At 60.0% G+C, this 55,675-nt stretch carries 60 protein-coding genes, 1 tRNA gene and 1 pseudogene (1 of these 62 cut by a window edge); 32 read left to right on the top strand and 30 right to left on the bottom strand.

The window, feature by feature from the left end:
* Positions 1–3,146: the 3' portion of an arabinosyltransferase domain-containing protein gene (locus M5J06_RS03230; RefSeq protein WP_250223953.1), read on the top strand. It extends 190 nt beyond the left edge of the window; only the last 3,146 of its 3,336 coding nucleotides appear in the window; its start codon lies off the left edge, out of view; its stop codon occupies positions 3,144–3,146.
* Between the two features lie 3 nt (positions 3,147–3,149).
* Here M5J06_RS03230 and M5J06_RS03225 read toward each other — a convergent pair whose 3' ends face one another.
* Positions 3,150–3,980 (bottom strand): alpha/beta hydrolase, encoded by an 831-nt coding sequence (locus tag M5J06_RS03225; protein WP_250223952.1) that lies wholly within the window; start codon positions 3,978–3,980, stop codon positions 3,150–3,152.
* A gap of 14 nt (positions 3,981–3,994) precedes the next feature.
* The gene (locus M5J06_RS03220) at positions 3,995–5,911 is read right to left on the bottom strand and encodes a M13 family metallopeptidase (protein ID WP_250223951.1); all 1,917 of its coding nucleotides are present in this window, start codon (positions 5,909–5,911) and stop codon (positions 3,995–3,997) included.
* 42 nt (positions 5,912–5,953) lie between these two features.
* Between M5J06_RS03220 and M5J06_RS03215 the strand changes: the two genes are divergently transcribed.
* A complete protein-coding gene (locus M5J06_RS03215; protein WP_070520291.1) occupies positions 5,954–6,445 on the top strand; it encodes a hypothetical protein in 492 nt (163 codons plus the stop codon).
* Positions 6,442–7,284 (top strand): PrsW family intramembrane metalloprotease, encoded by an 843-nt coding sequence (locus M5J06_RS03210; protein ID WP_250223950.1) that lies wholly within the window; start codon positions 6,442–6,444, stop codon positions 7,282–7,284. Before M5J06_RS03215 ends, M5J06_RS03210 begins: the two co-directional genes overlap by 4 nt.
* A gap of 1 nt (position 7,285) precedes the next feature.
* Here M5J06_RS03210 and M5J06_RS03205 read toward each other — a convergent pair whose 3' ends face one another.
* On the bottom strand, positions 7,286–7,888 hold the full coding sequence (locus M5J06_RS03205; RefSeq protein WP_250223949.1) for a zinc metalloprotease: 603 nt from the start codon (positions 7,886–7,888) through the stop codon (positions 7,286–7,288).
* A gap of 101 nt (positions 7,889–7,989) precedes the next feature.
* Positions 7,990–8,763 carry a hypothetical protein gene (locus tag M5J06_RS03200; protein WP_250223948.1) on the bottom strand — a complete coding sequence of 258 codons (774 nt, stop codon included), beginning with the start codon at positions 8,761–8,763 and terminating at the stop codon, positions 7,990–7,992.
* Between the two features lie 326 nt (positions 8,764–9,089).
* Between M5J06_RS03200 and M5J06_RS03195 the strand changes: the two genes are divergently transcribed.
* Positions 9,090–10,349, top strand: coding sequence for an HNH endonuclease signature motif containing protein (locus M5J06_RS03195; RefSeq protein WP_185963360.1), 1,260 nt, complete (start codon positions 9,090–9,092; stop codon positions 10,347–10,349).
* A gap of 47 nt (positions 10,350–10,396) precedes the next feature.
* Here M5J06_RS03195 and M5J06_RS03190 read toward each other — a convergent pair whose 3' ends face one another.
* The 6 genes from M5J06_RS03190 to M5J06_RS03165 all read right to left on the bottom strand — a co-directional run bounded on the left by M5J06_RS03190 (position 10,397) and on the right by M5J06_RS03165 (position 13,632).
* Entirely contained in the window at positions 10,397–10,654 is a 258-nt protein-coding gene (locus M5J06_RS03190) for an MGMT family protein (protein ID WP_232748534.1), read from the bottom strand.
* A 13-nt stretch (positions 10,655–10,667) separates the two neighbouring features.
* A complete protein-coding gene (locus M5J06_RS03185; RefSeq protein ID WP_250223947.1) occupies positions 10,668–11,372 on the bottom strand; it encodes a VOC family protein in 705 nt (234 codons plus the stop codon).
* Complete coding sequence (locus tag M5J06_RS03180) at positions 11,372–11,650, bottom strand: RNA-binding S4 domain-containing protein (RefSeq protein WP_046648682.1); 279 nt, start codon at positions 11,648–11,650, stop codon at positions 11,372–11,374. The genes M5J06_RS03185 and M5J06_RS03180 overlap by 1 nt, the downstream gene beginning before the upstream one ends.
* 19 nt (positions 11,651–11,669) lie before the next feature.
* Positions 11,670–12,317: a LysE family translocator gene (locus tag M5J06_RS03175; RefSeq protein WP_250223946.1), complete on the bottom strand. Its 648-nt coding sequence runs from the start codon at positions 12,315–12,317 to the stop codon at positions 11,670–11,672.
* 80 nt (positions 12,318–12,397) lie between these two features.
* Entirely contained in the window at positions 12,398–13,090 is a 693-nt protein-coding gene (locus M5J06_RS03170; protein WP_144014651.1) for an SDR family oxidoreductase, read from the bottom strand.
* A 5-nt stretch (positions 13,091–13,095) separates the two neighbouring features.
* Positions 13,096–13,632, bottom strand: coding sequence for an NADPH-dependent FMN reductase (locus M5J06_RS03165; RefSeq protein ID WP_070683127.1), 537 nt, complete (start codon positions 13,630–13,632; stop codon positions 13,096–13,098).
* An 82-nt stretch (positions 13,633–13,714) separates the two neighbouring features.
* On the opposite strand from M5J06_RS03165, the gene M5J06_RS03160 reads away from it, so the two are divergent.
* From M5J06_RS03160 to M5J06_RS03150, 3 genes are read left to right on the top strand one after another with little or no spacing between them, the layout of a single operon-like run.
* Positions 13,715–14,857: a Fic family protein gene (locus tag M5J06_RS03160; protein WP_070520323.1), complete on the top strand. Its 1,143-nt coding sequence runs from the start codon at positions 13,715–13,717 to the stop codon at positions 14,855–14,857.
* Positions 14,858–14,880: 23 nt separating this feature from the next.
* Positions 14,881–15,495, top strand: coding sequence for a sugar O-acetyltransferase (locus M5J06_RS03155; protein WP_250223945.1), 615 nt, complete (start codon positions 14,881–14,883; stop codon positions 15,493–15,495).
* On the top strand, positions 15,488–17,683 hold the full coding sequence (locus M5J06_RS03150; RefSeq protein ID WP_250223944.1) for an ATP-dependent RNA helicase: 2,196 nt from the start codon (positions 15,488–15,490) through the stop codon (positions 17,681–17,683). Before M5J06_RS03155 ends, M5J06_RS03150 begins: the two co-directional genes overlap by 8 nt.
* Here the strand turns inward: M5J06_RS03150 and M5J06_RS03145 are convergent.
* Positions 17,680–18,456, bottom strand: a complete 777-nt coding sequence (locus tag M5J06_RS03145; protein ID WP_437177585.1) for a TSUP family transporter — start codon at positions 18,454–18,456, stop codon at positions 17,680–17,682. The two genes, M5J06_RS03150 and M5J06_RS03145, sit on opposite strands and share 4 nt — an antisense overlap.
* A 16-nt stretch (positions 18,457–18,472) precedes the next feature.
* On the opposite strand from M5J06_RS03145, the gene M5J06_RS03140 reads away from it, so the two are divergent.
* Complete coding sequence (locus M5J06_RS03140) at positions 18,473–19,525, top strand: AbrB family transcriptional regulator (protein ID WP_369815737.1); 1,053 nt, start codon at positions 18,473–18,475, stop codon at positions 19,523–19,525.
* On the opposite strand, the gene M5J06_RS03135 is transcribed toward M5J06_RS03140, so the two are convergent.
* From M5J06_RS03135 to M5J06_RS03125, 3 genes are all read right to left on the bottom strand, one after another.
* Positions 19,505–20,755 (bottom strand): ATP-binding protein, encoded by a 1,251-nt coding sequence (locus M5J06_RS03135; protein ID WP_070533481.1) that lies wholly within the window; start codon positions 20,753–20,755, stop codon positions 19,505–19,507. The genes M5J06_RS03140 and M5J06_RS03135 overlap by 21 nt on opposite strands.
* Positions 20,756–20,861: 106 nt before the next feature.
* Complete coding sequence (locus tag M5J06_RS03130) at positions 20,862–22,523, bottom strand: DUF885 domain-containing protein (RefSeq protein ID WP_070624729.1); 1,662 nt, start codon at positions 22,521–22,523, stop codon at positions 20,862–20,864.
* A gap of 70 nt (positions 22,524–22,593) precedes the next feature.
* Positions 22,594–23,163, bottom strand: a complete 570-nt coding sequence (locus tag M5J06_RS03125) for an LOG family protein (RefSeq protein WP_070624731.1) — start codon at positions 23,161–23,163, stop codon at positions 22,594–22,596.
* Positions 23,164–23,261: 98 nt separating this feature from the next.
* Between M5J06_RS03125 and M5J06_RS03120 the strand changes: the two genes are divergently transcribed.
* Positions 23,262–24,338 (top strand): ROK family protein, encoded by a 1,077-nt coding sequence (locus tag M5J06_RS03120; protein WP_250223942.1) that lies wholly within the window; start codon positions 23,262–23,264, stop codon positions 24,336–24,338.
* Here M5J06_RS03120 and M5J06_RS03115 read toward each other — a convergent pair.
* From M5J06_RS03115 to amn, 6 genes are all read right to left on the bottom strand, one after another.
* Positions 24,335–24,913 (bottom strand): HAD-IA family hydrolase, encoded by a 579-nt coding sequence (locus M5J06_RS03115; RefSeq protein WP_070520350.1) that lies wholly within the window; start codon positions 24,911–24,913, stop codon positions 24,335–24,337. The two genes, M5J06_RS03120 and M5J06_RS03115, sit on opposite strands and share 4 nt — an antisense overlap.
* On the bottom strand, positions 24,846–25,241 hold the full coding sequence (locus M5J06_RS03110; RefSeq protein ID WP_070525025.1) for a hypothetical protein: 396 nt from the start codon (positions 25,239–25,241) through the stop codon (positions 24,846–24,848). The genes M5J06_RS03115 and M5J06_RS03110 overlap by 68 nt, the downstream gene beginning before the upstream one ends.
* Positions 25,242–25,304: 63 nt before the next feature.
* Entirely contained in the window at positions 25,305–25,787 is a 483-nt protein-coding gene (locus M5J06_RS03105; RefSeq protein WP_070525023.1) for a ferritin, read from the bottom strand.
* 118 nt (positions 25,788–25,905) lie between these two features.
* A complete protein-coding gene (locus tag M5J06_RS03100; protein WP_250223941.1) occupies positions 25,906–27,354 on the bottom strand; it encodes a SulP family inorganic anion transporter in 1,449 nt (482 codons plus the stop codon).
* Positions 27,354–27,869, bottom strand: a complete 516-nt coding sequence (locus tag M5J06_RS03095; RefSeq protein WP_070520361.1) for a phosphoribosyltransferase — start codon at positions 27,867–27,869, stop codon at positions 27,354–27,356. Before M5J06_RS03095 ends, M5J06_RS03100 begins: the two co-directional genes overlap by 1 nt.
* Positions 27,870–27,922: 53 nt before the next feature.
* Positions 27,923–29,326, bottom strand: a complete 1,404-nt coding sequence (gene amn, locus M5J06_RS03090) for an AMP nucleosidase (RefSeq protein ID WP_070520364.1) — start codon at positions 29,324–29,326, stop codon at positions 27,923–27,925.
* Between the two features lie 168 nt (positions 29,327–29,494).
* On the opposite strand from amn, the gene M5J06_RS03085 reads away from it, so the two are divergent.
* Positions 29,495–30,244, top strand: coding sequence for an esterase/lipase family protein (locus tag M5J06_RS03085; protein ID WP_250223940.1), 750 nt, complete (start codon positions 29,495–29,497; stop codon positions 30,242–30,244).
* Here the strand turns inward: M5J06_RS03085 and M5J06_RS03080 are convergent.
* From M5J06_RS03080 to bioB, 3 genes are read right to left on the bottom strand one after another with little or no spacing between them, the layout of a single operon-like run.
* Complete coding sequence (locus M5J06_RS03080; protein ID WP_154736192.1) at positions 30,241–31,164, bottom strand: Sir2 family NAD-dependent protein deacetylase; 924 nt, start codon at positions 31,162–31,164, stop codon at positions 30,241–30,243. The genes M5J06_RS03085 and M5J06_RS03080 overlap by 4 nt on opposite strands.
* Positions 31,165–31,175: 11 nt before the next feature.
* A complete protein-coding gene (bsaP, locus tag M5J06_RS03075; protein ID WP_101736513.1) occupies positions 31,176–31,430 on the bottom strand; it encodes a biotin synthase auxiliary protein BsaP in 255 nt (84 codons plus the stop codon).
* Positions 31,430–32,410: a biotin synthase BioB gene (gene bioB / locus M5J06_RS03070; RefSeq protein ID WP_070745377.1), complete on the bottom strand. Its 981-nt coding sequence runs from the start codon at positions 32,408–32,410 to the stop codon at positions 31,430–31,432. Before bioB ends, bsaP begins: the two co-directional genes overlap by 1 nt.
* Before the next feature lie 78 nt (positions 32,411–32,488).
* On the opposite strand from bioB, the gene M5J06_RS03065 reads away from it, so the two are divergent.
* Positions 32,489–33,811: a M20/M25/M40 family metallo-hydrolase gene (locus M5J06_RS03065; RefSeq protein ID WP_250223939.1), complete on the top strand. Its 1,323-nt coding sequence runs from the start codon at positions 32,489–32,491 to the stop codon at positions 33,809–33,811.
* Between the two features lie 35 nt (positions 33,812–33,846).
* Positions 33,847–34,350: a hypothetical protein gene (locus tag M5J06_RS03060; protein WP_425248909.1), complete on the top strand. Its 504-nt coding sequence runs from the start codon at positions 33,847–33,849 to the stop codon at positions 34,348–34,350.
* 4 nt (positions 34,351–34,354) lie between these two features.
* Here M5J06_RS03060 and M5J06_RS03055 read toward each other — a convergent pair whose 3' ends face one another.
* Together M5J06_RS03055 and M5J06_RS03050 are read right to left on the bottom strand one after the other, a co-directional pair.
* Positions 34,355–34,645 carry a CHY zinc finger protein gene (locus M5J06_RS03055; protein WP_250223937.1) on the bottom strand — a complete coding sequence of 97 codons (291 nt, stop codon included), beginning with the start codon at positions 34,643–34,645 and terminating at the stop codon, positions 34,355–34,357.
* On the bottom strand, positions 34,642–35,364 hold the full coding sequence (locus M5J06_RS03050; protein ID WP_250223936.1) for a hypothetical protein: 723 nt from the start codon (positions 35,362–35,364) through the stop codon (positions 34,642–34,644). The genes M5J06_RS03055 and M5J06_RS03050 overlap by 4 nt, the downstream gene beginning before the upstream one ends.
* A gap of 69 nt (positions 35,365–35,433) precedes the next feature.
* Between M5J06_RS03050 and M5J06_RS03045 the strand changes: the two genes are divergently transcribed.
* Positions 35,434–36,066 (top strand): VC0807 family protein, encoded by a 633-nt coding sequence (locus M5J06_RS03045; protein WP_250223935.1) that lies wholly within the window; start codon positions 35,434–35,436, stop codon positions 36,064–36,066.
* On the opposite strand, the gene M5J06_RS03040 is transcribed toward M5J06_RS03045, so the two are convergent.
* Complete coding sequence (locus M5J06_RS03040) at positions 36,063–36,890, bottom strand: esterase/lipase family protein (RefSeq protein ID WP_070520387.1); 828 nt, start codon at positions 36,888–36,890, stop codon at positions 36,063–36,065. The genes M5J06_RS03045 and M5J06_RS03040 overlap by 4 nt on opposite strands.
* Before the next feature lie 104 nt (positions 36,891–36,994).
* On the opposite strand from M5J06_RS03040, the gene M5J06_RS03035 reads away from it, so the two are divergent.
* The gene (locus M5J06_RS03035) at positions 36,995–37,525 is read left to right on the top strand and encodes a membrane lipoprotein lipid attachment site-containing protein (protein ID WP_250223934.1); all 531 of its coding nucleotides are present in this window, start codon (positions 36,995–36,997) and stop codon (positions 37,523–37,525) included.
* A 2-nt stretch (positions 37,526–37,527) separates the two neighbouring features.
* On the opposite strand, the gene M5J06_RS03030 is transcribed toward M5J06_RS03035, so the two are convergent.
* Positions 37,528–37,941 (bottom strand): hypothetical protein, encoded by a 414-nt coding sequence (locus tag M5J06_RS03030; protein WP_250223933.1) that lies wholly within the window; start codon positions 37,939–37,941, stop codon positions 37,528–37,530.
* Positions 37,942–37,988: 47 nt separating this feature from the next.
* Entirely contained in the window at positions 37,989–38,705 is a 717-nt protein-coding gene (locus M5J06_RS12345; protein WP_367615189.1) for an ASCH domain-containing protein, read from the bottom strand.
* A 214-nt stretch (positions 38,706–38,919) separates the two neighbouring features.
* Here M5J06_RS12345 and M5J06_RS03015 point away from each other — a divergent pair, with 214 nt between their 5' ends.
* A complete protein-coding gene (locus M5J06_RS03015) occupies positions 38,920–39,507 on the top strand; it encodes a hypothetical protein (protein ID WP_154736187.1) in 588 nt (195 codons plus the stop codon).
* Positions 39,508–39,522: 15 nt separating this feature from the next.
* On the top strand, positions 39,523–39,744 hold the full coding sequence (locus M5J06_RS03010; protein WP_046648640.1) for a hypothetical protein: 222 nt from the start codon (positions 39,523–39,525) through the stop codon (positions 39,742–39,744).
* A 151-nt stretch (positions 39,745–39,895) separates the two neighbouring features.
* On the opposite strand, the gene M5J06_RS03005 is transcribed toward M5J06_RS03010, so the two are convergent.
* A complete protein-coding gene (locus M5J06_RS03005) occupies positions 39,896–40,906 on the bottom strand; it encodes a helix-turn-helix transcriptional regulator (RefSeq protein ID WP_250223932.1) in 1,011 nt (336 codons plus the stop codon).
* Positions 40,907–40,979: 73 nt separating this feature from the next.
* On the opposite strand from M5J06_RS03005, the gene M5J06_RS03000 reads away from it, so the two are divergent.
* Entirely contained in the window at positions 40,980–41,345 is a 366-nt protein-coding gene (locus tag M5J06_RS03000) for a VOC family protein (protein ID WP_070524765.1), read from the top strand.
* A gap of 539 nt (positions 41,346–41,884) precedes the next feature.
* Here M5J06_RS03000 and M5J06_RS02995 read toward each other — a convergent pair.
* Positions 41,885–41,969 (bottom strand) — tRNA-Leu (locus M5J06_RS02995).
* Between the two features lie 190 nt (positions 41,970–42,159).
* Between M5J06_RS02995 and M5J06_RS02990 the strand changes: the two genes are divergently transcribed.
* The 15 genes and pseudogenes from M5J06_RS02990 to M5J06_RS02920 all read left to right on the top strand — a co-directional run.
* Complete coding sequence (locus tag M5J06_RS02990; RefSeq protein WP_070444456.1) at positions 42,160–42,984, top strand: FHA domain-containing protein; 825 nt, start codon at positions 42,160–42,162, stop codon at positions 42,982–42,984.
* A gap of 45 nt (positions 42,985–43,029) precedes the next feature.
* A complete protein-coding gene (locus tag M5J06_RS02985) occupies positions 43,030–43,482 on the top strand; it encodes an FHA domain-containing protein FhaB/FipA (protein ID WP_070444458.1) in 453 nt (150 codons plus the stop codon).
* Positions 43,479–44,813: a PP2C family protein-serine/threonine phosphatase gene (locus tag M5J06_RS02980; RefSeq protein WP_193628726.1), complete on the top strand. Its 1,335-nt coding sequence runs from the start codon at positions 43,479–43,481 to the stop codon at positions 44,811–44,813. The genes M5J06_RS02985 and M5J06_RS02980 overlap by 4 nt, the downstream gene beginning before the upstream one ends.
* Positions 44,814–46,166: an FtsW/RodA/SpoVE family cell cycle protein gene (locus M5J06_RS02975; protein WP_250223931.1), complete on the top strand. Its 1,353-nt coding sequence runs from the start codon at positions 44,814–44,816 to the stop codon at positions 46,164–46,166.
* Positions 46,163–47,593 (top strand): penicillin-binding transpeptidase domain-containing protein, encoded by a 1,431-nt coding sequence (locus tag M5J06_RS02970; protein ID WP_250223930.1) that lies wholly within the window; start codon positions 46,163–46,165, stop codon positions 47,591–47,593. The genes M5J06_RS02975 and M5J06_RS02970 overlap by 4 nt, the downstream gene beginning before the upstream one ends.
* Positions 47,593–49,005, top strand: a complete 1,413-nt coding sequence (locus M5J06_RS02965; RefSeq protein WP_250223929.1) for a serine/threonine-protein kinase — start codon at positions 47,593–47,595, stop codon at positions 49,003–49,005. The genes M5J06_RS02970 and M5J06_RS02965 overlap by 1 nt, the downstream gene beginning before the upstream one ends.
* Before the next feature lie 6 nt (positions 49,006–49,011).
* The gene (gene pknB, locus M5J06_RS02960; protein ID WP_250223928.1) at positions 49,012–50,952 is read left to right on the top strand and encodes a Stk1 family PASTA domain-containing Ser/Thr kinase; all 1,941 of its coding nucleotides are present in this window, start codon (positions 49,012–49,014) and stop codon (positions 50,950–50,952) included.
* Between the two features lie 68 nt (positions 50,953–51,020).
* Positions 51,021–51,296, top strand: a complete 276-nt coding sequence (gene crgA, locus M5J06_RS02955) for a cell division protein CrgA (protein ID WP_070523252.1) — start codon at positions 51,021–51,023, stop codon at positions 51,294–51,296.
* A 15-nt stretch (positions 51,297–51,311) separates the two neighbouring features.
* Positions 51,312–52,388, top strand: coding sequence for a sensor histidine kinase (locus tag M5J06_RS02950; RefSeq protein ID WP_154762568.1), 1,077 nt, complete (start codon positions 51,312–51,314; stop codon positions 52,386–52,388).
* 48 nt (positions 52,389–52,436) lie between these two features.
* Positions 52,437–52,646, top strand: coding sequence for a hypothetical protein (locus M5J06_RS02945; protein WP_070533549.1), 210 nt, complete (start codon positions 52,437–52,439; stop codon positions 52,644–52,646).
* Positions 52,647–52,655: 9 nt separating this feature from the next.
* Positions 52,656–53,309: a response regulator transcription factor gene (locus M5J06_RS02940; RefSeq protein ID WP_144268818.1), complete on the top strand. Its 654-nt coding sequence runs from the start codon at positions 52,656–52,658 to the stop codon at positions 53,307–53,309.
* 109 nt (positions 53,310–53,418) lie between these two features.
* Positions 53,419–54,078 (top strand): ABC transporter ATP-binding protein, encoded by a 660-nt coding sequence (locus tag M5J06_RS02935; RefSeq protein WP_070523305.1) that lies wholly within the window; start codon positions 53,419–53,421, stop codon positions 54,076–54,078.
* A gap of 2 nt (positions 54,079–54,080) precedes the next feature.
* Complete coding sequence (locus M5J06_RS02930; RefSeq protein ID WP_070523267.1) at positions 54,081–54,908, top strand: hypothetical protein; 828 nt, start codon at positions 54,081–54,083, stop codon at positions 54,906–54,908.
* Positions 54,909–54,918: 10 nt separating this feature from the next.
* The gene (locus M5J06_RS02925) at positions 54,919–55,239 is read left to right on the top strand and encodes a hypothetical protein (RefSeq protein WP_250223927.1); all 321 of its coding nucleotides are present in this window, start codon (positions 54,919–54,921) and stop codon (positions 55,237–55,239) included.
* A 109-nt stretch (positions 55,240–55,348) separates the two neighbouring features.
* Positions 55,349–55,675, top strand: a pseudogene (locus M5J06_RS02920) (IS21 family transposase); the annotation flags it as partial.

The raw sequence follows: 55,675 nt of genomic DNA, 5'->3' as shown, positions 1-55,675 counted from the left end.
CGCCGGAAGAAATTGACGCAGAGATCCCCCTGAAGGCCGTCGATAAGCTGCGCGATGGCCAGGATCTGCTTTACGGCACCGTCCCGCCGGAGTCCAAGAAGGCCTCCAACCGCGGTATGTTTGTCCGCGCCGGCGAGGATGGCCTCTCGGTGACCAGCCTCGATGAGGTCATTTTCTCACTCACGGCCGAGCAGGTGGCGAAGCTGCCTGAGGACTCCATGCTCCGCATTCAATCCACCGGTGACGGCACCACCGTCTCCTTGGGCAAGCACAAAGAGACCTCCGAGGAGGATCTCCGCCCTCAGGTCACCGGCGTTTATACCGAAATCGACGACACTCCGGAGAACATCGCCGAGCTTGGCGACGACCTCCGCATCCACGTGGAGATCAACTCTCGCTTCACTTCCTCCCCGACACCGCTCAAGCTCATCGCCATGTGGCTGGGCCTAGCCATGGTAGTGATCAGCCTGGTCTGCCTGTGGCGAATCGACCGCCTCGACGGCAAACGCCGTGGCTTCATGCCCGAAACTTGGAAGCAGATCCGCCCGCTCGATGGCGTCGTGGCGGCTGTTCTCGGCTGGTGGTACATCTTCGGTGCTAATACCTCCGATGATGGCTTCATCCTCACCATGGGGCGCGTTTCCGATCACGCGACCTATATGGCGAACTACTACCGCTGGTACGGCGTCCCCGAGGCCCCGTTCGGTGCGCCGTACTACGACCTCGTGGCATGGCTGGCGCAATTCTCCAGCGCGTCCATCATCGTGCGCCTGCCCGCCCTCATCTCAGCGCTCATCATCTGGTTTATCTTGTCGCGCGAGATGCTTCCGCGCTTCGGTGCCCGCGTCAACGAGCGCCGCCTGGCGCACTGGACCGCTGCGTTCATGTTCCTGGCTTTCTGGCTGCCCTATAACAACGGCATTCGCCCCGAGCCCATCGTGGCCCTCGGCGTCATGCTGACGTGGGCCTCTTTCGAGCGCGCCATCTCCACTCAGCGCCTCCTTCCGGCGGCGGTGGGCACCATCATCGCCACCATCACCCTGGCCGCTGGCCCTACTGGCCTCACCGCGGTGGGCATCTTCCTGGTCTGCCTCCCCGCCCTGTTCCGTATCATGGGCAAGCGCGCTCCCCAGATCGGCTGGACAGCTCTCATTGCCCCTTTCCTTGCCTGCGGCACTGCTGTCATGGTCGCCGCCTTCGGGGACCAAACGCTGGCGTCGGTCCTCGAATCCACTCGCGTGCGTTCCGCGGTCGGCCCGTCCCTGCCGTGGTATTCGGAGTTCGTGCGCTACTCCACGCTCTTCGAGCCCTCCGTGGACGGCTCCCTGACGCGCCGTTTTGCCATGTTCACCATGCTCTTCTGCTTGGCGCTCATCATCTATGCCTTCATCAAGGACCACCGCGTCGTTGGTGCGGAGGCAGATCCCACCAAGCGCCTGCTGGCCATCATGGCGCTCTCGGCCTTCTTCCTCATGTTCACGCCGACGAAGTGGACGCACCACTTCGGCATTTACGCCGGTGTCGCCGGCGTCATCGCCGCGCTCGGCTCGGTGGTTCTTTCCCAGATTGCCATGCGCTCCCCGCGCGCCCGGACCTTTTCCATCGCCGCGGTGATCTTCCTCCTGGCCATCTCCCTGGGCGGCTGGAACGCCTGGTGGTACGTGTCCTCCTTCGGCATCCCGTGGTGGGACCGCACCGTGCAGTTCAAGGGCATCGAGGCCAACACCGTGGTGCTGGCCATCGCCATGGTGGTCCTGGCGATTGGCCTCTACCAGTCCCTGGTTCACAGCTATCGCAAGAACAAGGCCGAAGCCGCCGGCACCCTCGAGGAATTCGAGGCCGCCAATGCCGCCAAGGTCTCGCGCTGGGCGGGCGTCATGTCCGCACCGATTGCGGCTGCCTGCATTATCATCGTGGCTTTCTCGTGTGCCTCCTTTGCCAAGGGCTACGTGGCACAGGCGGATTCCTACTCCGTGGGCAAGGGCAACCTGGCTTCCCTGCGCGGCGATACCTGCTCGCTCGCAGATGCCACCATGGTGGAGACCAACACCAACGAATCCTTCCTCACGCCAGTCGAGGGCGAATTCCAGGACTCGCTCGTTGACAAGAAGGAGGACAACTTCGGTTTCGGCCCCAATATGATCAAGGAAGATATTGAGCCGGAGAACCTCAACTCAGCGTCGGTAGGCGCTATTGCCAACACCACCAGCGATGACTCCGCTGCGTCTAACGAGCAAACCGAGACCGAAACTGAGACCACCGAGGTCACCGACTCCTCCGCCGGCGGCGTGCGCGGAACCCTGGGTGTCAACGGCTCCGAGATGCACCTGCCGTTCAACTTGGATTACCGGAAGGTCCCGGTCATGGGCTCCTACGATGAATCGCAGCGCTCGACCGCCACCATCACCACCCAGTGGTACAACTTGCCGGAACCTGGCGAAAACACTCCCGTCCTCTCGGTCGCTGCCGCCGGTAAGATTTACCACCACGACGTCAACGGAGTGGAGCAGGAGGGCACCGAGCTCACCCTGGAGTACGGAACACTCAAGGATGGCAAGGTTACGAACAAGGGTGAGGCCGAGCTTTCCGACGTCGGCGCGACCCCCAAATGGCGCAACCTCCGCATTGCTCTAGACGAGCTCCCAGAGGAGGCCAACGTTGTGCGCCTCGTCGCGGTCGATGATTCCACCGATGAGGACGATTGGATGGCGTTTACACCGCCGCGCGTCCCGGAGCTTGCCACCATCAACTCCCAGTTCGATTCCTCTACCCCGGCACTCCTCGACTGGTCCGTGGCCCTGCAGTTCCCCTGCCAGCGCACCTTCGACCACTACGCCGGCGTGACCGAGATCCCGCAGTTCCGCATTCTTCCCGACGCCGCCGCACAAACCTCCCTCACGGACTTCCAGTCCTTCTCCGGTGGTGGTGCGCTGGCAACCGCGGAGGCAGTGAACTACTCCTATGAGATCCCGAGCTACCTCAACAATGATTGGGCGCGCGACTGGGGCTCCATTGAGAAGTACGAGCTGCGCACCAACTCCCGCGGCGAGGCCCCGCTCGAGGCGGATATCGACCAAGAAATTATCCAGCGCTCCGGCCTGTGGAAGAACTCCGAGATGAAGATTCGCCCGGAGGGCGAACAGTAGGGATTAGAGAAACTCGGCCGAATCTTTAACCCGCTGCCGCGCCACAGCCGGGGTAGAAATACGGTGCATAGACACGTACTCCGCAGTCTGTGCACCGGGGATCTCCACGCGCTCAGCAATCTCATCCTGCGCCGCGGTCTGGACCAAGATGTCGGAATACAGCCCCGGCAGCTTCTCAACATCGAGGACGTAGTCACCGCGGATCTCCTCCGGCAGCTTGGCCAGCGCGCCGAAGTCGGGGAAGGTGAGGAGGAGGGCGTCGGCAGGCACCAGCGCTGCGAGCGCCCCACCGGAGGAATATCCCCACACCGTCACGCGCTCGGCACCATGCTCGCGGGCATAATCGACGGCCGCCTGAACCGACTGGACCATCTCCGCCACGGTGTGCTCGGGAGCCAACGGGTAATCGACATCGATGATCGTCGTGCCCGACAACTGCGCTGCGGCAGCCACTTCGGGCCGCCACTGCATCTCTAGCGCCTTGCCGTCACCGCGCCACCAGCCACCAGAGTGCAGCGAGACTGCCCAGCGACCATTCTGCTCTGAAGGAACAAAGATCGCTCCCACCTCAGAGTCTTCAACGCTCACGCCTTCCGTAAAAACGGTGCCGGGCAGCGAGTGATCCACAGCGGAACCCAACACCATCATGGAGGCCTGCACGATGCGATCCGGCAGCAGCGCGCAGTAACGGTCCGCCTCGGGCGAGCCTCCACCGGCCCACGGCGGGCGGAAGTCCGGCAGTGGGTAGTGCACCTCCATGTAAGAGGAGAGCTGCTCGAGCTGTTGTTCTGGACTTAGCTGGCGATCCTGGCCGCCGATATTCCACTCACTCATGGCCCCCAAGGGTACTACCAGATGGTGACGCGCTCCTCTGGGATCAGTCCACCCTCGACATCAAAAGCCTCGTAGAATTCGTCGATGTTCTCGGCGATGATGTTGCAGCGGAACTCCGCCGGCGAGTGCGGATCAATGGCCAAGTACTGCGTGGCCATCTCCGGACGAATAGCAGTGCGCCACACGCGCGCCCACGCCAGGAAGAAGCGCTGCAGACCGGTGTACTCGTGCTCTGCCAATTCCGGCTCAGCGCCCTCGGCCTCAAACGGCGCTACCTGGCCGTTGATGTCCAGGCCTTTGTCGGCGCAGTAATTCTTGTAGGCCACCACAGCAATACCCAGTCCACCGAGGTCACCGATGTTCTCACCCAGGGTGAAGCTACCGTTGACACCCGCGGAATCGGTGCCCTCCAGCACCTTCGGCACTTGTCCCTGGAACTGGTCCACCAGCTTCGCGGTCAACTTCTCGAAGGCCGCGCGGTCCTCATCCGTCCACCAAGAGTTGAGGTTGCCCTGGCCGTCGTACTGCGAGCCCTGATCATCAAAACCGTGGCCAATCTCGTGGCCAATCACCGCGCCGATGGCACCGAAGTTCTCCGCCGCGTCCGCGTCCGGATTGTAGAAGGGCGGGCGCAGAATCGCCGCCGGGAAGGTGATGTCATTGACTACTGGGTTGTAGAAGGCATTAACCGTCTGCGGGGTTGCGAACCACTCGTCGCGGTCGGCCGGCTTGCCAATCTTGGCCAGCTCATAATCGTGGCTCCACGCGCTGCCTGCCCGCACATTGGCCACTAGGTCCGCACCCTTGGGTGAAAACTCCAGTTCGGAGTAGTCACGCCAAGTATCTGGATAACCGATCTTGGCCTTGAACTGCGAGAGCTTCTCCAGCGCGCGCTCACGAGTGGCCGGGGTCATCCACTCCAGCTGCGAAATCCTCTCGCGGTATGCGGAGGTAAGGTATTCCACCAGCTCATCCATCTCGGACTTCGAGGACGGCGGGAAGTGCTTGTCCACGAAAACCTTGCCAATCTCCTGACCCACCATGTTCTCTGCCAGGCCCACGGCGCGCTTCCAGCGGTCACGCTGCTCGGTAGCGCCAGAAAGCTTGGTTCCGTAGAACTCGAAATTCTTCCTACCGATCTCCTCAGTAAGGTACGGCGCGCGCGACAGCAGAATGTGCCACGTGGCCCACAGTTGCCAATCCGCCATGCGGCCGGCGGTAAACAGACCCTCCAGGTGCTCAAAATACGATGGCATCATGGCCACCGCGCGGTGCTCCGGCAGTCCCCCACCGTTCAGGATGGCGCGGGCGATGCTGGGCAGCTTGGCGACGTCCACCGGGTTATACGTCTTCACCGCATCACGCGAGGCCACGACATCCCAATGCCCTGCAGCAATTTCCTTCTCCAGATTCACGATGCGCGTAGCGGCCGCTTCCGCGCCCAGCCCGAAGAGGCGAGCCGGATCCAGGAATCCAAGCATCGCTGCGACGTGCTTCTCGTAGGCCTCAAGCGTCTCCGCGTGGGCTTCCTCGCGGTAATAAGCCTCATCCGGCAAGCCCAAGCCAGACTGAACAATATAGGCCACCGCCTCCTCGGAGCCGGAGTCCTTTTCTACCCAGAAGGTAACCGGGGCGCCGACGCCCTCGCGCTCCAGCACGCCCAGGTTGTGCGCCAGCTCTTCCGGGTCCGCCGCCACCAGCTTGTCCAAATCTTCGGCCAAAGGCGCCGTTCCCGCAGCGTTCACTCCCTCAACGTCCATGTGGGAGGAATACACGATCCCCGGACGGCCTTCGTCTTCCTTAACGATGTCATGGACGAGTTCCTCGGCTTCGTCGCGAAGCGCGTGAAAAGTCCCGTCAACACCGCGGTCATCGGGAATAACGTGGGACTCAATCCAGGGGCCATTAACAAACTGATACAGATCCTTCATGCACTTCACTCTATGTCAGATGTACCCATTAGTGTGGTGTGCATGACTTCTTATCGTTTCCCGCCAGCGAAGATGACGGGGCCGTTTTTCGCTGTGCTTGGGGTGACCCTCCTCGTGCTCGGCACGCCCGCCGTCCTCAGCCTGGCGCTGCCGGACCACGATCCTGAAACCGAGCCTGTCGTCCTCGACGATCCTGAGTGGCGTCAGCCTATCGACGGCGTCGAATGCAGCGTGAACTACGATTCCGTGGCCAACCAGGCGTGGGATTGCGGCGATACCTTGGTCGAGGCCTACCTCACCTCTGATGTCGACGATGACGAGCTGGCCCTGCGCCGAGCTGTGCGCGCCACGACCTTCGGGTCGATGCCGAAAGAAGAAGTAGAAAACCAAGACGGCATCCTCGTACTGCGAACGTATACATACATCCCGGTCGTTGCCTTTAGCGTGGCCAAGGACGATCTCAACTACGAGCTCGTCTTTTCAGACGGAAACCCAGAAGAAATCGCCGATCAGTTTATGGAGGCCTTCAAGTGAGCAAGATCTTCCGCGTGGCGCTGTGGGTCATCATTGGTATCTGCCTCCCCGCAGCTCTGATCAATCTGTTTGGTGCTTTCCTCGTTGCCCCGCTGCCGGGCCTAATAAGCCTGCTGATCGGCTTTGCTTTCTTGGCGCTGGGGCTGTATCTGTGGCACCTCAGCCCGATGTGGGCGCGACCTGCCAAGGGATGGGCCACAGCCAGCGTGCTGTGGGGAGCCGGCACCGCGGTGTCTTTGGCGCTCCTATCAGCACTTCCGTTCAGCTCCCTCACCAAGGGCGTGGGATGGGAAGAATCCATGATGTCATGGTCCGGAGCTTATCCGGAGGAGTTCGCCAAGGCGCTGGGCGTGGTTTTTGTGTTACTCAGTTTCCGCCAGCTCAACCGCCCTTGGCATGGTTTCATCGTCGGCGCGCTTGTGGGCTGGGGTTTCGAGGTCTTTGAGAACGTCCTCTACGCCTCTCTCGGCGCCGTCATGCACCCGACGTCTGATTGGATTGGCATGCTACAGATGTGGGGGCTCCGCCTTGTGGCGGGCCCAGGCCTACACATGTCACTGACGGCCATCGCAGGCTTTGGCATCGGCTGGGCCATTTACGCCGCCCACAAAACGTGGTGGTGGCGCCTCGGAGTGGGCGTGGGCGCGCTTTTTGTTTCCTTCTGTCTCCACTTCGCGTGGAACTACATGTGGGATGAGACATGGCAGCTGGTCACGCAGTACATCGTGGTCGCGCTCATTCTCTACCCCATCGTCATCACCCTGGGGCTTCGCGCCCACCGCCTAGCCAAGGCGGACGATACCTACTCGCACTCGCCCGGCTCAGCCAGCCTGCGCTGAATTAGTCAAACTGCCCCTGCAGGACAGCCACGGCGTCAAGCGGAGTTACGTGATAGGAAATGGGGTTCTGGTTTGCGCCGGCCATGAGGGCGTGGGCGCAGGAGTGGCCCGCCCCCATCATGTGGCCGAGCTCGTGAGCGATGGTTCCCTGAAGCGCCTCTGGGTACTGAGCGGTGGCCGCCTTGATGAAGAGCATCCCGTGGTCCGGGTAGGCCGTACCCTGGACGTAACCATTCGGCTCCGGCTTATAGATGATGGCGATGGTGTCATCATCGGCCTCGGACGGCGCTACTTCCTTCAGAGAAGCCTTGCCGTCGAGAGCATCGTTCCACTCAGTTACGGCGGCATCGAGCTGCTCGCGGTACGGGAAGTCATCCGCCACCTTGTACTTAAGCACGCCGCTCTTGAAGTAGGAAGGAACGGAATCAGCATCGTGCAGAATCGACGGATCTGGAACCGGCTTTCCTTCGTTTGCCAACTTGGTGATGGAGGTGCATGTAGCAGGGGAAATGAGCGAACGAGTTTGGTCGCTCTTCGCCGAAGCCGACGGGGCAACGGTCAAAGCTACAACAGCAATGGCCGCGATGGACAGGGCCTTACGCATAGGGAAATACCTTTCGGGTTAGTAACCGCTTATTTGGTAGCCGAGAATATATTAATTTCTCAGTTTCCGCAAAGGTAAAACTTAGCTAAACCCGTGGCCAATCAGCACACGTGCGATGAACTAGGCACAGCGCGCTTCAGCTCCGCACACGCCCTATCGCGCAGGTCCTGAGGGGGCGTCGGCAAGCTCGGCGCTTGCGGCTGTACCTCCACCGCGCCGAGCACATCTGCGGTGAGGTCCGCGGGAGATCCATAGGTATTTGCCGCCACACTATACCCAGGACCGAAAGAGGCGCTCGCATGCACCTGCCGGTCATCTGACCACCCAAATTTCGTTCCGATAATGCCCGGAATCCGCGCGGTGCCGAAGTCCTGACGATATCCGTCGGATGCCGTAGGCGCTGCCGTCGCCATACCTTTCATGAGCGGTGCAGCAACTGGGTCACCAGATATCACCCCAATAAAGCGAGCGAGATCCTCCGTCGACGTCGTGATATTGCCCCAGTAACCGTTGTGATGAGTCTCCCCCAAGCGGTATTCCCCGATGATGGAAGGTATGGCCTGTGGGTACTTCCGCTCCAGGTCGCTAGCGGTGCCATCCTCAGAGAAGCGAACCATGTTTTCCACCCGCGCTTTATCCTCCGGCGCTCCATATTTCAGGACCCACATTCCTAGGTACAGCTTCGCGAGGGATAGCGCAGGACGAGACTCGTGGCCATTTCCAGTGGAAACCGAGTTTCCGTCGGCATAGCGCACGGTCATTTGAGTGCGTGGCGGAACCTTCCCAGGATCAAACGTCAGGGCCTGGGCGGATGGCGCAGCGACGGTCGCTAGCGCTAGACCAGCAATAAGGGAGCGGAGTTTAAGCACTTTCATAGATTAACTCAAGCCACAGCTTCAACAGGCTTGATTGGTACATAAGCGCCGCTGCCCAAGGGATTCAGCGCGCACCCTTCCCCACACTAAGGTTCGAACAGTAATTTTATTAGCTTCTTACCCAACAAGCCCCTCCCAACGAAGCTCAAAGCGGCGGAAGGCTGGGTAAATGCAATATCAGTAGGCACATTCACCTCTCTAATCACAACTTTCCGCCAGGGTATAGACTTTCCAAACGGTACAGAATAAACTCATTTTTCGAAAAGGGATTCGGACAGTGGGGGGTTCGGTCCTTCTCAATATCTCTAACGAAAGAGGGGGTTGAATTGTCTTCCACTACAGAAGCCGTTGTTTTCTATTTCTCTCATTCCAATCCGAACGACCCGGTCTGCATGAAAGGTAAAGCCATACGCCAAGCAGACTACGAGTTTTGGTCTAGCGTCCTTCCCGCCTTGGACGAGGACTCAGATACAGCGTGCATGCGCCTTGGGCTAAAGACCGGCAAGGCGGCCGGGGCGGTTGCTCGCATAATCATGGGGATTTACCGCCTGAAAGAGCTACCCCAGCTCAAGGCCCTGCAAGATGCAGATTTTTTGCTGGACTTACCCGCTTTGATTGCCATCGACCAGGTCATGGCTAAACTCGGCCAACCTTCCACTGAGGTAGTAGCCGCCATTGACGCTGCGTTGGCCCGTTGGCTTACGCCTACGAAGCCAAATCAGGTATTTCCCACCACGTCGCAGATTCGTCGCCGCATGCGTGACCTTGTCAAGGTCCATGATGACTCCATCGCAGTGGAGGATAAGCGCACAAAGAATCGATATTCCATTCTCACCCGCGACCAACGCGCCACCATAGAACTAGAGGTGGATAGCAGCGTTGGAATCATCATCCATGAGGCCATTAAGGCAGCTGCTGAAAAGCATGAAGTCTCGATGGCAGAAGCACTAATCCTTTTAACGACTGGAAAGGTAGAACCAGAAGCTGCCCGAGTAGTGCTCCACACTTATCAAGCGAGTGATGTCGAAGACGCGCCAGTGTATGTAGAAGGGCACGGCTGGCAGGTAGAGAATATCCCAGCACAAGCCGTAACGAAAAGGGACTTGAGCACCAAGCCGAAAGCCACTAATGGCTACGGACCAGCCACGTTGGTTCGCAAATATGTTGAAGGGCGCGATGGCACCTGCCGTGCAGCTGGCTGCGGAATGCCGGCGTGGCTGTGTCAATTAGACCACCGTATTAACTATGCCGATGGTGGGCCAACGCATCCGGACAACATGGTGGCGTTGTGCCAGCATCACCACAACATGAAGACCGATGGGCGGGCGTTCTATTTTTTGGACCCCGATACCGGGGATGTGGTCTGGCTCTTTGAGGATGGAACCTGGGCAATCACGGAACCTTCCGGGCCACTAGCACCAAAGAACAAACGCTGGGCGCGAAGCGTTGCGCAAGATATTGAAGGTTACCGCGCTAGGAAGCACCGGGAAGCTCAGGAGCTGAAAGCCGAGCTAGACCAAGAACAGCAAACAAACACAAATAAGAAGACCGCTTATGGCAAGGGAGATGAAGAAATCCCCTTCTAGATAACTAGGTTCGTCGCTTAAAACAACGAACCACATTGGCGCTCGGCTTAGAGGAGGTAATTGAGGTCCGCCGCATCCAGCCCACATTCAGCGAGCACCACACTGTCGCCGCGGTGTGGAATGCCTTCGGCATCCCAATGGGCTTGGGCAGCGGAGGTGTGCGCGCGGCCGGTACTGTTGACCACACGCCACCAGGGCAGATCTTCGCTTTTCGCCATCACCCAGCCCACATAGCGCGCCCCGACCCCTACGACTTTGGCGATCTCTCCGTAGGTGGAGACGTTGCCAGGCGGAATGCGGAGCACAACTTCCGTGACCCTAGAGCTCGACGGGTTCTTCAGGGGCATCCTCGACCTCGCACAAGGTAAGCGTCGCACCCGTGGAATCCTCAATCAGGCACAATCGGCCGAATGGTGAATCGTGGGGCTCGCGGATAACCTGCCCGCCATTCTCCACAACAGCCTTCGCTGCTTGCTCGATGTCCCGCACGCCCAGGTAGGTTTGCCAGAAACTCGGCAGACCTTCTGCGTGCCAGAATCCAGCGAAGGCAGCGCCTTCTTCCTCCGCAACTGCATAGTGCTCATCACCACGGATTTCCCAATCGAAGAGCTCACCATAAAAGTCCAGCGCTGAGTGAAAATCCTCCGAGACCGTCAGCTCGTGCCACACCGGGGTGCCAGGCTCACCGCCGGCGACGAAGCGGTCGAGCTCCGGCTGCGTCAAGCCAAACATGGCACCGGACTTGTCGTGTACGAGCGCCAGCGGGGCACCTAAAGCGAGGATTTTTCCGCCGAGTTGTTCTACTCGGGCGCAATCGGCTTCCAAGTCGCGGGAGAGGAAATAGGTAGCCCAGGTGTCCTGGCCCGGAACAATTTCTGCAATCGGCAGACCTTGAAGACGGGCGATGCCATCTTCGAATTCCCAGCCCAGCACGGCCGAGTAAAACTTCTCGGAGGCCTTCACATCAGAACTGGCCAGAGTAATCCAGTAGGGCATTCCTACTTCAGCTTCAAAGGCGGGCATTAAAGGTTCCTCCACTTCTCCGGGTCGAAGTCATCATCGGCGGTAGCCTCATCAAAATAATCGTCGTCGTCTTCGACGACGCGGGCGCAAGTGTCGGAGACGCAGATGACGTCGCCAAGCGCCAGCGTTGCTCCGCGCTGCTTAGTCACTTCCCCATTGACGGTAACCTGCCCCTGCTCGATGAGTTCTTTGGCCTCTCCCCCGGTGGCGACCAAGGAGGCCAGTTTAAGGAACTGGCCGAGCTTAATGGATTCTCCCTTAATTGAGACTTCTAGCATGTTGACCAGCATACCCAGCTCAAAGCGCAAGAATTCCCTCTGCCAGAATGATGACGCCAAGCAGGGCAAACACGACTCCGCTGAAGATATCTACCCCGGCGGAGTTCTTTGCCATCCACTTCGCCACCGCACGGGTGCACAACGCAACGCCGACAAAAATAATGAGGCTTTCAATAATCAGCACAGAACCAACCGTGGCATTCGCGCTCAAGCCCATGCCCGGATCGATGAAGTTGGCGAAGATAGCGCCGAAGAAGATGAGCACCTTGGGATTAGAAAGATCGCTGACCAGGCCCATGCGGTACGCCGTGCCGAGTCTGATTATGCCGTCCGGGGTGAACCCGCGCGGTTGAGGATTCATGGTTGCTGGAGCACGACGCTCTTTGATGCCGCTGCTTATTGCAGAAAATGCCATCCATAGCAGATAGCTACCGCCGGCAATCTGCAGCGCCACAAGGATTTCAGGATGGGCCGAAATCAGCGCGGTAAGCCCCGCCAGCGAAGCAACGGTCCATATCATCAAGCCAGTCGTGCTACCAACTGCGGCCCACACCGCTGCACGCGTGGAACGCGCACCCAAACGAATAATCTGAACCACATCTGGCCCCGGCGAAGCCATCGCCGCGAACCACACACCCATCAAGGCCACTATGGCGCTGAAAGCCACCTAACACCCCCATACTCACATGCGTTTTCACTAACACATGCCACTATAAGAGGCGTCTCACCTGCAGCGAAACAGGTAAATTAGCTTTGCGTACGCGGCTTAATAGTCATGGTGTCAATGTTGACGTGCTCCGGCAGGGACGCCACCCAACGCACTGCCTCAGCGATGTCTTCTGCGGTGAGGTTGAGCTCGCCGTCATAAACTTGTGCGGCACGTTTGGCGTCACCCCGAAAACGATTGAGGGAAAACTCCTCCGTGGCTACACGGCCCGGGTCAAGTTCGGTAACGCGAACGCCGTGTTCCTCAATACGCAGTGCACGAGAAATCACGCGGACGCCATGCTTGGCGGCGTTGTAACCGGAACCGCCCTCGTAGACGTTCCACCCGGCCACGGAGCCCATGTTGATAATGAGCCCGCCCCGCAGCTTCGGCATGAGAGCCTGGATCATCCGAACGGTGCCAAGGACGTTGACGTCATACATCCACTGCCAATCCTCGATGGTGGTGTCCACGAGGGGCTCCAGGCCCTTAGCGCCACCGGCGTTGTTGACCAGCAGGTCAGCGCGGTCGAGGTGGGAAACGAACTCGGCTACGGATTCGTCCGAAGTGACGTCGAGGGCATAGGCCTCGCCGCCGATGTCGTTCGCGAGGGCCTCAAGGCGCTCCACGCGCCGCGCGCCGACGACGACACGCCAGCCGTCAGCCGCCAACGCTCTTGCCGACGCCTCCCCAATCCCCGAAGACGCTCCTGTAACGACTGCTACTTTTTCCATGCGCCCTAGGATAGGGCTTCTTCCAGCTCGGCGCAGATGTTTTCGACGATCCCACTCTTGAAATCAGCCGGGGTGAAGGTGCCATCCTTCATGTCGGTATTTAGCGAGATATCCAACTGAGTGCGCAGCTGCGGCATGGAGAAGTTCGCCATGATAAGGCGCCACGCCTCTACCGCGCGGATGCCGCCGCTGAAGCTGTAGCCCACGTAAGCAATCGGCTTGCCTACCCACTCGGCGCCGAGGGAATCGACGGCGTTCTTGAACGCGCCCGGCACGGAGTGGTTGTACTCCGGGGTGACAAAGATAAAGGCATCGCAGGAATCGATAGCATCGGACCAGGCCTGCACATTCGGGTCCTCGTAGTTTTTGTTTGCCGCCATAGGAATGACAGAGGTGGTGAGGATCGGGACATCGAAAGCCTTGAGGTCAATGAGCTCGTAGTCCACGTCGCGGCCCTGAGCGAGGTCGGTGACCCACTGGGCGATGGCCAGCCCGGCGCGGTCGTCGCGGGTAGAGCCGAGGATGATGCCGATTTTCGCCATTAAAGTACCTTTCTTAATTTGTTAACGCGTCAACGTCTGAGGGTACGCCGATATGTCGACGCAATCGACAAGTCACCCAGATATGTCGAAAATTCTAGAAAAAATCGACATATCCGCTCAACATGTCTATTCTTTTACCATGCCAACCTATAGCCCGGACACCCCCTACAATGGGCTTCCGCCCCTCCCACCAGCAGAAGTGGTGGAAACCGTTCCCGTGCTTAAGGCCATCATCGATGCTAAGGAAAAACTGGCTGAACTGCGTACGGCCTGCCAGCTCATTCCCAACCCGGAGATCATCACCTCAACGATTCCACTGCGTGAGGCTCGTGCTTCCTCCGAGATTGAGAACATCGTCACCACTAATGACGAGCTCTTCCGTGCGGCGTGGCACGTCGATGCTGAGCCGACTCCTGCCACCAAGGAGGCTCTTCGCTATAACGCCGCGCTCCACGCTGGACTTTCCTCGCTATCGCAGCGACCTCTATCCGAGAAGACGGCAAAAATCGTATGCAGCACCCTTCTAGATACTCAGGCCGAGGTGCGTTCACTTCCGGGCACATTTATCGGTAACCCTGTAACGAAGGAGCGGCTCTACACCCCACCTGAAGGAAAGGAGATTATCGAGGGCCATCTCGCAGCGTGGGAGGACTATATATATTGCAGCCACGACGTTGATTCCCTCGTAAAGATGGCACTGCTTCACTATCAATTTGAAGCAATCCATCCTTTCTACGATGGCAATGGGCGCACTGGACGAATCCTTAACGTCCTCTACCTCATTCAAGAAGATCTTCTTGAGCTGCCGGTTTTATACCTGTCCGGGTATATCGTCGACAACAAAGCAGACTACTATCGCTATCTCAACGCTGTTACAGCCAAGGGAGCATGGCAAGACTGGCTTCTCTTTATGATCCGCGGCGTTCACGCAGCGGCTGCCGACGCCTCCTCAATGATTACCCAGCTTCGGGCTATCCAGGAAAACACTGCGCAACGAATACGTTCTGCGGGCGTGATTAACCATCCGCTCGAGATGGCCGAGCTCATTCTTATCAAGCCCTATGTACGCATTACTGACGTGGTAGAGATGGGCTTCGTCAAACGCCAAACTGCCAGCGCGTGGCTGGCACATCTCGTAGATTTAGGAATCCTCGAAGAAATCCAACAAGGCCGCTCCAAGGTTTTCCTTCACCGTGCCGCTCTCGATGTTCTGACTCGAGACTAAGACGAGGGAATAGGATGGCTGACATGCATCACCCAGACGAAGGATCCTTTGAGCGCATGACCAGCGGGCAGTGGTTCATGCCCGGTGTCAACGAGGAGGTCAGCGCCGAACATCGCCGCGGCTTCCTGCTGGTCAAGGAGCTCAATGAGCTGCACAACACCAACCCAGAGCGCGCGAAGGAGATCTTGCGAGAGCTGCTTTCGCCCGAGTCCGAGGTTCCCGGGCTGCACGTCCCGCTCAACTTGGAGTATGGCTGCAATGTGACCATCGGAAAGGGCGTCTTCATCAACTTTGGCGCGACGATCCTGGCGCAGGCGCCTGTAACCCTCGGAAATCACGTCATGATCGGTCCGAACTGCTCGCTTATTACCGTGGGGCATCCTGTCAACGACCATGAGATGCGAGCAGAAGGTTGGGAGATTGCGAAACCTATCAGCGTCGGCGATAACACGTGGTTTGGTGCCAATGTCACTGTGCTGCCGGGCGTGACAATCGGCAAGAACTGCGTCGTGGGAGCGGGCACGCTGGTGACTAAGGATATCCCGGATAACTCGCTGGTCTTGGGCTCACCGGGACGTGTGGTGCGCAAGCTGGAGGACAACGAAGATAGGTGGGAGCGCCAAGATCTCGATGTTTGATCTCAAGGCGATCGGCACAGGACTTCCCGTCCTGGAAACCATCGATTCTCTGCCTTCCGCCGGTCACGTCGTCGTCCAGGCCCCGCCCGGCACGGGTAAGACCACGCTCATACCGCCAGCGCTGGCTAACCAAGTGGAGGGCAAGGTTCTCGTCACCGCGCCGCGCCGAGTAGCTGTGCGTGCGGCGGCAAACCGCCTTCAAGAGTTGTCAGGCCAGCGCATCGGTTATGCGGTGCGCGGTGATTCCCGCAAAGGTCAGGACGTCGAGTTTGTTACCCCCGGCGTGCTGTTGCGCCGACTGTTGCGGGATCCGGAACTTGAAGGGATTTCCGCCGTAGCCATCGACGAGGTGCATGAACGCCAGCTCGATACCGATTTGGTGCTGGGCATGTGCTTGGAGTTGGCTCAGCTCCGCGATGATTTTCGGGTCATTGCTATGTCCGCGACTGTCGACGCCTCCCGCTTCTCCCAGCTCATGGGAGGGGCGCCGATCCATTCCACCGAGGCCGTAACGTACCCGCTCGACATTTCCTATGAACCGATTCCGGGACGTGCCGCGGGCGATCGAGACTTTTGGAAAAGCGTGGCCAAGGTTGCCGCGCGGCAGCACGAGTCCACTCTGGTCTTTGTGCCGGGTGTGCGCGAGGTCAACCTGGTGTGTGATGCCTTGAGCGGCCACAACGTTTTCCCACTCCACGGCCGCCAAACCACGCAGGAGCAGGACGCGGCCCTGTATACGCGAGAACAGCGCATCGTGGTGGCGACGTCTATTGCGGAGTCCTCGCTGACCGTGCCGGGCGTGCGCACCGTCATCGATGCTGGATTGTCCCGCGTTCCCAAGCGGGATGCGCAGCGCGGGATGAGTGGGTTGGTGACGGTGTCGACGTCGAAAAGCAGCGCCGATCAGCGCGCTGGACGTGCCGGGCGTGAGGCGCCGGGTACCGTCGTCCGTTGCTATTCGCAGGAGGATTACCAGCACTTTTCTCCGCACGTGATTCCAGAAATCCTTTCCGCGGACCTCACGCAGGCGGCGCTGTTCATGGACTGTTGGGGCGCGGGACCGGACTTCCCGTTGCTTGATCAACCGCCGAAGGCTGCGCTTGCCGACGCCCACCGCACCCTGGAATTGCTTAACGCTGGCGAGGAATTGGCGCTGCTACCGACCCACCCACGATGGGGCGCGGCACTGTTGAAGTACGGTGCGGGGGCAGCACGCACGATTGCCCGCCTGGATGATTCGGACCCGAAGCGGCTGGCCCGCCTGGTGCCCGACAAGGGGCCGGTGGACCCAGGCGTGGTGGTCGCTACTGCCTTCCCGGAGTTCGTGGCTAAGCGCGTGGGTGACAAGGAGTACTTGTTAGCGAGCGGTACCCGCGCGCGGCTACTCAACGGTGAACAGGGAGCTGACTGGTTGGCGGTGGCGGAGGTGTCGTTGGCGCAATCTGGTAACGCCATCATTCGTGAAGCCGTGCCCATCGCGGAAAAGGATGCGCTCGAGATCGTCGGCGTCACGGAGGAGACGCGAGCGTTTCTCGACGGATCCAAGGTCCGCGGCGTGCGCGTGCGTGCGGCAGGTGCCATCGTGTTGTCGGAGACGCCCGTAAAGGTCTCTGGCGATGAGGCGGTGGAGGCACTGCGTAAGTCCGGACAGGGCTTAAGCTTGTTCCACTTCAGCGAGAAGGCCCAGAACCTGCGGGACCGTCTGCGGCATCTGTATCGGGCATACGGTGAGCCGTGGCCAGATATCGACAATGCCAACCTTGAGTGGCTGGATCCGGAGCTGCATGAGTTGGCGATTGGCGGGCGCCCAGACATGTATCCGGCGCTGCAACGATTGCTGCCGTGGCCCGAAGCCAGCCGCTTGGACGAGCTCGCGCCGGAGCGTTTGCCGGTGCCGTCCGGGCGTGATGCAAAGATTGATTGGTCCGGCGAGCGCCCGGTGGTTTCCATCAAGTTGCAGGAGTGTTTTGGTTTAGCGGAGTCCCCCGAATACTGCGGCCACCACGTGCAATTCCATCTACTGTCTCCCGCCGGGCGGCCGCTTGCTGTGACCGATGACTTGGCCAGCTTCTGGTCCGGGCCCTATGCCGGGGTGCGCGCCGACATGCGCGGGCGCTACCCAAAACACCCGTGGCCCGAGGACCCGTGGAATGCGGTAGCAACCGCAAAGACGAAGAACAGGATTTAACCCCACTGCTGCCAGGCCAGGTACACGCTCATCACCACGACGAGAGTGAGCAGCGCATAACGGATGAGCTTCGCACCGCCGCCGAGCACTGTTCGCGCGCCCAGCTGCGCACCAATGATATTTGCCGCTGCGAGAACAAGTGCTAGGCCCCATACCACGTGCCCGCCCAGAATGAAGGCGATGAGCGCGCCAACGTTGGTGCACGTGTTGACCACCTTGGACATCGCGGCGGAAGTAAGGAAGTTCTGGGAGAAGATGGCTGTAAATGCCATGATGAGGAACATGCCGGTGCCGGGGCCAAAGACGCCATCGTAGAAGGCAATGGCCGCCACGGCGGCTAACCCCGCCCACGTGCGCCAACCGCCGCGGATTCCCTCTCCTTCGCCGCTTCCGAAGCTTGGACGGAAAGCAACGAAGGTACCCACCGCCACCATGAGCACGATGATGACTGGGCGCATGATGTCTTTGTCGATGAGCGCGACCGCCGTGGCGCCGAGGCTGGAGCATACAAGGGCGATAAGACCCATACGGATGAGCTCGCTCTTCGGCGGGCGGACTTTCTTGACGAGCGTAATGGCCGCTGACGCTGTGCCAGATACCGCCGCCACCTTGTTTGTGGCTAGGGCGGCGGCGGGAGCAAGCTGCGGTGCCACCGCCATGATGAGCGGAATAAGGACGAGGCCGCCGCCACCAATAACGGCGTCGATCCATCCGGCCACGGCAGCTCCAATAGTGAGAATCGCCCAACCACTCAATCCAAAGCCCATGACCATCATTAAACTCGATTGCATGTCTGTGCGTGCAAGGTGGGCCATCGTTGCCCCGGGATCTGTTGCTCTCGGGGCAGTATTCAGCTACCTGCACGTGCCCGCCGCCTGGATTCTGGGCGCCATCGTGGTCTCCGGCGCCATGGCACTGACGACGGGCAAGGAGCTTTCCGTCAACGATCGCTTCTATGCTGTCGCTCGCGGTTTCATCGGAATGATGGCGGGGATACCGCTGACCCTTGTGCCTGCCTCCACGCTCATTGGCTTTGTGCCGGCTGCGGTGACGATGTCCCTCATCACCGTGCTTATCGGTGTCGCTGGCGGTGTTCTGCTACACCGCTCACAGCCGAAGGATATTTCCTGGGAGACGGGCATTTTATCCATGCTGCCCGGCGGAGCCTCGCTCATGCCCGCGCTGGCTAGCGAGCTGGGTGCGGACTACCGCTACGTGGCGCTGACGCAATATCTGCGCCTCCTGGCGGTGTCGGTATCGCTCCCTTTGGTGGTTTCTTTGTTAGATGCTCCTGCGGGCGAAGGCGTCGACATGAGCGTTGACGGCGAGGTCACGTGGTGGATTGTGCTGCTGACCCTCGCTATCGCCGTGGTTGGTGAGAAGCTAGGCAAGCTCGTGCGTTTGCCTGCGGCTGCGGTGCTAGGTCCGCTCATCTTGACGGTGCTGGTCGCTCAGGTTATCCCAGCCGGCCACACCTTGGAGCCGCTCTACGTGTTCAAGATCATGGCATTCATGTCCATCGGCTGGGTCTGTGGTGGCGGGCTGTCGGTACCGGCACTGCGGGCCTTCGCCAAGCAGCTGCCGGCGACGATCCTCTTCATTGTCGTGGTCATCGGCGTGTGTGCGCTGACCGCCCTGCCGTTGACCGCATGGCTAGACATCACCTACTTTGAGGCTTACCTCGCCACCTCGCCCGGCGCGCTGGAGACGGTTCTCGCGCTGTCCGCAGAAGGAGGGGCGGGTCCCGCCGTGGTGGCCGTGCAGATTATCCGACTCATCATCGTGCTGGTCATCGCCGGCTACCTGCCGCAGATTCTGGGGCTATTCCGCAAGCGCCGCTAGTGGTACCACCCAGACCCCATCCGGACGTTGGAAAGCTGGACCGCTGGGAATCACAACTATCAGCGCTGCTGGAGGCGAAGAAAGCTTAGCGGCTACGTGCTTAAGGTGTGCTGCCGCTGCATCGACCTCGTTGTGCGAAAGTTTCGCCTCAAATCCCACCCACGAACCATCTCGAAGCTCCACTACTGCATCAATTTCTTCGCGCCCCTTCATATCCCTCAGGTGGAATACTCCGCGCGCACGCAGTGCCTGCGCATAGACGCGCAGATCGTGCACAAGTTGCGCCTCGAAGAGGATGCCTAATGTCTCTAAATCCCCAAGCAGTTTATCTGGACCCGTTCCCAACAAAGCAGCAGCCAAACCGGGATCGGCAAGCTGGCGTTTAGGCATTTGGACCATGGAAGTCTTCGACCTCGTACGCGGTGACCAAGCTGGTTGATCCTCAATAAGGAAGAGGCGCGTAGCAAAATCGTGAATGACGTTCACAGTTTCTGCGGCTGGTGTCGAGGTAGCGCTGCTGAGTTCTCCTATGCGTTTACGAATCGCTGCAGCGGTGGCCGGCTGGGCAACTAGTCCGGCATAGGCATGAAGGAAAGACTGGAAACGGCGCGGATCGCGGCGCGGTCCGCCAAGCTCCGGATAATCGTGCTCGCTCATCTCCGTGAGGTAGGATTCCATCCCTTCCTGCGCGTCGAGCGGATCAAGGTCAAAGAACTCCGGAAAACCACCAGCAACGATCCATCGGGCATAATCCGCCACGGTGGCGTCCGTCCCGGCTGTAGGCTCTTGATTGCCAGCAATGATGGCGCCCAGTGATACCCGCTCAGCAGCAAGTTCTCGCTCTGCCAAACTCAACGTGCGCAATTGAATCGAACGAATACGGCCTGCGCCCGAATGCCTGGTGGCATCGTCATTGGGCGTGGAGGAGCCTGTAAGGAGAAACTGTCCTTTCTCCGGTGAGTCATCAACTGCATGGCGCACTTCATTCCAGATAGCAGGGACAACCTGCCACTCATCAATAAGCCGCGGCCGCGCCCCTTGAAGCCCCAAAGCCGGTTGCATGCGCGCAAGGTTTGCTTCTGGGGAGTCACGGTCAAGTTGAATGACGGACTTTGCGAATTGGCGTGCTGTTGATGTTTTCCCACTTGCACGGGGGCCTTTGAGGAAGAGGGCTCCCGAAACACGGAGCCCTCTCTCGACTTCTGCATCAACGATTCGGGGCAGGTACATACCACGCATGTTAGCCCGACAAGTGGATAAATCACAGAGTCACTAGTGGATAAATCCAAGAGTCAGGTGTGGATAAATCCAAGAGTCTAAGAAGCGACCTGGGGTTTTAGTCCAGAATTGTCTCACGCAGGATCGACATCGGCACAGAGCCTAGGGCCAATGCCTGGGAGTGGAAATCGCGTACGTCCATGCCCTGCTCCACCGCAGCGTCGCGGGTTTGCTGCCACAGGCGCTGGCCCAAGGCATAAGACGGAGCCTGACCCGGCCAACCCAGGTAGCGGGTGACCTCGAAGGAGAGGTTGGCATCATCCATCGCGGTGTTCTCACGCATGAAGGTCTTGACGTGGGACTTATCCCAGACACCGGACGTGTTGCAATCCGGCAAAGGCTTACCCAAGTGGAGTCCGATGTCCACCACGACGCGGGCGGCGCGGAAACGTTGGGCGTCGAGAAGCCCCATGCGGAAACCTGGGTCATCCATGTAACCCAGCTCCGCCATGAGTGCTTCCGCGTAGAGAGCCCAGCCTTCACCATGGCCGGAGTTCCAGGTCACCGCGCGGCGCCACAGATTGAGGTCAGGCTGGGTCAGCGCGGCACCAATCTGCAGGTGGTGGCCCGGCGCGCCCTCATGGTGGACAGTGGTCAGCTCCTGCCAGGTGTGGAAAAGCTCCTGACCAGACGGTACGGACCACCACATGCGGCCGGGGCGGGAGAAGTCATCCGACGGCGAGGTGTAGAAGATACCGCCGGTGCCGGCCGGGTCGATGCAGCACTCGATTTCTTTAACGGCCTCCGGGATATCGAAGGCGGTGCCGTCGAGGTCCTTAATGACGCGATCCGCGGTGGACTGCATCCACTCCACCAGCGCGTCGGTGCCGTGGAGCTGGTAGCGCTCCTCCTCGTTGAGCTTGCGCATCGCGGCGCGGACCGTCACGTCGGAGCCGTAGAGCTCGTGGGCGATCTTTTCTTGTTCCGCCTTGATGGAACGCACCTGATCCAGGCCCCACTCATAAGCCTCATCGAGGTCCACGGCATCCCCGACGAAAAGCCTGGAGAAGCGCTCGTAGCGCTCCCGGCCCACCGCGTCCTGGGACGGAGCCTGCGGTTGCAGCTCGTTGGAAAGCCAATCGGCGAATTCGCCGAAGGCTTCCTTGGCCGCGTCCACCTCGGGGCCCTCCACACCAAGGTCCTCGAGCATGGAGCCGGCGTCGGCAAGCCGCTCACTCTGCACGAATACTTCCGAGATCTGGCGTTGGGGCGCCACCATGCCACGCGACGCCGCCTCGGTGAGGGACTCCTTGTAGCCGCTGAGGGATGCCGGCACCTTCGACAGGCGCGAACGCAGGGCGTCGAGCTGTTCCGGAGTGTCCTTCGGCATGAGCATCAGGGTGTCGCGGATGGTCTGCACCGGCGAGGCAATGTTGTTAAGACAACGGATGTCCTCGCCAGCATGGTGCAGGTCAAGATCCAGGCAGAGACGGTCGCGCAGGACGGCGGCGGTGACGTAGTCCACCTCGTCGAAATCGTCGTCATCGTCGGATTCGTCGGTGGTGTCATCGAGTGCATCGAGATCCGCCATCATCTCACGGGTGCGATCCGCCACGGAGGAGTAGTACTCCGGGGAGAAATCCTCCAGCTCCCCATCGAAGCCGGGGATTCCCCACGCGGTGGCATCGGTGGGCGTGAGCTGCGCGAGGTCGTGGACGAAGTTATCGCACGACGCGTCCAGCAGCGAAGGCTGGCGCTCTGCGTTCTGGTCAAAACTCATAAGGGCGAAGTCTAACGAAGATCCGGGGGTTTGGGCCAACCTGGTGCCGCCTTATTTACCAGGTTGTTAGCTAATTGTTGCTCCACTTGCTACCCGGACTCACCCAGGATGCGAATTCGTTCAGCACTTCAGCTGGATCGGCATTGACCACGAGCGCATCGAGGAAGCGTTTTTGGACAAACCCCTCCTGCACCATTGCGGAGTACATTTTTCTAAACGGCTGCCAGTAGCCGTTCACGTCTACGAGTCCCACCGGACCATCGATGTTGCCCAACTGCTGCAAGGTGAGGACCTCGGTGAGCTCCTCCAGGGTCCCCACGCCACCCGGCAGGCACACGAAGGCATCGGCGAGCTCCTCCATGCGCGTCTTGCGCTGGGCCATGGTGTCGACCACCTCGAGCTGGGTTACCCGCTGGTGGGAAAGCTCGTAATCGACGAGCTGGCGCGGGATTACTCCAATGACGGTTCCGCCGGCGGCAAGGCAGGAGTCCGCAACGATACCCATCAGGCCTACGTCACCACCGCCATAGACCAGGGTGAGGTTTCGGCGCGCGAGCTCCTCCCCCAAATGGTGCGCGGCTTGGCTATAGGCCTCAGAGTTTCCGGCGGCGGAGCCGCAGTACACAGCAACAGAATCCATGGGTATCACTCTATCGCAGGCGCATTTCTAGACCATGATGTCTACTGAATCCTAATTTCTATTAGACAATGCGGTCTGGTGAATTTATACTTGACGCCATGATTAAATCCGGTCCCGTGTTCACGCGCCCCCGCACCCCAGCGGCGAAGTGCCTCCACATCATTCGACTCAACCCCGTTGTCACCCGCAGTGAGCTTGTCGAAGCCACGGGACTCTCCCAGCCCACAATCACCCGCGCCACCGCCGCGCTTTTGGGTGCTGGACTGATCCGCCAGCGCACGGATTTGACGCAGTCCCGCGGTCGCGGGCGCCCCACAGTGCCCTTGGAGGTAGCGGATAATGACTGGATGCTGGCCGGCATTGCCGTCGGTACCGCCTTTACCCACATCGCCTTCTTTGACACGCAGGGACGCACGCTCCGCGAGGAAGACGTTGCTACACCGGTTTCTCGCCTGAGCGCGAGTGGCGTCATCGAGCACATCATCGCTGGCGTTAATCGCCTCATGGCCGGCCTGGATCGCCGCTTGGTGTCAGTCGGCATGACCACCTCCGGCAGCGTCAACGAGGCCGGGCGCATCACCGCCCACAACCTGGGGTGGGACGAAATGGACATCGCCAGCCGCCTGGAGTATCAGTTCGGCGTTCCGGTAGTTGTATCTTCCGTCATCCCGGCCATCCTCGGCTCAGAGACGCAGTCGACGGAGATGGGAGCGGAGAAGCCCGTCATGGTGCTCTACGCGGATGACTCCGTCGGTGCTGCGCTCACAGTTGGCGATGAGATCGTGCAGCTCGACATCGATGACCCTGACTCTCTCGCTACGCAGGCGGTGCTCGATGTGACAGGTGAGGAGTCTTTCCCAGACGTGGTTGCGAACGCTGACGATGAGACGCGAGCGCTTCTCGACGACCGCGCACGCTCCCTCGGCGCCACCGCCGCTGAGCTTTTGGCTGAGCATAAACCGGACACCCTCGTGGTAGCCGGCGGAGCCTTCTCAGATGATCCGGCAGCGCCGAAGCTCTTTGCTTCCGCTGTACGCCAGGCCACCGACCACCCGGTGGAGCTGCGCATGGTTCCCTCGCACACCGAGATTGTTCGCGCCTGCACCCGCGCTGTAGCGCTGGATCCTCTGCTGCGCGTGCCGCTCGATCTCGGCCGCGAGGCCAAAGCTGCCTAAAAGGGGATTGAAGTAATTCCCGTAAAAAGGTGGGCTTTGAGCCCAAGGTGCTGGGCGCCGGCGACGAAGTCCGGCCGATCGTCGAAGAAGTGGGTGTCCTTGGCCTGGGCCCCGAGGGCATCCACGGCCACGAGGTAGGCTTCCGGATCCGGCTTGGCCACCCCGATATCGCAGCTCAGCGTCACGGCGGCGCATTCTTCCAGCCAAGGCTGCGTCTGGCGGATCCTGGTTCCCAATGCCGCTGGCACATTCGCCAGGATGCCAACACTATGGCCCTGGCCAATAAACCCTAGGACCGCACGAACCATTTCTTCGTCGGCTACCAGCAGGTGCTCGGTGTCCAATTCGATGGCGTGGCTGACATCAAAAGGAGCAAGACCGGCCAGCGCGCGAATGCGGCCCCAATATTGCGCATCGCTCAGGTGCCCAGCGTCATATGCAGGGCGAAACTCCTCATAAAGAGACCAAAAGTGCTCTACATTGTCGGGACGGAGGTAATCCTCCAGCTCAGCGTTCCCGGCGGGCGTAGCTGACCGCATGAGCACGCCGTAGAGGTCGAAGAGCAAAGTGGCCATGCGCCCAGTGTAGCCAGACCGCAAGAGCGCCAGTCAGCGTGCCCGCTACGAAGAGCGGAAGCGATAGTGTGCCGTGCGCCCACAGCGTCGAGGTTGCCCCCACTAGGAATAAGCCGCCGACGCTAAACAGGGAGCGGCTCAGCGCCGTCGCCGCCGCGGCGGCGCACAATAAGAGGGCAAGGCCCGCAAATGGGCCGAGCATCACCGCGAGGGCGAAGAAAAAGGTTCCCAGAGCCATGTTCGTTGCCGCCAGCCACATGCCACCGACCAATGCAATCGCTAGCCCGGCAAGGGCACCGCAGATGAGCATGAGGCGCGTTGTAGTCATAAAAAAATTCTCCCACCAACCGCAGGGGGCCGTGGGAGAATCCGCGCAAACTATATGGCTTCGTTACCGTTGCGCCAGCGAGCCATCGACACGCAGCAGGCCAGAACCGTCATTGCCCACCAGCTTGAGCTGGTCAATGATCTCAGACACGGAGGACTCTTCCTCAACCTGCTCCTCGAGGAACCAGTTGATGAGACCACGGGAATCCAAGTCCCCAGCCGCATCTGCGGTGCGGGCGATCTCCCGGATCTGCTCCGAGACCTTCTGCTCATGCGCGAGGGATGCCTCGAAGGCATCCAGCGGCGTAGCGGCCTTGACGGAGCCAACCTGGATATCCTCCAGCTCCACGCGGTAGCCGCGGTCCAGCAGGTGCTCGGCGAACTTCTGCGCGTGCTCGCGCTCTTCCTCTGCCTGCTTGAAGAACCAATCGCGCATGCCCGGGAAGGACAGATTGTCCATCTCATATGCCAGCTGGGTATAAATCAGGGCCGCGCCGTGCTCGTTGTTGACCTGCTCGTTGAGGAGGGTTTGCAGCTTCTCATCCATGAGGGTGCTTCCTTTCATCCGTTTTTGTGTTACCCACAATACAGAAAAACTCAGGACGCGCTAGCAAGGCGATCTTAAGCAAACTCGCACGTCATAACACTTTTTCTGGTAGGTTTACCTAACCCAAACCAGAAATCCTCTGATAGCGCTGAAGGCTTGCGCCATCGAGGCCCCGGAATTCCACCGCTATTCCGCGGCTCGCATACTTGCCCTCCACAGACTCGAGTACCGCGACGGTTGAGGCATCCCAAATATCGGCCTCGGAGAAATCCACGATGACCTTCTCCACCGGCAGGGTGTAGTCGAAGGCATAGACCAGATCGTTGGAAGAGGCGAAGAAGAGCTGGCCGCGCACGGTGTAGACATTGCCCTCCAGCTCCACTGACACGAGGTGGGCGACGCGGCGTGCAAAGGCCACCGAGGCAGTGAGCACACCGAGGATCACACCGACCGCCAAATTATTCGTGGCCAAGGTGCCAATCACCGTCACCAGCATGACGAGGGTTTCGCTCAAAGGCATGCGGTGAATCGTGCGCACCGAGCGCCAATCCACGGTGTGAAAGGACACCATGAACATGACCGCCACAAGAGCAGCCATGGGGATTTTCCCTACGGTGTCCCCCAACACGAGGATGAGGATAAGGAGGAAGACGCCGGCGAGGAACGTCGACAAGCGCGTGCGTGCCTGCGATTCCTTGACGTTGATCATGGTCTGGCCAATCATCGCGCACACGCCCATGCCGCCGATGGCAGCGGCGAGCATGTTGCCGATGCCCTGGCCTACGGATTCGCGCGTTTTATCGGAGTGGGTATCCGTGAGGTCGTCGACAAGCTTGGCGGTGAGCAGGGATTCCATGAGGCCGACGAGGGCCACGCCCAGTGCATAGGGAAGGCAGAGGAGGAAGGTGTCCTTCGTCCACGGGATATCCGGAATGACGAAACCGGGCAGGGAAGTCGGCAGCTCGCCCTGATCCGCGACGTCGGGAACCTGCCAGCCGAAAATCACAGTCAACATGGTGACAACCACAATCGCCACGAGGGGCGCGGGGATCACCGTGGTGATTCGCGGCCACACCACCATGATGACGAGGCCCAGAGCAACGAGAGGATAGACCAGCCACGGCACCTGCCACAGGTGACCCAGCTGCGCGGTGAACATGAGGATGCCCAGCGCGTTGACGAAACCCAGCATGACGCTACGGGGGATGAAACGCATTAGCTTGGCGACGCCCAGCATTGCCATCACTACTTGCAGGATGCCCGCCATCCAGATGGTCAGCAGCACGTACTGGAGGCCATGCTCGTGGGCCAGGGGCGCGATGACCACGGCGACAGAGCCCGCCGCGGCGGAGATCATGGCTGGGCGCCCGCCAGTGATGGCGATGGACATCGCCATGATGACGGAGGCGAAGAGCCCCACCTTGGGGTCGAGCCCGGCGAGGATGGAGAAGCTTAAAACTTCAGGGATGAGGGCCAGCGCAACAGCAAGCCCGCCAAACATCTCCTTGCGGAAGCGGGCGGGCGAGCTGAAGGCCGCGCGGAAAGAACCGGCGGAACGGTCAGACATTAGTGGCCGTCTTTGAAGGAACCATCGCGGGTGATGACCGGGAGGACGGACCACGCGAAGTTGATCCACTGGTCGGTCTTCTTCCAGGAGAAGTCCGGCTCAAAGATGGTGGTCGGCTTGGTGTAGATGACGGCAGACTTGACCTCGGACGCGGTCTGCTCGAGCAGGTTGACCACGAGGTCGAGGGTCTTGCCGGAATCCGCTACGTCATCGACGACGAGGACCTTCTTGTCCTTGAGCGAATCCGTATCCAGCTGCGGGTTAAGGAGAATCGGCTCCGGCAGGGTCTCACCGATATCGGTGTAGAACTCCACGTTGATAGCGCCCATTTCTTTGACGCCGATGGCATAACCAATAGCGCCTGCAGGGATCAAGCCTCCGCGGGCCACGCCCACGATGAGATCCGGGAACCAGCCCGAATCCACGATTTGTTGCGAAAGGTAGCGGCTGGCCTCACCGAAGACCTCCCACGTCAGGTTCTCGCGTTCCGGGTTCCACCACTCCGGGGTGCTCATCGTCTAGGTCTCCTTCGCCAGATTGTGCATTTCCCTCAGTCTAATCATCTACCTCAGCGGAACGGAACCTCCGCCACCGTTCGGCGCAGTTTGCGGGTGCGCAGCCGCTCCGGATTCTCCGCCAACGCCTCCACCGCGCGCACCGCACACATGACGTGGGCTTCCTTCGAGTTCGAGTAAAAGGCCTGCGCTTGGGCGGGAAGCTTGGGCACGGCATGCAAAGGTAGATCGGACACCGACAGCAGAGTGCCATACGGGATGCGGTAGCGGTAGCCGTTGGCAGCGAGGGTGCAGGATTCCATGTCCACGGCCACCGCGGTGGAGTGGCGCAGCCATTCCCACAAGTCCCGGGAGGTGCGCCACTCCCAGTTGCGGTCATCGGTGGAGAGCACCGTGCCGGTGCGCATGAGCGAATTGTCTTTCCCGTATACCTCCTCGACGGCGGCCTCCAGCATGCGCTGGATTTCCGGGATGGCGGGAATCGGGTTGCTGGTGGTGACGGTGCCGTCGAGGATGTGGTCCTCACGCTGATAAGCATTGCCCAGGATGAGGTCGCCGATGCGCATGCGGCCATCGAGCCCTGCGCAGTGGCCGATCATGATCCAGGCCTCTGGGCGCAGCACCGCCAGGCAATCTGTGATGGTCTTGGCGTTAGAAGGGCCCACACCGATATTGATCATGGTGATGCCATCGCCGCCGGCGGTGATGAGATCAAAACGGGGCATCTGGTAGCGGGAGGTGAGGGTGAGCTCGTCGACGTCGAGAAGCACCGCGTCATTGGAGTGGATGGTCTCCCCCGTGGGCAGCACGAGCGCGGTATAGCGTGAATCCTCACGTGAGAGTTCCCGCAGGCCGAACTTAACGAACTCGGTGGTGTGCATGGCGTAGTTGGTGAACAGGATGTACTTCTGCACGGTGTCCACCTCGATGCCGGTGTAGTGCTCAATGCGAGCGCAGGCGATGTCGAAGCGCTGCGGGCCAAAGTGGAACAGCGGCTTTTCTTTCCCGTGGAAGGCCTTCCACGCGCCGTCAACGATCCCGTCATGAACCGCATCGAGGGTGGGCCGGGGTATGTCGCCGCGGTCCTGGGGAATTTCTGTAATCCCCCGGATATATTCCGGCGGGATGCGCTCATCCGATTGACCGACGTAGATATCGCAGGGGTAGTTATTGGTGAGCCGCGTGAGCTGCTCCGTGAGGTAGCTACGAATCAGCCATGGTTTTGATATCACTGCCGAGTAGCGGCCCTCTTGGTCCACGTAGCCGAAGGGCTCAGAGCGGTCGATGGGTGTCCATTGGCGGATATCCACGGTGATCTTCGGGTAGACCACGTGGCGGTAGGCGTCGTGGTCCCCCGAGGCGAGAGCGTGACGTGCCAGCTCGCAGGAACTGTCATAGAGCTCGCTGAGGCGGGAAATCGCTTCATTGACGGAGTGGACATGCTGCAGGTCGGTCATGCTCGCGAGTGTATCCATGAAAGAAGCCCGCCGCGGTGAGGCGGCGGGCTCTATCCCCATGACTAATCCGGTAACGCGTGCGGTGTGGAGCTCACCGCCCGGCCCGTATTAGGCAAGCCTTAGCTTAGTAAAAAAGTTGGAGGAGCGTCAAGGGTAAACTGCAATCCCATGACCACACTCCCCCTCGGTGCCCGCAGGCGGACGCGAGGCGTGTGCGAAGACGACTGGTCCGCGCGCCCCACCGCCGAACGACCCTGGCCGGTTATTTTGATCCACGGAACCTGCGACAGCAAAGGCGTCTGGCAAGTCCTCGCAGACATGCTCCGCGCCGCTGGCTGGGCCACCTTCGCCCCTGACTACGGGACCCGCGCCACCGCTCCCCTGCAGGAATCCGCCCGGCAGCTCAACGCCTACATCAAGGCCGTCCTTGCCGTCACCGGCGCGGAAAAGGTGATCCTCGTGGGGCATTCACAAGGTGGGTTATTGGCTCGCTATTGGATGCGCATGCACGATAGCGCGGAGTCTGTACGGCACGTCGTCTGCATCAGTGCTCCCAACCACGGAACGACCCAGGGCGGAATTGCCAGCCCCCTCTTCCGCGGCGAGCGCCAGGAGGAGGTCGTGCGCACGCTTATCGACGGCTGGTTTGGCCCCGCCGGCATGCAGCAAGTAGTCGGCAGCGAGGTCGTGGAGGCCACGAACCGCGGCGGTGAGGTCGAACCCGGTGTGAGCTATACGTGCATCGCCACGCGCTCCGATGCCGTCGTGGTTCCGCCCAACACCTGCTTCCTCAACGGCCCTCAGGTGCGCAACATTTATATCCAGGACATCGAGCGCCGCGCGATAATCCGCCACGAGGATATGCCCTTGGACAAGCGGGTATGCCAGGTGGTGCTCGAAGAGCTAGAGCAGCTTTAGAGTTCTAGCTCATCCAGGATCGCGTCGAAAGCCGGGCCCACCTGGGTGCGCCACAGGGTGTCGACGCGATCGTCGGCGCGTCCCGGCCCTCCATTGATGGTGGCCACGCGCTTGCCCTGTTTCTTGGCCTCTAGGACGAACCGAAAGCCGCTCATGACCGCCAGCGAAGAACCGGCAACGAGCACCGAGTCCGCCGCGTTGACCATCGCATAGGCGGCGTCCTTTTTGTAAGTAGGCACTGGCTCACCGAAATAGACCACGTCTGGCTTCAGGCGCTGCGAGCCGCACTGCACGCAGCCGGGCATGACGAATTCTTCCACTGCTTCTTCACTGAGGGCGACGTCACCGTCGGGGTTGACGTCGTCCTTGTTGACTGCCCAGCGTTGGAGGTACGTCGGGTTGGCTGTGGCCGCGCGGGTGTCGTACTCCGCGCGTGCTTCTTCGTACCCGCAGCTCAAGCACACGACGTGTTGCATGTCCCCATGCAGGGCGATGAGGTTGCGCTGCCCAGCTTCCTCGTGCAGGCCATCAACGTTCTGCGTGACAACGCCCGTGAGAAGCCCGGCGCGCTCGAGCTCGACCAAGGCGTAGTGCGTGCGGTTGGGGTGTGCGGCCTGCATGACCCGCCAGCCCACAAAGGCGCGGGCCCAGTAGCGGTGCGAGGCCTGCGGGTCGTGCAGGAACTCCTGGTAGGTCATGGGGCGGTGCCGGCTGAGAGAGCCATTCGGGCCACGGTAATCCGGCACGCCTGATTCTGTAGATACACCTGCTCCCGTAAGGACCATGACGTTGCCGCGGCGCAGTTGCTCGGCGACGGCGTTCAACGCTTGTTGTGGAGGCGTCGGGGTCGCAATCTCGGTGACGACGCGGGAAATCGAGCGCAGCGCAGACTGATGGGCGTGGGCAACAGCGGGATCCATGGTGCCCCAGCTTACGGAAGTGCCTCCTCATAAAGGTGGTCCGAGTCGAGCTCGCCGTGCCGCGAACAGCGCGCGTTCCAACCATCCGGGCGCACCTGCACCACCATGCGGCGCCCGCACAACTGGCAATAGCGCGGGACGTCCAGGCCGGCCGCGGCTGCCGGGTGCAAGGTGAATTCCTCGCTCAGTGGTTTCCCAGTGTTGGGGTGAAACAGTGGCTCCTCGCCGGCGAGAACGGCAGCGGCCAGCTCCGTCGAATTGTTCATCAGAGGGCCTTGATGGGCAGGTCGATGCGGCCGAGCATGTCGACGTCCTTCTCGATCTGCTTGCCCAGCGTGGTCAGGTAGTTGCCGGCGATGATGGCGTTGATGCCGCCGAGGAGGCCCTTTTCGGTGCCGTCGTCACCGAGGGAGAGCTCGCGGCCGCCCGCAAAACGGAGGGTCACGGACGGCATGGCCAGGCGGAAGGCGGCCACGGCGCGCAGCGCCTCACCGAGCGGGACCAGCGGGTAGTCCGCGAATGGTGTGCCCGGGCGCGGGTCAAGGAAGTTCATCGGCACCTCGCAGGGCTCGATCTGGGCCAGCTGGTAAGCAAACTCGGCGCGGTCTTCTAGTGATTCGCCCATTCCTATGATGCCGCCGGAGCAGACTTCCATGCCGACTGCACGGACATTCTCGAGGGTCTCTTTGCGCTCCTCCCAGGTATGCGTGGTGACCACGTTGGGGAAGAAGGACTTGGAGGTCTCCAGGTTGTGGTTGTAGCGCTGAGCGCCCATGTCCTTGAGGCGCTGGGCTTGCTCACGGGTGAGGGTTCCGAGCGAGAGGGAGATTTCGATATCGACTTCATCCAGGATGGCCGGAATGGCCTCGGCAACCTGGGACAGGAGGTTCTCATCTGGGGCTTTCACAGCTGCCACGATGCAGAATTCGGTAGCACCTGTCTTGGCGGTCTTCTTGGCGGCCTCCACCAGCTCCGGGATGTTGAGGCGCGCGGCGCGTACTGGGGACTCGAAGAGGCCCGACTGCGAGCAGAAGTGGCAATCCTCCGGGCAGCCGCCAGTTTTAATGGAGATGATGCCTTCCACGGACACGTCCGGACCGCACCACTTGAGGCGGGTCTTGTGGGCGATGTCCGCGATCTCTTCCAGCTGCTCATCCGGGATCTGGAGGACCTGCAGGAGTTCTTCTTCGTTGAGGCCGATGCCCTGCTCCAGGGCCTTCTCGCGTGCGATGTCTACGATGCTCATGCCGGAAACCTTACTTGAACACCGTTCAAGTTGTGGTAAATCTGCCGGTTTCATGTAGTCCGGGCTACCCTTTAGGCCATGGATTCCACGCTCTACGACGACACCCTCGCACTGCTTCAGCAGCTCATTCGCAATGCCTGCGTGAATGACCTCACGCCTGACTCCGGCCACGAGGTCCGCAATGCCGACACGTTGGAGCGGTTTTTCGCAGGCACCCCGGTGGAGATTCAACGCTATGAATCGCACCCGGGCCGCGTCACCATCGTGGTAACCGTTCCGGGTGACCCGGACAAGGAGCCGCTCACGCTCATGGGCCACACCGACGTCGTGCCCGTCGACGAGCCCAAGTGGACCAGGCCGCCTTTCGACGCCGTCATCGAAGATGGCAAGCTCTACGGCCGCGGCGCGGTGGACATGCTCTTTATTACGGCGACGATGGCGGCGGTGACTCGCGATGTCGCTCAGCGCGGCAACCCCGGCGGCACCCTAGCCTTTGTCGGCATGGCCGACGAGGAGGCCCGCGGCGGCTTGGGCTCCATCTGGATGGATAAGCACCACCCGGAGGCCTACTCGGTGCGCAACTGCCTCTCGGAAACCGGCGGCAGCCACCTGCCCGGCGCGCTCGGCTTCAACGTCGGAGAGAAGGGCGCGGGCCAGCGCCGCCTGCACGTGCATGGCGATGCCGGCCATGGCTCCACGCCGTTTGGGAAGGACTTTGCCATCGTCAAGATTGGTGAAGTCGCTCGCCGCATCGCCGCCGCCGAGCCACCCGTGGCCACGGATGAGGTGTGGCAGGGATTCGTCAAGACCTTCCGCTTCGACCCCGCAACGGAGGCAGCGCTTCTCGACGGCTCCGCTACCGCCGCCGACTATGAAAAGTTCGGTAATTTGTCTGCCTACGCCCACGCCTTCTCCCACACGACGATTGCCCAAACCGTCCTGCGCGCGGGTGGCGCCATCAACGTCCTGCCCTCCCACGCCTACCTAGAGATGGACATCCGCCCCTTCCCCGGGCAGACCCAGGAGGAGCTCGACGAGTTCCTGCGTGAGGCCCTCGGCGATATGGCCGACGAAGTAGAGATCGAGCACCTTATTACGGAGGACGCCACACAGTCCTCGACTGATACTGAGCTGTGGCGCTGCATTGAAGAGACCGCCCACGAATTTTTTCCGGATAAGGAGGTGCTGCCGGTGCTGGCGACGGGTGGTTCCGACCTGCGCGTGGCTCGTCGCCGCGGCGGCAACGCCTATGGCTTCGCGCTGCATGCGGAGGATCGGGATATGGCCAGCGCAAACTCGCAGCTGCACAGCCACGATGAACACCTCTACCTGGAAGACTTGGATTTGACTGTGAAGGCGTATTTTTCGCTGGTAAATCGTTTCTTAGGAAGCGAGCACTAACGCAAACGTGTAAAAGCTGTGGCACAATGTGGCGCATGAGAAATAAGCTTGTCCTCTGCTCCGTTGCTGCTGCCATCGGCCTGTCCGCCCCTACCGCATCCGCCGACATGGTGGATGACTACCTGGCCAAGGTCCCTGCCGGCCAGATTTCCTGTGAGCAGGCCACCAAGTACTACACCAATCCGTCTGACTACAACAGCAAGAAGTCCCAGGCTCTCGCCGCTGCCAACTTCCACCCGCGCGGTCCCGAGATCCGCGATGCCGTCGCCCGCGCCGACGAGGCCATCGCTCGCTGCGGCCTGAACGGTGGCAATGCTGCCCCCGCGAACAATAATGGCAACAACCAGGGCGCACCGGCTCACAACAACCAGCCAGCCCCGGCAAACAACAATGGAAACGGTGGCAATAAGGCCCCGGCCAACAACGCTTTTCCGACCTTCCCGGTGACCATCGGCAACTTCACCTTCAACGTCCCGGACATTCTGGCGTACCTCAAGACCCTCGTCGAGGGCACCCCGCTGGCCCAGCTTTTGCCGTAGAAGACTAGCGGAAATACGTCCCCGCGTGCAGCGCACAGCCTGTATTGAAGGCATGCCCGCACGCGGGGCATTTATATGCTGAGTATTCGGCGTAGGTCATTGTTCGGCCGCAGGCCCCACACATGACGCACAGCTCGTCCTTCGGCATGGGTCCGAAGTCATGATCTGTTAGCTCCGCATGACACAGCGAACACGCGAACCATCCGCCGCAGGTGTGGCACTTGTTCGCAATGACGTCGACAAGCGTGTGCCAGTGACGGCACCGGCCCTCCGCGTCGATGGCTCCCTGGATCATGACCACGACTCTAACAGCCGCGCCATCGCCTGATAGGCCGGCGCGATGTCCATGCGCAGGCGGCTGACCAGTAATTCCGAGGGGAAATCGGCGGGGAGAAGCTCTGCGGGGAAGGGCGGAGTGCGGCGCAGCGCCGCGAAGGCGGCGGCGTGGCGGCGCGTGGTTTCGACGACGATGCCAACGTCATCGGTGGGCAGAGGGGGGACGTCGCCCAGCGCGCGAATACGGGCAGCACTGTCCTCAAGGTCCCACGCGGTGGCAATAACGTCGCGGGCAGTGCCCTCATCCACGGACCAGGTGCCGATAAAGGTTTTCTGCGCCCACTCCCCCGGCGCGTGGGCGCCCACTAGGACTCCGGGCCGCAGCTGCCGGAAACCGCTGGCATGGGCGGCGCGCAAGAGGGCGTCCCTTTCCGTACGGCGATCCTCGCCGATATCGAAGATAACGGTGTGAAATGCCCCCTCCCAGTGAAGACCGCGTGGCGAGCCTAGGTGACGAAACTCCGCGAGGTAGTCGCCCACCATGGAGTACACGGAATAACGCCCCGCTCGCCGCGAGGATAGATCGCCCGCACGCACCATGCGGGACAGATAGGTGCGCGCGCCGGCCGACGACAAGCCCAGCCCAGTGAGGATCGGTGTCAGCACTGGCCCGGGGAGCTCCTCGCGGCGGGCCAACCCACAGAGGTATCCAAAGGTTCCTGGTCCAACGTCAGCCATGCCCCAACCCTAAGGTTTTTATGTGTCACAAACAAACCGTTTCGTACGTTTTGCGGCACACTATGTGGCATGAGTCTCAATCCGCGCCTGCTCAACTTCCTCATTCTCGGCGTCTTCGACGTTGGCCTGGCCATCCTCCTGTTTCAACTGGTTGATTCTGCAACCGGCAACCACGTCTACGCCTACGTAGCCGCCAGCATCGGCCCGCTGCTCGGCGGCATCATCCAACATGTGCGCCAAAAATCCTTTTCTGGGATTTCTGCACTGATCTTTGCCTTCAACGTTGCTGCGGCCTTGGCCACGCTGGTCGGTGGTACCGATGAACGCCTCCTGCTAGTTAAGAGCAGTGTTGTTACCGGCATTATTGGCTTGCTCTTCCTCGGCAGCCTTGCCCTGGGCAAGCCCCTTGCCTTTTACTTTGGCCAGCGTTTTGGCACCGATGGCACAAAGGAAGGCGTGGCCTACTGGAATGGGCTGTGGAAATACCCAACCTTCCGCGCCTCCCAGCGCTACATCACCATCGTGTGGGGCGTGGTGTTCCTGCTCGAGGCCATCATCCGCGTCGTCGCCGCCTATTCCCTCCCCTTCACTACCGCCTACTGGCTGTCGAATGCAATGCCCTTCGCGGCTCTAGCTATTTGCTTAACGGCCACCTTCGTTATTGCTTCACGCACCCGCAAATCTGCACCGACCCCGGCCTAGCGCGTGAGCCCCCACAGAATCTGCTCGTGCACGCGCGGGTCGTGGGGTAGATTTCCATGTTCGACTGGGGCCGATTCCACGTTGACCACGTCCGCGCCCGGAACAGCGCTGAGCTCCGAGGTCTGATTCGGTGTCACCGTATTGTCCGCCGGCGAGTAGATGGACGTGTAGGTGACACCAGGCGCGGTATCCGGAAGCTGGTTGAGATTCTCCATAAAATCCGAGCCCTCCAACTGCTCGATGCCAGCACTGGTGCCGAGGAAATCAACCACATCGGGCGCGATCTTTGCGGCCGTCTTGAGGGGCGTTGCCCGCCCGCCCCACGTCGTCCCGTGGAAGTTCGCACCGATGGTGACCACGCGGTTCACTTCATCCGCTGAGCCGTAGAGTTGTGTGAAGGTCTTGGTATGCAGGCCACCCTGGGAGAAACCGACGAGGTTTACTTTGTTTGCTCCGGTGACCTCACGGATGTGTTCAATATGCCCGGCGATCTCGCGCCCGGAAGAATCTAGATCCGCAATCCCCTTCATGTAGTCGTAGGCGTTCTGGTACGCAATGTCCTCGGCGCCATAGTCGAAGGCCCACACGCACATCCCTTGGTCCTTGAGCTTCGGGATGAGATCGTTCCACTCGGCCGAGTTTGCCGAAGTACCGTGCAATAAAACAACGGGTTCGGTGACGGAACCCGTGGGCTTACAGTCAGGATCATTGATGCCGAGATCCTGCGCGGCGGAGGTCTCCATGGTCTGGGCATGAGCCGGAACGGGGGCGGCAGTGCCGAGGAGGATTGCAAGGAAAGCGCGCTGTAAAAAGCCGTTTTTCATGAGGCACTAGCTTATCCGCCGAGTCTGGCCAGCTACTGTGTGATTCCTGTGCGCAACTAGGGTACCCGTCACTACCATAGAGGTAGATAAACAAAGGACCTGAAATGAAGCGACTTCTCTGTCTTGCCTCTGCGCTCTTTGTGCTCAGCGGCTGTACCTCTCTCGACGTTGAATCCACCCCTGCGAGTGAGACGTCGTCAAGCACCAGCGTTACTGAAGACGCCCCACACCCCACCCTTCCCACTGCCGAGGAAAGCGCCGAAGATATCGGCGTGGATCAACCGCAAGAAGAAGTCCAAGAAGAAGTCATCGGCTTCACCGAGGCGCCCGGTGCTGCGCAACCTACTCCGATGGAGAAAACCATCGAGTCCTGCGGTGATGTCTCGCTACACGAAACCGGAACGACATTCTTCAGCGATGGAACCTCTGGCTGGACACAGCAGTGCGCCGACGAAATGATGGCTGCGAATCCCCCAGTGCAAGAAGCCGCCGCTATTTATGAAGCACCCGCCGTTGAAGAGAACTACGTTCACCCCGGCGCGTATTGCAATGGCGGAAGCGGCGTATCAAAGAGAGGTGTCCCGATGACATGCGCACCCGCTTCTGATGGCAGGATGCGCTGGCAAAGCGCGTAACCTCATTCCGGCAGTTGCGGGCCTTTACCCCTCTTCCACAACGCAAAGGCGATGCCTCTGCGGATCAGTGCTGAAAGCCCTACGGGCAGGCAGCACAGGAGGGGCAAAGCAATGAGCATCTGGCCGATCCAGCCGAAGAGACCAAGCACTCCAATAACGACGAAAACGGCATCTAGGCGGAAATCTGTAATTTCCTTCCGCTGCATGGGCAGAGAAATAAGGTAGGCAATTCCCAGAAACACGAGTGCGGGAAGAACCACAAAGACCGCAAGGAAGCCGCTCTCAGCATCAGTTCCTTGCGTATCAACGAAAAAGACGGCCACCAGCAGCCCAACAAATACGAACTCCACAAACGGTAACCGCAGCACAGGGAAATCTATAAGCCGCGGTGGCTGGGCGGAAGCGGGGCCGAACATACCGACAGTCTAGGTAAAACCCTTTCCCCGTCGTTTTGCCGAAGTACTTAAGCCTTACGGAGTATGAACTCTACGACGTCGACCTCGTCATCCTCAGCTAATCCGGGATAGTGAGTATCGAGCGCTTCGTGGAGCTCAGCAAGAGAACCAAAGCCATCTCTTCGGGCTTGTTCCTCCGTCAAGGACCTCCGCTGGGTAGAGACGACAGATGTGACCTCTGCGGGAATGGTGACAACCTCTCCGGATTCTTTCTCGAAGACAATCTGGGCGCTTCCTTCGTGGAAGGGATCATCCACCCGAATTGTTTGTTGCTTTTCTCCGCTTCGAATTGATTCCTCGTAGCCTTCCCACATATAGATGCGTTGCTCTTTGTCCATGTCACGCCAGTTATATGCGAACGGTAAGAGCTCTTCCACAGTGAGTGCTTCAAGTCCATTGCTTCCGCGCACGATGCACCGGATAGACGGATCAGTATCAAATAGCACTTGGCGGCACTTTCCACAGGGCGAAAGCACCTGGCCAGTCGGACCGTGGACGGCGACTACCGCTCGGATAGGATCCTCGGGATGACTAGCAGCGTGGTTAGCTAAGGCAGAGATTTCACCACAGGGGCCACCGAGAAAATGGTATGCGTTCAAACCGAGCACGTGTTTGCCGGATTCAGTCAGGAGGGCTGCGGCTACGGTGTGATCTTCCCCGTCGTGGAAGCGCTGCGCATGGGTCGTGGCTACGGTCAGTAATTCTCGGAGTTCATTAGTAATCACCCTTCAAAGGTAGCTGTTACTAGCACACCCGGCTTAAGGGACATTTCGTGTGGATCGTTCGCTGCGGTTTCATGGGGCAGCCTTGGGTGATGCCTTGATCCCGATACAGAAACCCACATAGGCACTATTGACAATCATTTCCTATTTCTTTATCTTTATATAACCGCGTGTCAACCGCACCGGACGATTGCAAGCAACCCCGAAAGGTATAGTTTTGAACAGCAATTTCGCCCATAGAATCACGGTCGCGACTCTCGCAATAGCAATTCCACTCACCGGCGGCCCAATTGCCGATGCTGCCGCCCCGCAATCTCTTGCCTCGACTCAGGAAGGCGTCAACCAACAACTAGATAAGATTGGCACACCAGAATGGAACTCCGACATCCAGAAGCTCAAAAAGCAAGGGCGCATCGAGGAAACCAACCATTCAGAAACTGACACTGAAAGGTCCACTAGTTATCGCATCAATGACCCACAAACCGGCAATCGGGTGGGCGATTTCACTGTGGTAGAACCAAAAGTTGCAGATCGCATCGGCGGCAAATTCGACCACGGAACCCCAGCTATCGTCTTCAACCAAGACGACCAAAAGGCCCTCAAAGCCGGCGGATCAGCGGCAGTGGGCGCAATGGCAGCTGCATGGGCAGCAGCGCTTTCCGAAACAGTTGTAGGATCCGTCCTCTCTGCAGGAGCAATTGCCTTCGTCGGCGGTACTGCCGCTTACTACCTGTCGAAGAATGGGATCTGCTCAAACAACAGGAATCTAGTCGTCAATGTGAAGAGGCAAGCACACTGCGAATAGCGCAAAGGACACCTAATGCCAACTCCCAATAAAAAGAAGCTAGCCATCTTCACCCTCGGTGTCTTGCTTGCCGCCATCGCCATACTTTTTGCTGAATGGTGGGTTGTCAAGACGACCGTTTCCCAATCCCCAGCGCAAGTGTTCGCAGCCATTGCAGCAATAACCGCCGTAGTATTTGGTACCGTAGCCGGTCGAGCTGCAAGGCCCTGGTTGCGCAGTGATAGCGACACGGAATAATCGCCTACACGAAAGGGCAGATTAACACCTGGCTGCCGCCCCGCTCCGGAAGATGACTACGGTCGCTTCAAGAGCTCCTAGATTGTTAGCGCACCTCTTACCGTTTTCAGCAGGCCTGTTACGACGGCATCCCAGTACCCATCTTCGGTTTCTACGATTCAGGATTTGTGGTCCCACTATGTCGTTTCACAAGTTCATTAGCTAGATCAGCAGTGATTTTTACTGCTTCCGGGGGATCGGTGACCCAGATGTGGTCCCCAAACTGAAGCAATTGCCTTACCCCCTGAATATCCGCATATCCCACCACGATACGGACAAAGTTTTCGTCCACGGGTTCATAATGGATAAGCCGTGATCCCAAAATACGAGATGCCATATCAAGCCGAGTCGCTCGAAGAAGTGCGGTGATTCGAACTGGCATGTCTTCTTCTAATTGCTCAACGAGCTGCGCCCACACCCTTGCCAAACTTTGCCCTGGACGAAGCTGAGCAGCTTGACCTAAAACGCGAAAGGTTTCTAAACGCGAGACTGCCAACATCCTTGGTTCCCCATCGATATCAACGACCAAGTACCAACTTCTACCCTTGTGTACAAGCCCATAAGGATCAGCCACAGCACGTTGTTGCTTCTTGTCCCCGCTTCGGCGATAGGACACCTCAATTCGAGCTTCTTTCCGTACAGCCTCTAGCAACTCTTCTAAGTCGTTTTGGGTTTCATTGCTAAACCAGCCACTGGAATCAAGTAGGACCTTTTCTTCCAAATTATGAGTATCGGACGCTTTAGAGAATGAGACTGCGTTCATTTTCTTCTGCAGCAGGGCGATGTCTTGGCCAAACCCCAAGTGTGCGAGTGAATCTGCCCCGACGCCAAGAATCCTCATCAGCTGAATCTCAGTCGGATCCAATCGAGAAGCGTTCAATCGAGCGCGCCTATCGAGCACAATCCCACCATGCATACCTTGCTCCGTATAAACAGGTATTCCTGCGGCCGAGAGTGCATCAACGTCACGCAGTATTGTGCGCTGGGAAACCTCAAAATGCGAAGCCAGCTCGGCAGCCGTAGCACGGCCTCGGGTTTGCAATAGCAAGAGCATAGACAACAGGCGCGCCGATCTCATGCCGTAATTATCGCTGGAACCACAATATTTTCCGGAATATGACACTCCTTGTCAGGTTTGTTTGCTCGAATGCACTGCGTCCACGTAAACAACACCACTCACCGAAAGGAGAATGGCAATGCCAACCCCCAATCTTTTCCTAACCTATGTCTCCGATACAGAGATCTCGACTGCCTTCTACAGCGACTTATTCGATATGCAGCCATCGTTCATCAGTCCTCGATATGTAGCATTCGAAATTTCAAAGGATGTCCTGTTTGCTGTGTGGACCGGCCATAACACCCACATGGAGAAACAAACACCGCGAACGAGCGAAATAGGTTTGATGCTGGATGGACCGGCAAGCCGCATCGATGAGACATACCGTCTATGGAAATCAAAAGGAGTCCAAATTGTGCAGCCACCCTACGATGATGTCTTCGGCCGCACCTTCGTTGTTGCCGACCCTGATGGAAACCTTATCCGCGTCAGCCCAGTCGATTAACTCTTAAATCGGGATTCAACGACTAGGAAATCCTCCAACGCCCCGGGAACCACCTCAGTTGGAGGATTCCAAGTGCCCCTAAGTAGGATCTCAAGTCAAGGATGGTTTAGGCACACCAGCTTTCCCGTACAACAACCTCCTAAAACTGGCTGGCCTATGGGCCCAGCTGAGATACATCGAACATAACGCCGCAGAGCCCAAAACGAACTACGAGATCGAGATCATGCAATAAACCATTGGCCTCTCGACGTTGCCAACCAAACCAAAGCAAACATCAAGCCTCGGACTGACTGCCTACACATCAAGCCGAAGACTCAAAACACGGGTGCCAACTCAGGACTACGAGCAAAATGCTCTGTTGACACCATCGAAAACAAAATTCGAAAGACGTGTCGACCGGCGCGAGCGGGATTTAGGATGTAAATCCCCACACTTACAATCCTCGACCGGTAAATTTCAGAAAAAAGAAAGAAACCGGAGGTCACGAACCCTTTCGAGTTTGTTACCTCCGGTAGCGCAGTTTGTACAACTGCTCAGCGTGCCCGGGGCGGGACTTGAACCCGCACGTCCTATAAGGACACTGGCACCTGAAGCCAGCGCGTCTGCCAATTCCGCCACCCGGGCAGGGTATTGATGTCTTGGCGACTAGCTAACTTTAGCACGCAGCCCCAGCGAATCTACAAATCCGCTGGCAAACCTGAACTTTCCAGGGAACTTTGCCGCGCGCGTCTACGTTAAGTCAAGGAAAGCACCCTATACTGATCGCTGCTATATCTCTCCCTGAAAACATCCCGAAAGGAGGACGGCCCTTCCAATGGCATTGCTAGATAAGCTCGCCAAGCTGGATTCTTCCCTGCAACGCGGACTGGACAACGGCATGGCCTTTGTCTTCGGCGGCAAGGTCGTCCCCGCTGAGATTGAGGAGCTTCTCAAGCAGGAGGCGCAGGACAATTTGTCCCGCGGTGATGATGGCAAGCTGTATAGCCCCAACGTCATGACCGTCGGCGTATCCTCCAAAGATATCGAGAACCTCTCCCAAGACCGGGGTGTTCCCAAGGATCTAGCTGATCAGCTCACCCGCTTCATCCGTAACAGTGGCTGGTCCCTCGCCGGGCCGGTCATCGTACGCATCGCGGAGGAGTCGGGACTGCGGACTGGGCAGTTGCGCGTGTCCTCCTTTTTGGATCACGAGCCCACCGAAGAAACCGGATTTGATGCGATTTTCCACCACGACCATGGTCAGGAGGACTCTATGACCCAGCCGCACAACGCCGACGAGGCCGCAACCACAGCCTTTATGGCGCCCACCCCGAACCAGCCGGCGCCGCAGGGGCCCGCGGTGACGCTTATGCTGCAGGACGGCTCCTCCCGCGTCTACCACGTGCAAGAGGGCTCCAACATCCTGGGCCGCAGCAACGACGCGGACCTGCGCCTGCCCGATACCGGTGTATCCCGCCAGCACGCGGAGATCACCTGGAACGGCCAGGACGCCGTGCTGGTGGACTTGCAATCCACGAACGGCACCACCGTGAACGACACCCCGATTGAGAACTGGCTGCTTGCCGACGGCGACGTGATCACCCTCGGCCACTCCCACATCGAGGTGCGCATCACCGGCCTTGAAAACCAAGGCTACTAAGCCGCCTTAGCAACTTTCCCAGATTTTTTAGCGTAAGGACTTTCCATGGATTCGATCGTGCTGCTCTCGCTGCGCATCGGCCTGCTGGTGTTGCTGTGGCTGTTCATCTTGGCCGCACTCAACGCCATGCGTCGCGATGCCAATAAGGCCGCCGGCGTCTACCAGGCATCGTCCCCGGTGAAGGGGGCCCAGAGGCGTCGCGAAGCGCCGCGTGAGATCACCATCGTGGACGGGCCGCTGCGCGGTTCCCACATGGAGCTAGGCACTCTTGAGGACTGTACGATGGGCCGCGCACAGGACTGTGACTTTGTCACTGGTGATGATTTCTCCTCCGGTCACCACGCCCGTTTGTTCCGCCGGGGCAGCGAGTGGTTCGTGGAGGACCTCGAATCCCGCAACGGCACCTTCGTTGGTGGCGTTCGCATTGACCAGCCAGAACGAGTCGGAGTCGGCTCCGATATCAAACTTGGCCGAACGACCGTGAGGTTGATGGCATGACTTTAAGCCTGACTTTTACTGCAGTGACGGACCGCGGACTGGTCCGCGAAAATAACGAGGATTCCGCCCACGCGGGCCCGCACCTGCTGATGTTGGCCGACGGCATGGGAGGCCACGCAGCCGGCGAGGTTGCTTCCACCACCATGGTGGAGCACATGGCCTCCCTCGAGCGCGATCCAGGCGATAATGACATGCTGGCGCTCCTTGGGGCCGCAGCGGAGGACGCCAATGCGGCGATCCGCGAGCACGTGGACGAGCACCCGGAGACCGAGGGCATGGGCACCACGCTGACCGCCCTGCTCTTTAACGGATCCGAATTCGGCGTGTGCCACGTGGGTGATTCCCGCGGCTACCGGCTGCGCGAGGGCAAGCTGACCCAGATCACCAAGGACGACACCTACGTGCAGTCCCTCGTCGATGAGGGCAAGCTCGATCCGGCAGATGTCTCCTCCCACCCGCAGAAGTCACTGATCCTCAAGGCCTATACCGGCCGGCCCGTGGAGCCGACGCTCTTTACGCTCGATGCTGAACCGGGCGACCGCCTCCTGCTGTGTTCGGACGGCCTGTCGGACCCGGTGACGGCCTCTACCATCGAGCAAGCTCTGAAGCAGGGCACGGTCGAAGAGGCCGCCACCACCCTGCGGGATCTAGCGCTGCGCTCCGGCGGCCCGGACAACGTCACCATCGTGGTGGCGGAGGTCGTGGACGGTGAGGGCGATGACGTAGCCCCAATCACCGTCGGTGCCGTCCAAGGCGTCGTCCCGGAACCAACGCACCCCGATTCTTCCGCGAGCCGCGCCGCGAAGCTTATCTCGCCCCCAAAAGCGCAAGCCGCTGAGGAGAAGCCCCAGGACGAACCACAGCGGCGGCCACAGCGAAGCCGGATTGGGTGGAAGGTCATTGCGTGCCTTGCCATCATCATCGTGCTGGTCATCAGCGGCGGCCTCTGGATGAAAAGTTACCTGGGCAGCAACTACTACGTGACCGCCGATGAAGAAGGCGTCCTCACCATCCAAGAAGGCGCGGACTATGAGATCTTCGGCCGCCCGTTGCACCACACGTATCAGAATGCGTGCCTAAGCAAGGACAATGCGCTCAAGCTGGGGCACGGCGCCTGCGACGGTGATTTCGCACCGTTCGCGCTGAAGGATTTGCCCGAATCCGAACGTGCTGCCGTGGGCAATCTGCCCTCCGGCTCCTATGACGAGGTGCAAACGCAGCTTTCGCAGCTTTCGGACAAGGCGCTCAAGCCCTGCCCGAAGGCGTCGAAGGACGAGAAAAACAAAGATGCCAAAAGCGAATCCAAAGGAAACTGCCGGGAGGTGAAGTAGATGAGTAAGTTCTTTTCCCGCGGCACCGAGTTCGGCCTGCTCGTGCTCGCCACCGTGGTCTTCGCCATCACCCTGGTCAGCCTCGAGTTGTCGCAGGGCAACGTGCTGACCCTCGATGTCCTCTACCTCATCGGTGGATTCATCGGCGTCTTCGCCGTCGCTCACTTGGTGCTCTGCTTCCTCGCGCCCTACGCGGATCAGCTCATGCTTCCCATCGTCGCGGTGCTCAACGGCACCGGGCTCATTCTGTTGAAGCGCCTCGACCTAGCGAATGGCGGCGGGCTGGCGGTGCGGCAGGTGATGTGGACCATCGTCGGCCTCATCCTCTTCGCGCTGGTGCTCATTCTCCTACGCGATCACCGCTCACTGACCAGGTACTCCTATATCTTGGGCGCGCTCGGCCTGATCCTTCTCGCCTTGCCCCTCGTGTGGCCGCAACCGCCGGGCGTGGACGCTCGCATCTGGCTGTGGCTGGGGCCGTTTTCCATCCAGCCGGGCGAGTTCTCCAAGATCTTGCTGATCCTGTTCTTCGCCATGCTGCTTACCCAGAAGCGCTCGCTGTTCACGGTGGCCGGCTACAAGTTCCTCGGCATTTCTCTGCCACGCCTGCGAGATCTGGCTCCCATCCTGGCGATCTGGGGCATCGCGATTATCATCATGGGCATTTCCAATGACTTCGGTCCCGCCCTGCTGCTGTTTAGCACCGTGCTCGGCATGCTCTTTATGGCTACCAACCGCGTGAGCTGGTTGCTCATTGGCGTCATCCTCGTGGGTGTCGGCGGCTTCAGCATCTACCAGGTGTCGGACAAGATCCAGCAGCGCTTCTCCAACTTCTTGGATCCGTTGGGCAATTACGACACCACCGGTTACCAGCTTTCCCAAGCGCTGTTCGGTATGTCCTCCGGCGGCATTACCGGATCCGGCTTGGGCCAGGGCCACCCGGACATGGTTCCGGTAGCGCACTCGGACTTCATCCTGGCCGGGATTGGTGAGGAATTCGGCCTCATCGGCCTCGCCGCCGTGCTCATTCTCTTTGCCATGCTGGTCTCGCGCGGATTCCGTACCGCACTGACCTGCCGCGATACTTATGGCAAACTGGTCGCCTCGGGCCTCGCGCTCACCTTGGCCGTGCAAGTCTTCGTCGTCACCGGCGGCATCTCCGCGCTGCTGCCCATGACCGGCCTGACCACGCCTTTCATGTCCGCGGGTGGTTCTTCGCTCATGGCCAATTACATGCTGCTGGCCGTCCTTCTGCGTATCTCCAATGCGGCGCGCCGCCCGGCGCGCGAGCAGACCTCGAACGCGCCCACTGACACGTCCCTATTCCCAGCCGTCCAGGAGGCAAGCCGATGAACCGATCGATCCGCCTCGTTTCCCTCTTTGCCCTCATCCTTACCGCCGTGCTCCTGGTGAACCTCACCGTGATCCAGGCGTTCTCCGACGACAAATACGCCCATAACCCCAAGAACGTTCGCGGTTTCTTGGAGATGCGCACGACCCCGCGCGGCCAGATTTTCGCTGGCGACACGGTTTTAGCGCAGTCCACTGCCGACGCCGAGGGAAACTACTCCCGCTCCTACCCTGCCGATTCCCCCGCCTTCGCCAACATCACCGGCTACCTCTCGGAGCGCTTCGGCGCCTCCCAGCTGGAGGCATCCCAGAATGACATCCTCAACGGCAAGGATGATTCGCTACTGGCGCGCAATTGGCTCGACACGCTCTCTGGAAAACCCCAGATGGGGGCGAACGTCGAGGTCACCATCGATCCCGCACTGCAGCAAGCCGCCTACGACCAGCTAGCCGGGCCCGGCTATAACGGCGCGGCCGTTGCCATCCAGCCCTCGACGGGCAAGATTCTGGCCATGGCCTCCACCCCTAGTTTCAACGTCTCCGACCTGCTCGGTGACAACGCCAGCGAACGGTGGGAGCAGTTGCAGAACCAGGAAGGCACGCCGCTGGTTAACCACGCCGCACAAGACACCCTGCCCCCGGGCTCGATTTTTAAGATCATCACCACCGCCGCCGGCCTCAATAACGGTTTCAACCCGAACTCCACGTTGACCGGTGCCGCCTCCATCACGCTGCCCGATTCCGTCACGGAGCTCACCAACTATGGCAACCAGGCCTGCGGCGGCGCAGAAAGCGTTACCTTGCAGACGGCCTTCGCGCTGTCCTGCAACACGGCGTTTGTGCAGATGTCGGAAAGCATCGGCGCCGATGAATTGCGCAAGTACGCCGACGGCTTCGGCGTGGGTGAGCAGTATTCATTGGGCGTCGGCAGTTCGGCCGGCACGCTCGGCGAGCTTGGCGACGGCGCCCAAGTCGCCCAATCCGCCATCGGTCAGCGCGACGTCACCATGTCCGCGCTCCAGGCGGCTATCATGGCCGGCACCATTGCCAACAAGGGCAAGCGCATGGAGCCCTACTTGGTCAACCGCATCACCGATGCCCAGATGAAGGAACTGCGCACCACCAAACCGCGTCAGGCCGCCGAGGCCGTCGACGAAGAAACGGCCAACACCATCACGAACCTCATGTTCGCCTCGGAGCGCAGCACGTTTGGTTTCGATGGGAACGGTTTTGCTTCCAAGACCGGCACCGCCGAGCACGGCGAGGGCCTCGCCCCGCACGTGTGGTACGTGGCCTTCGACCCGGAGAAGGACATCGCGGTCGGCGTCGTGGTGAAGGACGGCGGAAATCTGGGTCAGAACGCTACCGGCGGTCAGGTTTCCGCGCCCATCGGCCGCGCCATCCTGCGCGCATACGGAGGACAGCAATAGTGAGTAGTGCAGATAACAAGGAACACCTCCAAGCGCTGATTGGTGAGGACTATCAGCTGCAGTGGATCGTCGGCCACGGCGGCATGTCCACGGTGTGGCTGGCGGACGACGTCCGCAATGACCGCGAGGTCGCCCTCAAGGTCCTGCGCCCAGAGTTCTCCGATAACAACGAGTTCCTCTCGCGCTTCCGCAACGAGGCCAAAGCCGCAGAATCCATCGATTCCGAAAACGTCGTAGCTACGTACGACTACCGGGAGCTCGAGGACAACGGCCGCATCTTCTGCTACATGGCCTTGGAGTACATTCGCGGAGAATCCCTGGCGGATCTCTTAGCCCGCGAAGGTGCACTGCCGGAAACGCTGGCCCTCGACGTCATGGAGCAGGCCTCCCACGGCCTCTCCGTGATCCACCACATGGGCCTCGTGCACCGCGATATCAAGCCCGGCAACCTCATGATTACCCAAAATGGGCAGGTCAAGATCACCGATTTTGGTATCGCCAAGGCCGCCGCCGCAGTGCCGCTGACCCGCACGGGAATGGTCGTCGGCACCGCCCAGTACGTCTCCCCCGAGCAGGCCCAGGGATATGAAGTCGGCCCGTCCTCCGACGTCTATTCACTCGGCGTCGTGGGCTATGAAATGCTGGCTGGTAAGCGCCCCTTCAGCGGCGATTCCTCAGTATCGGTGGCGCTGGCGCACATCAGTCAGGCGCCGGAGCCCTTGTCGACGTCGATTAGCGCGCCCACCCGTGAACTGATCGGCATGGCCCTGCGCAAGGACCCGGGCACCCGCTTCGCCGACGGCAACGAGTTCACCAACGCGATTGCTGCCGTGCGCCAAGGCCAGCGCCCGCCTCAGCCGAAGTCCGCGGCACTCGCGCCTATCGCAGCCGAACCCTCGCCTTCCGCCTCCACGGAGATGCTGGCCAACATGGCGCACCCCACCACGGTGCGTCCGGCCGTTTCCACACCGCAGTCTGAAGAGCGCCCTGCCAAGCAGGGGGGCTTCGGCACTGGGCTGCTCATCGCCGTGGCCATCGCCGCCCTCGTGGCTATTGGCTTCATGGCCTATAGGCTGTGGGGTAACACCTCTCCAACTCCGCCGCCTCCGCCCACCGAGGTCATCGTGACCGAAACGGTAGAGCCAGAGACGACGGTGGAAGAGGAACCGGAAAGCCCCGAGACCGTCGAGATCACCACCGTGGAAGAGGAACCTACTCAAGTCACCGTCACAACGACGCACTCTGTCATCCCTTCCCCTTCCGTGACCACACACCACACGACCCATGAGGAACTGCCCACCCTCCCCGTGGAGGAGACGCAGCCACAGGTCAATGACAGCCCAACGCTCGAGCCCGAACTAGACTCACAGAACAACCCCACCGAAGAATCCGCACTACAGGGAGGCCAGTAACCCACCATGGTCAGTGATCGGTACCACCTCCGCCAGTCCATCGGCACCGGCGGTATGTCCGAGGTCTACGAGGCCGAGGACACCGTCTTGGGGCGCACCGTTGCCATCAAGATGCTGCGCCCCGACATGGCGCGCGATGTTAATTTCCGTGAGCGCTTCCGCCGCGAGGCCCAGAACTCCGGCAAGCTCAACCACCCGAACATCGTCGCTGTCTTCGACACGGGTGAAAAAGACATCGACGGCCTGATGGTGCCCTACATCGTCATGGAATACGTGCAGGGGCGCACCCTGCGCGACATTGTCCGTGAGGATGGCCCCATGCCGGTGGAAGAAGCCGCGCGCGTGCTGAAACCGGTAGCGGATGCCCTTCAGTCTTCCCACGAGGCAGGCATCATCCACCGCGATATCAAGCCGGCCAACATCATGCTCACCAACACCGGCCAGGTGAAGGTCATGGACTTCGGCATCGCCCGCGCGCTGGATGATTCCACGTCCGCGATGACGCAGACCTCTGCGGTGATTGGCACCGCACAGTATCTTTCCCCGGAACAAGCCCGTGGCAAGCCTGCCGATGCCCGCTCGGACGTCTACGCCCTCGGCTGCGTCATGTATGAAACGGTCACTGGGCGCACACCATTTGAAGGTGAAACCCCCTTCGCGGTGGCCTACCAGCACGTGCAGGAAGATCCGACGCCACCTTCGGAGCTGATTAATGACGACCTCACGGAGCGAGAGCGTCTCGGCGTCGACGCCGTCGTGCTCACCGCGATGGCCAAGCACCCGGCGGATCGCTACCAATCCGCTTGGGAGATGGGCGATGACCTTGACCGTTTGGCGCAGGGCCAGCTGCCAGAAGCGGCGCGCTCTCACGTCAACGACGAGGATCACCCCACCACGATGGTGGCACCCGTGTCCGCGCAACACCGCGCGCCGGTGGCCTCCACCCGCCCCTCCGACGATGAGGAATCTGGATCCGGTCTCAAGTGGCTGGCGGCGTTGCTCGCCGCCGCACTCGTCGCCATCATTGGCTACTTTGCCTGGGATTTCTGGGATAGCTCCCGCCAGGAGGCCCGTGAGCGCGAACAGGCTCAGCACGAGGCGGCCAAGCGTTCTGACATGGTCACGATCCCGAAGGTGGCCAACCGCCCACGCAATGAAGTGGTGGCGGAGCTGGAGAAGCTTGGCTTGTTAGTGACCGTCAACGAAGAGCCCAGCCCCGACGTGCCGCGTGGCAAGGTTATCCGGGTCAACCCGGCGGAAGGTTCGGAGCTGCAGAAGAATTCTTCAGTCACGTTGACTGTGTCTTCCGGCAAGGAAGTCACTGAGGTCCCGGATCTCACCGGCATGAAACTGGATGAAGCCACCACCGCGCTGGAGGAAGCCGGCCTGGAGCTGAATACCGACGTGGAGCAGGTCAATGACGAAGCCCCCACCGGCCAGATCATTTCCCAGAACCCGGCGGGCGGCACGCAGCTGTCCAAGGGCTCGAAGGTTCATATCACAGTGTCTAAGGGCCAGAAGGAAGTCAGCGTGCCGGACGTCAGCGGCATGGATCGTGACCGCGCGGTTGAGATGCTGTCCTCCATGGACTTCGACGTCTCCGTGAATTCGGTGGATTCTGAGCTTCCGGAAAACCAGGTGCTCAAGGTCGTCGAACAAGGCCAGAAGCTTCCCAAGGGCAGCCAGGTCACGCTGGAGGTCTCCAACGCGATGCTCATCCAGGCACCGGACATTACGCACTCCACGCAGCAGGAAGCCGAATCGGCGCTGCGTGCCAAGGGCTGGTCCGGCTCCTTGGAGGTGGGCGAGCGCATCCCGACGTCGAACCCGATCGACAGCGACAAGATTGGGTGGGCTTCGGCAAGCCGCGGCGATGTCATCCGCAAGGATCAGACCATCCAGGTCCGTTTCTGGGAGTTTGACCCGGCAGCACTGCTGCCGCAGTAGCTCTCAAGGCCGCAGCTGCTAAGGTATCCCACAGATTAACCACCCCTATTCTTCGTGAAGGTGTAATAATGCCAAAGTCCAAGATCACGACGGAGGGCTCCGCACTCCCGCAGTCCTCCAGCTCTGCTACTAACCGCACCCCGGTCAAGATCAACTCTGAGGGCACCCCGAAGTGGTACATCGCCATCATGCTGGGCCTCATGCTCATCGGCCTGCTCTGGCTCGTGGTGAACTACCTGGCGGGCGAGTCCATTCCGTTCATGCAGGAACTGGGGCCGTGGAATTACGGCATCGGCTTCGGCCTGGCCATCATCGGTCTCCTGATGACGATGGGCTGGCGTTAACTTTCAGCACCGCCGATGAACTCCTCGAAGTTCTATAGCATCGCCGGCGTCGGCTGCATCATTTTGGTAATGCTCACCGTCACGGTGGATAAAAACTTCCTCACCCCCGGCGCACTCGTCCTCGCCGGCCTCGGCGTCACCCTAACACCGCTGGCCGTCCGCTACCCACGCGTGGCGGCCTGCGGGTACGGTGCGCTTTTTGCACTGGCGATGTGGTTTTCCGATTGGCGGTCTTTCCTGCTCTTGGCGTGGAGCCCCGTCATCGTGGGCATCGTGGCGTTTCGCACGCGCTGGCTGTGGGCCGTTCCCCCAGCGGTGGCGTACACCTACATCGTCACGACGGATCCTTCGATTAATTATCTGCCTGTTTTCGACCCGTTAAGCCTGTCGATACCGCTTGTCTTGTATGCGGTGGCCATCGTCATTGGGGCCGTACTGCGCAGAACCTGGGACCAGCGTCTTGCCGCTGAGCAACGCGCCGCTGAGGAACGCGAGGCGCTTATGACAGCCCTCCATGATTCGGTCGCCGCGACCTTAACCTCCGTGGTCATGCGTTCTGAGACCCTAGCGCTGACCCAAACGGATCCCTCAGCGGCCGACTCCGCAGAGGCAATTGCTAACGACGCCCGCCGCGCCATGGGCGAGGTGCGCGATCTATTGCGCGTGATGAAGAACGAAAGCGTGACGAAGGGGGTCAAGTCCTTGGAGGAAGACCTCGACACTATGGTCAGCTTCCTGAGCAGTCATGGTTTTCAATGCGAGCCGCAGATAACAGTGGGCAAGAATGGCCAGCTTGCACTGCCGGAAAAGCTATCGCTCGTGTTCTCTGAGCTCGCCATCAACATCCTCAAGTACGCTCGCCCTGAATCCCGTGTAAGCATCGAGGCAACAAGCACCTCCAAGACCATCGACGTGGTGATCACTTCCGTGATTGCGGCTCAGCAATCACGCCAATACATGACGACGAATCTGGGCTTGGGTGAAATCGCCCGCCGCGTTCGTCGAATGCACGGCAGCTTCGGCAGCGGCAAAGAAGGCGAGCACTGGGTCACACGCCTTTCTCTTCCCACCGCCAGCCTCAGAAAAATATAGTAAGCTTTCCCGGTAGTCCGCCGTTTCTTAAATTTAAAAAGGTTTGACATGCGTACTTCCCTCGCCGTTGCCGCCGCAGCTCTCGCGCTGTTTTCCGCACCAATCGCCAGCGCCGCTGAGGCTCCTGCTGACACCACCGTTGACACCGCTACTGAGAACACTGAGTCCACCGGATTCACCTTCTACAAGTCTTTCGCGGGCGAATTCGCCGATCACTTCCGTTGCTCCAACAGCCCCCAGCTCTGGTGGTGCGGCTAAACTGTTCCCATGAGCATTCGGGTTTTCCTCGTTGATGATGATGAGCTCGTTCGCTCGACGCTCCGCGTCTACTTCCAGACCACCGAGGACATCACGGTGGTCGGTGAGGCAACTAACGGCGCCGATTGCTTAGCCCAGCTTGACGAAGCCAAGCCGGACCTCGTCCTCGCCGATATTCACATGCCGCACATGGACGGCATTACGCTGCTCAAGCACCTTAACTCCGCGCCAAATCCACCGACGTTTTTGGCCGTCACCGCCTTCGACTCGGATGACACGATGCTGAAGATCCTGCGGGCGGGCGGCGCGGGCTATATCTTGAAGAACCAGCGCCCGCGCTCCATCATCGAAGCGGTCCGCGCCGCCGTGGAGGGCGGCACCGTCGTGGCACCCGCCGCCATGCACCGTTTGGTGGACTACATTGGGGAACCCGCCACCCCACGCGATCCCGTCGCCGCCGCCATTGAGAGCCACGAGCTTCACGACGCCGAAATTGCCGTCCTCAAACTCCTTCTCGCAGGCAACTCCAATTCTGAGATCGCTGCCGCCACCCACTATTCCGAATCCGCCGTGAAGAAGCATGTCTCACGCCTCATCACCATCTTCGGCGCCAGCACGCGCCTGAACCTGGTGGCCAAGATTCTGGGCGGCGCTGGCTCTTAAGCCCGACCCAACTCTGCTCGGTTAACGGGCTTCTCCCCCAAATGGCGGAGGCTAAAGATTGCCTGCTTAGGCGATGTTTCTCATGCCCCTGATCAATATCGTCAGAGGTATGAACACCGTATTCACTGCTCGAGACATCACCGTCTCCTTCGCCGGACATGAGGTTGTCCACGGCGCGAACCTCACGGCATCGCCCGGACGGATCACCGCTTTGCTTGGTCCAAACGGCGCCGGCAAATCCACCACGCTCCGGGCTGCCCTCGGCTTGGTGAAAGCCACCGGAACGAAGCACATCAATGGCACCATCGGGCTGCTCCTCGACGATGGCGGCCTCGTTACCAGTCTCACCGGGCGTCAGCATCTCCACGCAATGGCGAGGCTATATGGCGTCGATAAGTATCGGGTACAAGAGGTTTTAGAGCTTGTCGATATGTCGCACCGCTGCGACCGGCAGCTCAAAACTTACTCGTTAGGCATGAAACGGCGTATAGCGCTAGCGGGAGCTCTGTTACAAGATCCCGACATCATCATCTTGGACGAGCCGTCCTCTGGTCTTGATCCTGACGGCATTCGTTGGCTGGGCGAAGTCTTGTGTGCGGAAGCTTCCCGTGGGAAGGCAATTATCATGGCAACCCATCATCTGGCTGAAGCGGCCGCAGTCGCCCACGACGTAGTCATCATTTCTCGTGGTCACACCACATTCACAGGCGTTCTCAGTGAAATCCCTGACCTTGAAGCCGCCTACTTCGCCCACGCTACGAAAGGCTAGACATGAAATCCGAGCTTTATACCCTTCGTCACCTCCCGAACGTGCTGATCGTCGCGATACTCGCAGTTATGATGGCGGGCATCAGCGCTGTCCTGCAGTGGGCACTTCCGTTCCTTTTGAAAATTGACCCGCCACAAGTCGGTGACAGTCCAACAGGCCAACAGGTGCAGGCGCTTATCGACGGCTCCGACCCCACGACGTCCAGTTTCCAATTGGCCGCCCTCGATATCACAGGTTCTGGCCAGTCCACAGGCATTTCAATCTTCCTCATCGCCATTGTTGCACTCACAATCACTGCAGCTAGCTACCCATTTTCCAGTGGTGCAGTGGTGTGGAAGGTGGTTGGCGCTGGTTCGCGTATGAAATGGGTGCGTTCTTTGATCGCGGCTGTACTTAGTACCGTCCTCCTAGTATGCGTGGCAGCGTGCGTTCTTAACTCACTGATCGCACTGGTTGCGGCTCCGATGAATGATGTTTCTCTGGTTGCTTCTGCTTCTAATGTCGCTGTCGTGTGGCTGCGAGGCAGCTTGGCCGTGCTACTACTGACCCTCGCGATCATCGGTGTCGTATTAGCCATACGGAGGATCGGTCCAGCCATCGGCGTTATTGTCGCAGTGTTGATGGCAGGAGTGATCTTAGGAACTATCGGCGTCATGGCCGGGTGGGAACCGTATCTTTACAGTTGGCTTCCTTCTTCTGCTGTGTCAATTGCTGGTGGACAGGGGGCAACGCAGACTATGAATCCATGGGTAGGTATTGCTGTACTTGCCGGCTGGTCGGTTGTGAGCATGGGACTTGGGCTCACCCGCTTTTACAGGGCAAATCTTTAACATGGACTTCATGAATCGCCTTTCAGCCAGAGACATCGCTCTCGCTGTCATCGTTCTATCCCTTGACCTCGTTGGGTTCCTAGTGGCTAGCTCGATGGAACCAACCCCCTTCAATACCGCATTGTCTCCAGCGCAGTTCTGGCTGATTCTTGTTGCCATCATTGCCAAAGGCATCCTCCTGCTTTGGCGCCGTAAATTTCCCTTAAGCGTCCTACTCGGGATTTCTGCTACTGAGCTTTTGTGGTCCCTCTACTGTCTCGTCACCGCAGACCACAGCCTCGGCTACAACGGTATCGCTGTTGCGACCGGCTATTTGGTAGCAGTGTCGTGACTATCTGGTAGCGCTTCAGTGAGTATCTGGTAGCAGCTCGCGGCGCTCGGGGTGATACTTCCGGTAGCCGCACCACCCGGGTGCGGCGCGTACTGGAAGGAGTCCGCTGATGACGGATTACCGTGCGGTGATGACGCTGCTGATTAGGAAGCGTTCTTACCGCCAGATTGAACACCAGCTCGGGTGCTCGCACCGCGCGATTTCACGAGCGAACCAAGCGCTGCGAAGCCTTGGCCTGACTACTGCCCAGCAGGTCGCGGCGTTGACGAATGACGAGCTAGACGAGATATTCGTTGATAAACGCACCAGCGGGCAAGGCGAGTTCGTCCCGATTGACTTTGACGCGGTCGTCAAAGCACGCACAGGGCGTGTGAAGCAGACACTGCAAGTATTGTGGGCTCGCTACACCACCACCCCCACCCAGCCGGGCCAGCGT

Origin of the sequence: Corynebacterium intestinale (genome assembly GCF_023574125.1) — a bacterium.
GTDB lineage: Bacteria > Actinomycetota > Actinomycetes > Mycobacteriales > Mycobacteriaceae > Corynebacterium > Corynebacterium hesseae.
Note: the sequence above shows the minus strand (reverse complement) of the source record. Positions and strands in the feature narration are given on the sequence as shown.

Bases quoted from the DNA above. Each gene is read 5' to 3' on its own strand.
- crgA (WP_070523252.1), top strand. From the start codon at position 51,021: ATGCCAAAGTCCAAGATCACGACGGAGGGCTCCGCACTCCCGCAGTCC.
- M5J06_RS03225 (WP_250223952.1), bottom strand. From the start codon at position 3,980: ATGAGTGAGTGGAATATCGGCGGCCAGGATCGCCAGCTAAGTCCAGAA.
- M5J06_RS03115 (WP_070520350.1), bottom strand. From the start codon at position 24,913: ATGGCCACTTTGCTCTTCGACCTCTACGGCGTGCTCATGCGGTCAGCT.
- M5J06_RS03150 (WP_250223944.1), top strand. From the start codon at position 15,488: ATGTTTGATCTCAAGGCGATCGGCACAGGACTTCCCGTCCTGGAAACC.
- M5J06_RS03125 (WP_070624731.1), bottom strand. From the start codon at position 23,163: ATGGATTCTGTTGCTGTGTACTGCGGCTCCGCCGCCGGAAACTCTGAG.
- M5J06_RS03105 (WP_070525023.1), bottom strand. From the start codon at position 25,787: ATGGATGAGAAGCTGCAAACCCTCCTCAACGAGCAGGTCAACAACGAG.
- M5J06_RS03215 (WP_070520291.1), top strand. From the start codon at position 5,954: ATGACTTCTTATCGTTTCCCGCCAGCGAAGATGACGGGGCCGTTTTTC.
- M5J06_RS03120 (WP_250223942.1), top strand. From the start codon at position 23,262: ATGATTAAATCCGGTCCCGTGTTCACGCGCCCCCGCACCCCAGCGGCG.
- M5J06_RS02925 (WP_250223927.1), top strand. From the start codon at position 54,919: ATGAATCGCCTTTCAGCCAGAGACATCGCTCTCGCTGTCATCGTTCTA.
- M5J06_RS03140 (WP_369815737.1), top strand. From the start codon at position 18,473: ATGTCTGTGCGTGCAAGGTGGGCCATCGTTGCCCCGGGATCTGTTGCT.
- M5J06_RS03035 (WP_250223934.1), top strand. From the start codon at position 36,995: ATGAAGCGACTTCTCTGTCTTGCCTCTGCGCTCTTTGTGCTCAGCGGC.
- M5J06_RS03065 (WP_250223939.1), top strand. From the start codon at position 32,489: ATGGATTCCACGCTCTACGACGACACCCTCGCACTGCTTCAGCAGCTC.
- M5J06_RS03155 (WP_250223945.1), top strand. From the start codon at position 14,881: ATGCATCACCCAGACGAAGGATCCTTTGAGCGCATGACCAGCGGGCAG.
- M5J06_RS03080 (WP_154736192.1), bottom strand. From the start codon at position 31,164: ATGGATCCCGCTGTTGCCCACGCCCATCAGTCTGCGCTGCGCTCGATT.
- M5J06_RS03030 (WP_250223933.1), bottom strand. From the start codon at position 37,941: ATGTTCGGCCCCGCTTCCGCCCAGCCACCGCGGCTTATAGATTTCCCT.
- M5J06_RS03220 (WP_250223951.1), bottom strand. From the start codon at position 5,911: ATGAAGGATCTGTATCAGTTTGTTAATGGCCCCTGGATTGAGTCCCAC.
- M5J06_RS02975 (WP_250223931.1), top strand. From the start codon at position 44,814: ATGAGTAAGTTCTTTTCCCGCGGCACCGAGTTCGGCCTGCTCGTGCTC.
- M5J06_RS03135 (WP_070533481.1), bottom strand. From the start codon at position 20,755: ATGTACCTGCCCCGAATCGTTGATGCAGAAGTCGAGAGAGGGCTCCGT.
- M5J06_RS02945 (WP_070533549.1), top strand. From the start codon at position 52,437: ATGCGTACTTCCCTCGCCGTTGCCGCCGCAGCTCTCGCGCTGTTTTCC.
- M5J06_RS02990 (WP_070444456.1), top strand. From the start codon at position 42,160: ATGGCATTGCTAGATAAGCTCGCCAAGCTGGATTCTTCCCTGCAACGC.
- M5J06_RS03100 (WP_250223941.1), bottom strand. From the start codon at position 27,354: ATGTCTGACCGTTCCGCCGGTTCTTTCCGCGCGGCCTTCAGCTCGCCC.
- M5J06_RS02985 (WP_070444458.1), top strand. From the start codon at position 43,030: ATGGATTCGATCGTGCTGCTCTCGCTGCGCATCGGCCTGCTGGTGTTG.
- bsaP (WP_101736513.1), bottom strand. From the start codon at position 31,430: ATGAACAATTCGACGGAGCTGGCCGCTGCCGTTCTCGCCGGCGAGGAG.
- M5J06_RS03000 (WP_070524765.1), top strand. From the start codon at position 40,980: ATGCCAACCCCCAATCTTTTCCTAACCTATGTCTCCGATACAGAGATC.
- M5J06_RS02940 (WP_144268818.1), top strand. From the start codon at position 52,656: ATGAGCATTCGGGTTTTCCTCGTTGATGATGATGAGCTCGTTCGCTCG.
- M5J06_RS03205 (WP_250223949.1), bottom strand. From the start codon at position 7,888: ATGCGTAAGGCCCTGTCCATCGCGGCCATTGCTGTTGTAGCTTTGACC.
- M5J06_RS03160 (WP_070520323.1), top strand. From the start codon at position 13,715: ATGTCGAAAATTCTAGAAAAAATCGACATATCCGCTCAACATGTCTAT.
- M5J06_RS02935 (WP_070523305.1), top strand. From the start codon at position 53,419: ATGAACACCGTATTCACTGCTCGAGACATCACCGTCTCCTTCGCCGGA.
- M5J06_RS03145 (WP_437177585.1), bottom strand. From the start codon at position 18,456: ATGGTCATGGGCTTTGGATTGAGTGGTTGGGCGATTCTCACTATTGGA.
- M5J06_RS03170 (WP_144014651.1), bottom strand. From the start codon at position 13,090: ATGGAAAAAGTAGCAGTCGTTACAGGAGCGTCTTCGGGGATTGGGGAG.
- M5J06_RS03185 (WP_250223947.1), bottom strand. From the start codon at position 11,372: ATGCCCGCCTTTGAAGCTGAAGTAGGAATGCCCTACTGGATTACTCTG.
- M5J06_RS03045 (WP_250223935.1), top strand. From the start codon at position 35,434: ATGAGTCTCAATCCGCGCCTGCTCAACTTCCTCATTCTCGGCGTCTTC.
- M5J06_RS03050 (WP_250223936.1), bottom strand. From the start codon at position 35,364: ATGGCTGACGTTGGACCAGGAACCTTTGGATACCTCTGTGGGTTGGCC.
- M5J06_RS03060 (WP_425248909.1), top strand. From the start codon at position 33,847: ATGAGAAATAAGCTTGTCCTCTGCTCCGTTGCTGCTGCCATCGGCCTG.
- bioB (WP_070745377.1), bottom strand. From the start codon at position 32,410: ATGAGCATCGTAGACATCGCACGCGAGAAGGCCCTGGAGCAGGGCATC.
- M5J06_RS03055 (WP_250223937.1), bottom strand. From the start codon at position 34,645: ATGATCCAGGGAGCCATCGACGCGGAGGGCCGGTGCCGTCACTGGCAC.
- pknB (WP_250223928.1), top strand. From the start codon at position 49,012: ATGGTCAGTGATCGGTACCACCTCCGCCAGTCCATCGGCACCGGCGGT.
- M5J06_RS03095 (WP_070520361.1), bottom strand. From the start codon at position 27,869: ATGAGCACCCCGGAGTGGTGGAACCCGGAACGCGAGAACCTGACGTGG.
- M5J06_RS03010 (WP_046648640.1), top strand. From the start codon at position 39,523: ATGCCAACTCCCAATAAAAAGAAGCTAGCCATCTTCACCCTCGGTGTC.
- M5J06_RS02970 (WP_250223930.1), top strand. From the start codon at position 46,163: ATGAACCGATCGATCCGCCTCGTTTCCCTCTTTGCCCTCATCCTTACC.
- M5J06_RS03085 (WP_250223940.1), top strand. From the start codon at position 29,495: ATGACCACACTCCCCCTCGGTGCCCGCAGGCGGACGCGAGGCGTGTGC.
- M5J06_RS03110 (WP_070525025.1), bottom strand. From the start codon at position 25,241: ATGACTACAACGCGCCTCATGCTCATCTGCGGTGCCCTTGCCGGGCTA.
- M5J06_RS02980 (WP_193628726.1), top strand. From the start codon at position 43,479: ATGACTTTAAGCCTGACTTTTACTGCAGTGACGGACCGCGGACTGGTC.
- M5J06_RS03180 (WP_046648682.1), bottom strand. From the start codon at position 11,650: ATGCTAGAAGTCTCAATTAAGGGAGAATCCATTAAGCTCGGCCAGTTC.
- M5J06_RS03200 (WP_250223948.1), bottom strand. From the start codon at position 8,763: ATGAAAGTGCTTAAACTCCGCTCCCTTATTGCTGGTCTAGCGCTAGCG.
- M5J06_RS03165 (WP_070683127.1), bottom strand. From the start codon at position 13,632: ATGGCGAAAATCGGCATCATCCTCGGCTCTACCCGCGACGACCGCGCC.
- M5J06_RS03040 (WP_070520387.1), bottom strand. From the start codon at position 36,890: ATGAAAAACGGCTTTTTACAGCGCGCTTTCCTTGCAATCCTCCTCGGC.
- M5J06_RS02950 (WP_154762568.1), top strand. From the start codon at position 51,312: ATGAACTCCTCGAAGTTCTATAGCATCGCCGGCGTCGGCTGCATCATT.
- amn (WP_070520364.1), bottom strand. From the start codon at position 29,326: ATGACCGACCTGCAGCATGTCCACTCCGTCAATGAAGCGATTTCCCGC.
- M5J06_RS02930 (WP_070523267.1), top strand. From the start codon at position 54,081: ATGAAATCCGAGCTTTATACCCTTCGTCACCTCCCGAACGTGCTGATC.
- M5J06_RS03130 (WP_070624729.1), bottom strand. From the start codon at position 22,523: ATGAGTTTTGACCAGAACGCAGAGCGCCAGCCTTCGCTGCTGGACGCG.